Source organism: Limnohabitans sp., from assembly GCF_046052825.1.
In the GTDB taxonomy this organism is placed as follows: Bacteria; Pseudomonadota; Gammaproteobacteria; order Burkholderiales; family Burkholderiaceae_C; genus Limnohabitans.
Genome location: NZ_JAVLFP010000054.1, coordinates 1 through 56,783 on the forward strand (window position 1 = coordinate 1; position 56,783 = coordinate 56,783).

The window sequence follows — 56,783 nt, forward strand, 5'->3', positions numbered from 1 at the left end:
CCCGTGGCATCGAGCCAATAAGTGCCATTGGCCAGCACTTCCAAACCGAAGCTGGCGTTGGTGACGCTGGCCGTGACGCCGCCGCCCGACAAGGCCGCGCTGACGCCGCTGCCCGCGATTTCCAGCACGCCAGCGGCGTTGGTGAAACCCAAGGTGCCACTGACTTGCACCGCTGTGCCAAACGCCACCGACACCGTGCCGCTGGCTTGCAGCAAGGTGCCACGGCTGCCGGCCATGGTCAAGGCTTGTGTGGTGCTGACGCCCGTGGCCACAGAGAGGCTGGTGGTGCTGTAGTCGACCACCGCGTCGCCCACGGCTTCGGCCCGGTTGAGGTTGAAGGCCAGGTCGCTGCTGCTCAGGGTGACGTCGGTGACGCCCGACAGCGAGGCGGCACCTGCGGTGGCTTGCAGCGAGGTCCAGCGGCGCGAGGGCGTGGTGGTCGAGCCCATCAAGGCCAGACCGAAGCCCACGTTGGTCAAACTCAAGGCCACGCCCGATGGGTTGGCCACCAAATCTGCGCCGACGGTGGCCGAAAGGCCCGTGCCCCCCAGGGTCATGACGTTGACTTGCACGCCGGTGGTGGTTTCGTTGTCGGCGGTGCCGGCGGTGTCGGCCGCCAATTTGACGGTGACCGGGCTGCTGCTGTGGTGGAAGGCCAAGCTGCCGCTGAGGCGCAAAAAGTCGCCCGCGACCACGCTGGCGCCCGTCAAGGCCACTTCTTGCAGGCCCACGCCCATGGCGCCAAATTGGTAGCTGTTGCCCGCCACGCTCAGGGCTTGGTTGGCGGCCACGGCTTGGTTGGTGGAGTTCCAACGCACCTTGGTGCTGGCGGCATTGACTTGCAACACGCTGCCCAGGCTCATGTTGGCGCTGCCCGAGGCTTCCAAAATAACGCCGTTGCCCGACTTGACCACCAGGGCCACCGCCGCGCTGCTGACACCGGCTTTGAAGTCGCCCGCCGTCATCCAAGCGCTGGCCGAGGCGGCGTAGATCTTCAAGTCGCCTGAAGCGGCGTCGCGCTCGAAGGCAAAGTCACCGCTGATGGAGAAGGTGTCGGCCAGCTTGACTTGCAGCCCCGAGACACTGACCAGCGGTGTGGTCGAGGCCGCCAGCGTGGGCATGGCGTGTGTGTAGGCACCAAAGGTGAGTGTTTTGCCCGTCTGTTGTGCCCCGGTGGTGTTGACTCTCACCAAGGCCGAGCTGGCGCTGGCCGAGGCAAAACCACCGCCCGTCAGAGCGAAGCCGCCGCTGGCGTCTAACCAATAGGTGCCATCGGCCAAGACTTCTAAACCAAAGCTGGCCCCGGTGACACTGGCGCTGACGCCCCCAGCCCCTAAGCTGGCACTGACCGAGCTGCCGGCCACGTCCAAGACGTTGGCGCCGCGCGAAAAGCCCACCGTGCCGGAGACGGTCAAGGCGGAGGCCACGGAGAGGCTGATGGACCCCGAGACCACGGCTTGCTCGCCAATGGCAGCGTTGTCGTTGAAGACAAAGCTCTTGCCGTCGGCGGTGATGGTGCGGGGCGCTGCCGACAGGTCCAGGGCCGCACTGGCAGAGCCCAAGAGATCGACCAACTTGAAGTCGAGGCTGCTGGCGGTCAAAGAAATACCCGTCACGCCGGTCAGAGACACGCCGCCGATGGCGCCCTCGGCCCACAACCAACCGGTGTCGGCGCTGCGCCCGTCCATCCACAACAGGCCCACATCGGCATCGGTGAAGGCGATGGCAGGTTGACCCGAATCAGCCGCACCGAATTGCCCGGAGCCATTGGCCAAGGCCAAGGTGTACACATCCACCGCTTGGCCGCCAACCAACAGGTTGGTGTTGCGCGCCAAGGTCATGCTGCCCGCAAACGACATGCCGTCGCCGAGCTTGAGGGAGCCGGTGAAGCTCACGCTGGCGTTGTTGGCAAAGTAGCTGGCGTTGAGGGCCTGACCGATGAAGTCGACCGGTAAATTCAAGTCATTGACCGGGCCCGACACCGCGTTGAGCACCCAGGTGAGGGAGGGGTCGAGCACGTGGGCCTTGAGGCTCAAGGATCCGGCATGGGTGGGGTCACCGGTTTTGATGACCTCAAAGAACACCCCTTTCGCAACCTGAATCAGGCCGGTGGCGGAGCTGAAACTGCCTTCCACGCTGCCATAGGTCATGACAGTGAAAATTTGGTTGTCGGTGGGTTGGTAACCGTTCCAGAGCGACACATTGAGCTGGCCGTTCAAGGTGGCCAAGCCGGCCACGTTGATATTGTCAAAGTAACCGTTGCCCTTGTGTGTGTCGTCAGCGGCGGCGGTGGCGCCTCCGATTTCGATATTGGTGGCGCTGCTCGCAGTGTCAACCACCGAGGCCACGTTGCTGTAACCGGGCGAATAACCTGGGCTCCAGAGGCCGTCGTTGTAGACCGCGCCTTGGATGGTGCCGCTGCCCTTCAAAGTGGCGCCCGGACTGACGAACAAGCCTTGGGTGGTGGGCGTCAGGTTTTGGGGCAGCTTGGCCAAGTCAAACACGCCACCGGTTTGCAAGACCTGAAAACTGGGTGTGGGGGCCACGGGGTCGACCAGCGAATCCCAGGCCGACAGGTTGAAGCTGGCGCCGGGCTGAGCCGCATCGGCGGGCACTGGCGCAGGGTTGAGGTCAAAGGAAAAATTGGAAGCGCCCGCAACACTCAGACCGCTGGCGGTGTTGGCAGCGCTGCCTGGCAGCGCAGCAAAGTCGAGGGCTTTGCCACCGTCAAAGCCCAACACATCGGCGCCAAAAGCTGCGGTGTTGGCGTCACTGCTGGCCGAGGGCAAGCTGACAAACAGCGAGGCATCCGCCAGCGAAACCGCAGCGCCAGGCGCTTGCAAAGACAAATCAACGCTGGACGACTTGAGGCTGAGTTCGGTGGTGGGTGCGCCCCCCAACAGACTTTGCAGCAGCTGCGGCGAAGTCAACACCGAGTCGGTGGTTTGTTGCGCGTCCTGCTTCAGGGCATCGGCTTGGGACTGTTGCTCGTCGTAGGTGGTGGGCAACACCTGCGCCAGCAACAAAATCGGATCGGCAGACAGCAAGACCCGGGGTTCCAGGGACTCGACACGGAATGCGTCGCGCACCCGTGCTGAGATCGGACGCTTGCGCATCCGCCCATATTTTTTGAACCAATCCGGGGAGTATTTCAAAGAAAACCTCTGAATTATTTAACTATAAATAATTCAAATAATCTAAAGGTAATTAATTCATGGGAGTGTTTGTTGTTTGCCATAAATTGAGTCATTTAGTTATTTTTTCGAATTTGATCTTTTAATCCGTACGAGTTTACAAGATATTGTGAAATATCTACGATTTTGCGCCTGAGAACTACGATTTTTCCTTCGTAGAAAGTACGAATTCAGCAACAAATTTAAAATAAATAAATAAACTCATTTTTCTTATAAAAAACAGAAAAACATATTGAGCTATTTAGAAGTAAATATTTGTTTTTAGAGTATTTAAATATTCATATTTAAAATTACCAAATCAAGACGCTATTGAAAACGAAAAACAATACTTTAATATCCAATTGAAATAATTTTGGAAATTGTCTTTTTGCCCTGAAAACGAAAAAGCCCCTAGAAACGAATTTCTAGGGGCTTTTGAATTGGAGCGGGAAACGAGGCTCGAACTCGCGACCTCAACCTTGGCAAGGTTGCGCTCTACCAACTGAGCTATTCCCGCGTGCAGTGTGAATTGCAAGACGGCATTGTACGGGGTAAAACCCTCGGTCTTTCCCGTGTGACTGAAATATTTCAAGTCAGGGAAAGACCCAGCAACAGGGGTTAAGCTGACCCGATGACACACGATGCTCACGCGCCACACACCCCACCCAACGCGGCGCGGTGGTGGTCCGAGCCACAGGTGGAAAGTGAAGCCGATGCCCATGACCCGGGCCTGAGCAGCACGCGAGCCGCAGACCAGATGAGCAGGCTTGGTCCCAATGTATTTCGTGCCGACCCCTCGCACACGCTGTTGCGACAGTTTGCGGCCCGCTTCAAAAACCCCTTGGTGGTGGTGTTGCTGGTGGCCAGTTCGGTCTCGGCGATGACGGGGGAAGTCACCAACTTTGCGATCATCAGCTGCATTGTGTTGCTGAGTGTGTCGCTTGACTTTGTGCAAGAGTTTCGCGCCAACGCTGCGGCAGACAAACTGCGCCAATCGGTGGCGGTTCGCGCCACTGTGCTGCGCGATGGGCAAGCGCAAGAAATTGCGTTGCGCGACGTGGTGCCTGGCGATGTGGCGCTGCTGCACGCGGGCGATTTGATTCCAGCCGATGCACGGGTGCTTCAAGCACGTGACTTTTTTGTCAACCAATCGCTGCTCACCGGAGAAGCGTTTCCGGTTGAAAAGCATGCCGCACCACCCAAAACAACAGCCACCGACATGCAAGAGGCCACACACGCCGTGTTCATGGGCTCGTCGGTGGTGGGGGGCAGCGCCCGCGTGCGGGTGATGGCCACCGGGGCAGGCACGGCCATGGGGGAAATCGCCCACAGCATCCAACAACCTGCACATGCCTCGTCGTTTGAACTGGGCACGCGCCGCTTTGGCATGCTCATCATGTGGCTGACGGTGGTGATGGTCTTGTTTGTGCTGCTGGTCAACGCATGGTTTCACCGGCCATGGCTGGAATCCTTTTTGTTTGCGGTCGCCTTGGCCGTGGGGCTGACCCCCGAGTTGTTGCCGATGGTGGTGTCGGTCACGCTGGCGCGAGGCGCCATTCGGTTGGCCAAGCTCGACATGATTGTGAAACGACAAACGGCCATTCAAGATTTGGGCTCAATGGATGTGTTGTGCACCGACAAAACTGGCACGCTGACCGAAGCGAAGATTCGACTTGAGTCCAGCATCGATGTGCAGGGCCAACACAGCGCGCACGTGTTGACCCTGGCCTACCTCAACAGTTTTTTTGAGACGGGGCTCAAAAGTCCGTTGGATGAAGCGATTTTGGATCGGCCCCCTTTGGACATGTCTGGCTGGACCAAGGTGGATGAAATCCCGTTTGACTTTGAGCGCCGATGTGTCTCGGTGTTGCTAGACGATGGCCAGCGACGTTGGCTGGTGGTCAAGGGTGCCGCCGAAGACATGCTGCGTTTGTGCAGCGAATTTGAAGCACAGGACTCGCGTCACACCATCGACGAGACGGCCATTGAGGCCATTCAATCGCGTTACCACGCGCTGGAAGCCGATGGCTTGCGGGTGCTGGGCATTGCTTGGCGCGAAGTCTCGCGGGACCACACCCGAGCGACGGTGAACGACGAGTCGCAATTGGTGCTGGCGGGGTTTGCGGCATTCCTGGACCCACCCAAGGCCAGCGCGGCCCAGGCACTGGCCGAACTACAGCGTGCGGGGGTGGCGATCAAGGTGGTCACAGGCGACAGCGACTTGGTGACGCGCCACGTGTGCGCGCAACTGGGCATTGCCGTGACGGGCGTGTTGACGGGCAAGGAGATGGAACACCTGGACCCGCCGACCTTGCAGCGGCGGGTGTTGTCGGCCAATTTGTTTTGTCGCGTGAACCCCGGACAAAAGCAGCGCGTGATTGAAGCCCTCAAAGCCACGGGGCATGTGGTGGGCTACATGGGAGATGGCATCAACGACGCGCCATCCTTGCATGCGGCCGATGTGGGCTTGTCGGTGGACTCCGCTGTCGATGTGGCCAAAGCAGCGGCTGACATCATTTTGCTCAGGCAAGACTTGGGCGTGTTGCATGCGGGTGTGATGGAGGGACGCCGCACGTTTGGCAACATCATGAAGTACATCATGATGGGCACGAGTTCGAACTTTGGCAACATGTTCAGCATGGCGGGTGCGGCCTTGTTTTTGCCGTTCTTGCCCATGCTGCCAACGCAAATTTTGCTCAACAACATGCTGTACGACGTGTCCGAGGTGCCGATCCCCCTGGACGAAGTGGACGCCGAAGAGACCGCCCTGCCCCGGGTGCTGAATTTGGACTTCATTCGCAGCTTCATGCTGGTGATTGGCCCGATCAGTTCGGTGTTTGACTTTTTGACTTTCTATGTGCTGCTGGAAGTCTTGCACGCCCAAGAAGCCTTGTTTCAGACCGGCTGGTTTGTCGAGTCGCTGTGCACCCAGGTGCTGGTGATTTTTGTCATCCGCACCCGTGGCAACCCCTTCAAAAGCCGACCCCATCCGGCACTGACCTTGACGTCGTTGCTGGTGGTGGCCGTGGCCATCGGACTGCCCCTCACGCCGTGGGGCACCCTCTTGGGCTTTGTGGCACCGCCGCCCTTTTTCTATGGCGTGTTGGCCGCCATGGTGCTGGCGTATCTGTGCGTGGTGGAGCTGACCAAACGCGCGTTTTATGGCTGGTGGCGCCAGCGCGCAGCGTCAAGAACTTGAAGGCAGGTAGCGACGCCACACATGCGCCAGCAGCAAAGCGGGCCAAGCCAGTCCCAACCCGCTGTGCACCGCAGACGCCGCGTCGTGCACGGTGGCAGGGCCATACAGCAGCAGCAGTCCAGCGGCTGCCAGCAGGCTCAAGGCCAACAGGTTCACCACGCCCCACCACCACGCGGCCAGCGCGTCACGGCGTTGCCAAATCACCCGCAGGTGCGGCCACACACCGCGCCCGCACAACACGCACACACACCAGACCAGCACACCATGCAACACCCAGGCGGCATGACGCAGGCTGCGCTGCCATTCGGTCATGTCCATCAAGGCCTCTGCAGGCCAAAGGAACAAGACCACCCCACTGCCCCACAGCACCAGGACGGCCACCCCCATCCATCGCCAGGCGGCACGGCTCCAACCCGAGAGGTGTTTGGAACGCTTCATCGGCTTCTCCACATGCGCGCGCCATGAAGGCGCAATTGACGGCTCAACGAAGGGCACAGCACGGAGGACTGCAAGGCCCACTTGGTCAGCACATCGGCGGTCATGCAATCGGGGGCCCGCACGGTGGCACTTTGCCAATGGGGCATGCGCCGCAGTGTCGGCACAAATTCAGGGTTGCGCAGACCCGCCACCGAGGTGGCCACGGCACCCTGCACCAAGTACCGCACACCGCGCAGCGTGGCATCGCGCACCGAGCTGTGGGCATGGCGCGCCTGCAGCGGCCAAGCACGTGGGCCGATGGCACGCAGGTCGCCGCCTGCATTGACCAAGGCCGAGCAGACGCCCTGGGCGCGCAGCACAGCGATGGCCTGGTCAACGGCATAGCCCTTGGCGATGCCGCCCAAGTCCAAAGCCACCGCGTGGGTCACATGGAGCTGGGTGTCAGAAACCATGCGAAACGGCCACCCGTCCGCATCTGGCTCAGGCAGCACCGTCAGCCCTGGCCGCCAACCTGCGCGCGACAGGTGCGCGGCTGCCAGACACGGGTTGAAGGCGCCGCCGGAGACGCCATGCCAGTGCTGGGCGCTGCGCAACACCACCACGGTGTGAGGGTCGAGGCTCAGGACCGAGTCGGGGCGGGCTTGGCTGATGCGGCCCAAGTCAGACTGCGGGTCGTGGGCACTCATGACACGGCCGATGTGGGACATACACGCAAAAGCCGCTTCGATGGCCTGAGGCACCACCTCCTCTCCCAGCAGCACAGCGTCGTCAGGCAGGTGCACCTGGAGGGTCACCAAGGTGCCCAGCACCACACGCGCGCGCTGCCACAACACCTCAGGCCTCCAGCTTGAGGTTGGGCAAGGTCAACAGCAAAGCGCTCAAGCGTTGCACGCCTTCGGTGACATGCTGGCACGACAGGGTGGCGCCCGAGATGTTGCGGATGTCGTCGCCAAAGCGCAGTTGCCCGGGCCCCTTGCGGCCTGTGAACTGGTGCCGCCAGGCTGCGTTGCGGATCTCGGCGCCATGCGACTCGCGGTAGGCGGTGACTTCCAGGCCGCTGACAGCGCCTGCCAGGGTGAAGCCGACGACGTAGTCGATGATGTCGTATTTGCCGATCACGCGATCGGCCATGGCCCAGCCGCACACGCGATCCGACGCTGTGGCTTGCCAGCACTGGGGGTTGAAGCCCCGGGGGATGCGGGTTTGGCTGGCTTGCGCCACCGCACTGAGCGTGGCCTCGTTGAGCCCCAGCCCCAAGGGCGAGAAGGCCTGCGCTTGGGGCAAGACCGACTGACGGGCTTGGTCCAAGCGCATGAACTCGGCAGCGAAAGCGGCCGTGCCGCACAGGCCCCAGCCGCCCAAGCTGGCCCCGGCGGCGTGTTGCAACATTTGGCGGCGGGAGAGATGGGGGTGTCGCATGGTCAGAAGTGAAAGCCCACGCCGAGGTTGAGTTTGTCCAAGGCGCTTTGGCTGAGGTAGCGCTGGCTGTCGATTTTGAGCACCACCTGCGGATGCAGGTAATAGCTCGCACCCACCGTCCACACCCGGGTGTCGGGCGCGATGCTGGGCGCCAAACCCACGGGCACACCGGCATACCCCAAGGCGGTGTTGAGTTGTTCGTAACGCACAAAGGGCACCAGGCTGTAGTCGCCCTGCTGCCACAGCCGATAAGCGGCTTGGCCATACCAACCGCGAAACAAGTTCGGCACCGGGTTGGCAATGCCTGGCGCGGTGGCATTGAACGCACTGACGTCATGAAAGCGCCCCTGGGCGGTGAGCGCGCTGAGGTCCCACTGGCCCGATTGCCACCGGACATGGAGCTCTGCCAAGGTCACGCTGGCGCTGGGGGACGCGATGTCGGGCTGCTTTTGTCCAGCCCCGCCGTTGTACAGACTGCCGCCGACGTTGAGGCCGGGCATGCCGTCGTAGTTGAGCGCGCCATAGGTGGCCAGCGTGGCGGCTTTGGCTTGCTGGCCTTCTTGGTGAATGGCGGCCAAGGGCGACGCTTGGGTCTCGCTGCTGCCAGCGCTGGACCACTTGGTGAGGTCAAAGCCGGTGACCACACCGGCATCCCAGCGCAGCCCCGATTCGCGGGTGCCGCGCAAGCCCACACCCAACTCACGCCAGGTGCTGGGGATGATGGCGGTTTCCACCAGATTGCGATGCACGCCAAAGTAGCGCGTGGGCTCGTGGGTTTCGTTCATGTAGCCCACAGGCAACAGAAACAAACCGACTTTGGCGCTCAGCCGGTCGTGGATGTCGTGCTCGATGTAGAGCTGTTCAAACGCCACTTCGCCTTGGTCAGAGGCCGACACCACCGCGTTTTCAATTTCCAATTCGGCGGCCATGCGGGTGCGTTCGTTGAAGCGATAGGCAAAGCCCAACACACCGCGTCTGGCGGTGGCGACTGCCCCTGCGGTGTTGCCACGGGGTCGGCTCATGGTGAGCTCGCCATACCCAAACAAACTCACGCTGCTGGGTGCTTCGGCAGCGGCCAGGGCTGGCGCTGCAGCCCAGGGCGTGACAGCACTCGGCGCGGCTTGTTCTGTGGAAGCGCCAGGTGTTTGATGGGCCTTTTGAGTCGCCACCGTGCTGCCTGCTGCTGAGGTGGCGGCCAACGTTTGCTGGCGCTTGAGTGCGTCGAGCTCAGCCCGCACCGCACGCAACTCGCTTTGCATCAAGCGCAGCTCTTGCAACAACTCGTGGGTGGTTTGCGCCTGAGCGGGGCTGCACACAGCCAAAACGGCAGTGGCCGCTGCACAGAGTGACGCACGTGGGAGGGTCAATGGAAGCATGGATGAGCCTTTGAAAAAGCGCCTCAGGGGGCAAAGAAACCATCGGTCAAGGTGCCCAAGAAGGCCACCATGTCATCGATTTCGGAGTCGTTCAACGCAGCGCTTTGACCACGTGGACGGTTGTAAGGGGCTTCGGTCACGTTGACGTTGCCACGCAGCAAGCTGGGCAGATCGTTGTAGACATCCACGTTGCCCAAGGGATCTTGGGGGTACCACAGCTGGGCTTGGGTGTCGCGCGTGACATAAAACTGAATGGCCTGGCGCAAGTTGTCGAACCGGCCGTTGTGAAAGAAGCGCTTGCGCAAGGCCACATTGCGCAGGCTGGGGACTTTGAAGGCGCCGCACAGTTCAGTGCGTGCGCTCAAGTCGGTGCGCACAGGGCCGCACAGACCGAGGTCAAAAAATGTGGCGTCGCTGTTGCGGGCGACGGCGCTGTTGCGTGGCACCCCCAAGCTGTCGTAACTGAAGTCGGTGAACAAGGCTGCAGGCGCGTTGTCGGGGCGGGTGCTGGGGTGACAGGCGGCGCAATTGCCTTTGTCGGCTCGGCTGAACCAGGCCAGGCCACGCAACTCTTGTGCGGTGAAAGCCGCGCGCCCGGCATTGACGGCATCGAATTTGCTGGAGAAAGAGGCAAAGTCACCATCCTCTTGCTGGTAGCGCGCCAGGGCGTGCCGGACGCGGTCAAAGGCCACCTGTGGATCGTTGAAGATGTCTGCGCCAAAGACCTGCTTGAACTTGGCGGCATAGGGTGCGCTGGCAATTTTTTGCACCACATCTTCCACGCTGGCATTGGCCATTTCGTGGTCATTGAGCAGCGGGCCACCGGCTTGCTCTGCCAAGCTGTTGGCCCGCCCGTCCCAAAAAAAGCCCCCACTGGCCGAGCCATCGGCCGCCAGGCTGAAGGCGCCGTTGTAACGCAAGTAACGAATCGCGGGCGGCAAACGCAAGCCCGGCAAATCCAAGTTGACACCGCCCAATGCCACCGGCGTGTCAAAGGGCGAGGCATGGCCCAGGTCGGGATCGTGGCAGGTGGCGCATGACATGCGCCCCGAGCCTGACAAGCGGGTGTCTTTGAAGATGTCTTGACCCAGCAAGGCCGCCGCACTCATCGGCGAGCCTGTGCTGGTTGAACCGCCACCGCAGGCGGTCAAGACAAGGCAAACCATCCATGACAAGAAAACAAGGGCGAGTTTCATCCTGAACCGTGATGCACGGCGTTCCAAAAAGTCAAAAGGGAAAGACAGGCGCTGTGAAAACGCCGTGGCTCACACCATGGCGCGGTGTTTGAGCGTGCGCTGATCGGACAGATGCGCACCGATGAGCCAGGCGGTGGGGATGACCACCAGGGCGATGGACAGGACTTGGGCGATCCAACCTTCGGCAATGTCTTCGGTCCATTCATGCCACAGGGCGTTGTCCAGACCCGGCACCACGCCCGCTTCGGTGAACTCGTGCAAGGCATAGACCACCAACTGGATGGCAAAGACCATCATGAACCAGGAGGTGACACGGAAGAAGCGACCGAGGTTGACCTTGTGGCCGAACTTGACCCACATCCAACTCACGGCACCGGCCAGGGCCACGCCCGCCACGGCGCCCCAGGTCATGTCGGTGGCGTCGGCATTGGCCGCCAAAGAGGCGATCATGGTGGCGGTCTCAATGCCCTCTCGGCTGACCATGAAGACAGTGAAGGCAAAAATTGACCACCATGCCTTGGCGCCGTGCAAGGCAGAGACCTCGTCCAAGCGGTTCGCAATCTGCTGGCCCATGCCTTTGCCCGCCTGGCGCATGTGCACCACACACCAGGTCACGGCAGCGGCGGCCACCAAGGCCATCACGCCCGCCCACACCGACGACATGGCGCCAATCTGCGACAGCACCACACCCAACACCGCGCAGCCCAGCACCGACACGCCCAAGCCCCAGCGCACAGCAGACAACAAACCGAAGTTGTTGGCTTTGCGCAAATACAAGGTGGCGATGGCGATGACCAAGAAGGCTTCTAAGCCTTCACGAAAACAAATCAGCAGAGCTTGTGACATGGTGAATCGGTCCAGGGTTGCGCGTTCATGTGTTCGCGAGTTTCCAAATGATAACCACTTTCATTTAGATTGACAAGCACCCGGGAGAAATTTTGTGCGCCGACTTGCCGACCGCTTGATCCAGATCAAAGCACCATGCCGCCGTCAATGTGGATCGACTGCCCGGTCATGCCGCTGGATTCCTCAGAGCCCAGATACACCGCCATGCCTGCAATTTCTTGCGTGCTCATCATGCGGCCCAAGGGCACGCGGGCCAGGGCCGCTTTGACAAACTCCTCGGCCGACGCGCCAGAACTCAGCGCGACTTGGGCTTTGAGCTCCTCCAGCATGTCGGTCTGTACAAAGCCGGGACAAATGGCATTGGCGGTCACCCCAAATGGGCTGGCCTCGAGTGCGACGCAGCGGGTCAAGCCCACCACGGCATGTTTGCTGATGTTGTAAGCACTCTGATTGCGTGAGCCCCACTTGCCTGCGGTCGAGGCGATGTTGACGATGCGCCCGTGTTTGCGCTGTTGCATCTGCGGCAAGCAGGCTTGGGTGAAGTGGATGACGCCAAACAAATTGACGTCCAGCAAATCTTGAAAATCTTGCGGCGTGTAATCCAAAAAAGATTTGGCCCGGTACACCCCGGCGTTGTTGACCAAGATGTCGACATGGCCGAATCGGGCGTGCACCTGGCCAACGGCCGCAAAGCAGGCGTCGCGGTCGGTCACATCCAAGGCGACGGTCATCACCCGCTCGGCGGGCAAGCCCAGCTCGGCCACCGTCTCGTCCAGCGAGGCGGAGTTGCGCGCCACCAGGCACACCCTGGCGCCTTCTTGGGCATAGGCTTGTGCGATCGCGCGCCCAATGCCTCGGCTGGCGCCAGTGATGATGGCCACGGCTTGTTTCAAACGATCGGTCATGGAGGGTTCCTTTTCGGTGGGTGTGAGGGAGAGCAATTGTGCGGGACGGCCACTTCAATCGCGGTGCACATCGTTCGCCGTGGCCCATTGGGCCAGCCAGGCTTGGCAGGACGCAGACAAAGGGGCGCGGGTGATGAAGGTCAACCCCGCGGGAGGTGCGTCGCTGCGGCTTGGCAGCAGTGAAGGAGGTGAGAGCTCTGGCTGGCTGTCGCCCAAAGACCACTGCAGCGTGCTGTAGCCCCAGTCCACCACATGCACATGGCCTTTGATGCGCAAGATGTCGTTGCCAAATTGCGCCAAGCCCAGCGCCAGCCAAGCCAACAGGCGCGGTGCCGCCAAGGCCTGCTGCATCGGGATGAAAACGCTGTGCGCATGGGGCAGCCCCTGCACCGGGCTGGCGCAGACAAACGGGGGATGGACGCTGACCGCTGAAGGCAACAGGGCCAGCAACTGCTGGGCCGAAAAATTCGCATGGTGCGAGGTGGCAATGGCCGCCTGCGGGTTGAGCTGGCCAAGGTGCTGGCGCAAAGCGCTCTGTGCGTGATCCGCCACCCAGTCCATCTTGGTCAACACCACCACATGGGCCGCTTGCACTTGGGCTTGGGCTTCGCGGGAGCTTGTCAACAAGTCCAGCCCCAGGCTGGCGTTGAGTGTGGTGATGACGCCGCCCAAGCGGTAGCGCTGGGACAACAAGGGGTCGGTGCGCAAGGCCTCGAGCACGGGGTGTGGATCGGCCACGCCGGTGGTTTCAATGATGAGCTGTTCGAACCGTGGGACTTGGCGATGCAAGCGCGCCCAGAACACATCGGCCAGCAGCTCAGACAAAGCTGGCAAGCCCTCACAGCACACACAAGCACCGCCCAACAGCTCTGCGGATTGCACCGCGCCAGAGATGACCTGATGGTCAAAGCCGACTTGTCCAAATTCGTTGATCACCACCGCCGCTTGGGCCCAGACGGGCTCTTGCAACCAGCGGTTGAGCAAGCTGGTTTTGCCGCTGCCCAAGTAGCCCGTGAGCAGGTAAACCGGGATGGGACGGGTCACCATGGCGTGACTCAAAAGCCCAGTCGCACCGAAATGGCTTGGGCCGCCTGCATCACCATCGGGGTGAAGGCTTTCAGGTTTTTCTTGCCCAGGCGCTGCACGGGACCGCCGATGCCCACAGCAGCCACCACCTCACCTTGGGCATTGAAGATGGGCGCGGCGAGACCGACCATGCCGGGTTCGCTCTCCTCCATGTCCAAGGCATAGCGGTTTTTTTGCACCTCCTTCAAACACGACAACCAATGGCTGCTGGCCGTCAAGGTGTGCGGCGAGCGTGCCAAGCGTTGGGCTTTGAGGGCCAACTGCACCACCGCAGGCGGGCTGAAGGCCAAGATGGCACGGCCTTCGCTGGTGGACAAAGCAGGTTTGCGTGTGCCCAAATAAGAGCGCATGCGGATGGCTTGGGGGCTTTCCAAGTTGTAGAGGTACAAAACGTCCGACTTGTCGAGCACCGACAGGTGGACGGTTTCTGAGGTTTGATCGCGCAGCAAGGCCAGGTGGGGCAAGGCTTGGCTGGAGACGTCCATGCGCCGACGCACCAAGGCGCCCAAGGAGAACACGGTCAGACCCAGACGGTAGCGCGCATCTTGCGGGTTTTGCTCTAAAAAACCTTCGGCTTGCAAGGTGCTCACCAGGCGATGCGCCGTGCTTTTGGCAACGCCCAAGTGTTTGGACAACTCGGTCACCCCCAGGCTGGTGGTTTCGTCGTCAAACGCTTTGAGGATGCGCAAGGCGGCCTCCACCGAGCTGAGTCTTTGGCGGGCGGTGACCTGGATGGGCGTCATGGCCACTGCGCGTGCTGCGGATGGACCGTCATGTGGATGGCGCCCTCCACGCCCTGCCCGACCAATGAGCGCAAGGCCAAATCGGTTTGATCCAGCCCAAACGAATGGGTGCTCATGGCTTGCACGTGGTGGCGGTTGTGGGCGATCAGGCCAATCGCCAACTCCACCGATTCGTAGCTGTGCCCGCGCATGCCTTTGACGTTCAAAAAGCGGGCAATGATCATGTCGCTGTCAAAGTGTGGGATTTTTTGCCGCTTCTGGCCGCCCAAAATCACCCGACCCCGCTTGCGTGCCAACTGCATGGCGGTGGTGACCGAGTCGGTCCCGCCTGACGCACAGTCGATCACCAAATCGGCCATCAGGCCGCCGGTGAGTTCGGCCACGGTTTCCAGCAAGTCTTGCTGCCCAATGTCGATCACGTGGTGGGCACCGAGTTGTTGGGCCATGCGCAGACGAACTTGGTCGGTTGGGGTGGACAAACCAGTGACGATGATTTTGTCGGCCCCGGCCTCGCGGGCGGCCACCACACAGGCCAAGCCTTGCTGGCCCGGTCCTTGGATGACCACGCACTGACCCGGGCCCGCACCGCCTTGCAAATACGTCCACTCGATGCCGTTGGAGATGGGCAAGGCCAGCGCCGCGTGCACGGGCTTGACCGTGGCTGGGACGCGGTGGAACACCGTGTTGAGGTGCAAAAACTGGTGCTGGCTGTAACCGCCCCACAAACCGGGCGCGACGTTCAATCCGGTGGCGCCGTAACGCAGTCCGCCCAAGCGCCAATCGGTGGCGTCGCACAAACGAAAGTCGCCGTCGCGGCAATACATGCAATGCCCGCAGGGCAAGTACTCTTCGAGCACCACATAGTCGCCTTCTTGCACGCCCCACTTGAGCGCGGCCAAACGCCCCAACTGCTGCACGTGGCCCACCGTCTCGTGGCCCAGGACCAAGGGGCCTCGGCTGGTGGGCAGGTTTTGGTAATACGCCCAGTCGCTGCCGCACACCCCGGTGACGCTGACCGCCAACAAGCCGGCGTCGTCTGAGGCCGCAGGCAGCGGCAGCTCTTGGATCTGCGTGACGCCCGGGGCAATGGCCACCGCAGCCCGTGTGGTGGAGCTCATACCGATGCGTGGGGTTTGCCAGGCTCGGCCAGCAGCGCGTCTTTGGCGGCCTCTTTGTAGGGCTGGTTGCGCGGCAACAGCATGGCCACAGAGCGCACTCGTTGTTCGGTGGCAGCGATGCCCGGTGGGGGCGTGCCCTTGTCGGCCAAGGCTTTGGCCGCCTTGATCAAGCGATGACGCGCCATGATGATGCCGTTGTCGGTGGACACCAAGTTTTCTTTGGTGCGGTCTTGGATGGGGCCCATGCTTTCTTGCAAGGAAGCGTCTTGCATGGCAATGCCTTCGATGCCGCTGTAGGTGATGCCTTGCTTTTGTTTGGCACGGTCCATCAGGTAATCGTTGGATTTGTTTTGGATCGGCAGGAAGGTACCGGGCAGGTTGCGGGTGTGGATGCCTTTGCCGTCGCGCATGGCTTGCACTTCGCTGTCTTTCAAGGCGCGGGTGGGGTGGTAGTCCAAGCTCCAGGTCCAGCAGTTGTGGTCATCGATCGGGATCCAAAAATGGCCATGGGTCGGGTGGTCACCCCGAGGTGGCACCAAGGTAAAGCAAGGCATGACCCAGGGTGTGATGCGCCAGTAGTACTGGTCATCCTCGGCATTGCGTCGCACGCCCACGTACAACCCCCCGCTGGACTCGACCACTTCAAACACGGGCTTTTTGTCGGAGGCGTTGTACTGGTTGCCTTTGGCACCCACAAACAAGGGGTCGGTGTTCAAGCTGCCGCTGTGCAACCACGACACGTGGCTCGAATCGATGCCGCCTTCCAAGGCCTGCAACCAGTTGCTCTCTTGCAAGCGCTTGGACACATAGTTTTGCTCGGCAGGAACGGTCGAAAACTCATACGCTGGCAAAGGCGGCTCGTGCTCAGGCGGGCCCATGTAAATCCAGATCACGCCACCTTGCTCGACCATCTTGTAAGACTTGAGCTTGACCTTGTCGCAATAGCCACTTTCTGCGGGCTCGGAGGGCACATCCACACACTGCCCGTTCACATCGTATTTCCAACCGTGGTAAGGGCAGCGGATGCCGGACTCCTCGTTGCGACCAAACCACAAGGACACACCCCGGTGTGCACAAAACTCATCGATCGCACCCAGACGCCCTTGGGAGTCTTTGAAGGCCACCATTTTTTCGGACAGCAAATGCAAGCGCACGGGCGGACAGTCGGGGCCGGGCAACTCCTCACTCAACAGGGCCGGCAGCCAATAGCGGCGAAACAGGTTCCCCATGGGGGTGCCCGGTCCGGTTTGGGTCAGGATGTCATTTTGTTCACGGCTCAGCATCAGGGTCTCCAACCAGGCTGTTCCACATGAAGGAACAGCGTTCTGCAAAAAAGAACAACGATATCATCCGCTCGGTTTGTGTGTCAAATGGAGAGAACATGAGTGGGTCGCAAGAATTGATAGCCGTGTGCAACACCGATGAGGTGGCAGAAGGCCAAGCGGTCAAAGTGGAAACGCAGGGCTTGGTGTTGGCGGTGTTCCAGGTCGAAGGAGACTTCTATGTCACCGACGACACCTGCACCCATGGACCCGGCTCCCTGTCCGAGGGCTGTATCTTGGGCGACATGGTGGAGTGCAATTTCCACAACGGAGCGTTCAACATACGCACCGGTGAAGTCATGGAGCCCCCCTGTATGACGCCGCTCAAAACCTACCCCGTGTCGGTCAGAGGCCAACAGATTTTCATCAAAGCCGTTTGACGTCATCTCTGAGCCCTTAGGAGACAAGCGCTTGTTCTATTTTTTTCGCCGCTGGGCCTTGGCCTTGGGTGCATTGGTGTGGCTCACGCCCACCTCGTGGGCCCAAAACGAGTGGCCCACCAAATCCGTGCGCTTGGTGGTGCCCTACGTGCCAGGAGGCGGCGCAGACACCTTGGGCCGAATGGCCAGCAACCACTTGAGCAAGGTCTACAAGCAGCCCTTTGTGATTGACAACCGTGCCGGTGCGGGTGGCGTGATTGGCTCACAAGCGGTTCTCAAGTTGCCGCCCGATGGCTACAACTTGGTGGTGTCGGGCATTGGCTCACATGTGATCGCGCCGGCCACGCTGAGCAACGTGTACGACCCGCTGCGAGACTTCACCCACATTGCGTTGCTGGGCGGTCCGCCGCTGGTGTTGGTGGTCAACGCCGAGTTGCCCATCAAAGATGTCAAAGGCTTTGTGCAATACGCCAATGCACAAGCCAATGGGTTGAGCTGGGGTTCGCCGGGCTTGGGGACCCATGGGCATTTGATCGGTGAGTTGCTGGCCCAGACGGCCAAGATCAACTTGGTCCATGTGAACTACCGAGGGGGTGCCGGCGCCATGGGCGACTTGATGGGCAACCAAATTCCGGCCGCGATTGTGACGTTCTCGTCTGCCAGTTCGCATATCAAATCGGGGCGCATTCGGGCGCTCGCGGTCACCTCCGCCAAACGCTTGAGCGCTTACCCAGAGATCCCGACCTTCGCCGAATCGGGCTACCCCAACCTCAACGCCACCACGTGGTTTTCACTGTCAGGGCCTGCGGGCATGCCCAAGGACTTGGTGGACAAGATCAATGCCGAGGTTCGCCGGGGTCTGCAAGCGCCTTCGGTTCAAGCCCAGTTGGCTTTTGAAGGCATTGAAACCGGCACATTGGACGCCAACACCTTCAACGCTTTTTTCAAAACAGAAATTGACCGCTGGACGCCACTGGTGCGCAGCGTGGAAAAAAACAAACCCTGAGGCTTGGCGTGCTGTTGAGCGCACGCTCACTCGGCTTCAATTTTTGAGCTTTGAACCACCGACTGCCAAGTTTTGAATTCTGCGTTCACACGCTCGCTCAGCTGTGAGGGGTTGAGGTAGTCGGCCGTGGCGCCCTGCTCTTGGGCTTTTTGAACGAAGGCCGCGCTGCGCACCACCTGCTGAATGTCCGCGGTGAGTTTGTCCACCACGGCCTTGGGCATGGCAGCTGGCGCAAACACGGCAAACCACGACGTGGCATTGACCTTGGGATAGCCCGCCTCGGCGGTGGTGGGCACTTGGGGCAAGCTCGACAGACGGTCTTTGCTGGTGACGGCCAGGACACGCAATTTGCCAACGGCGATGTGGGGCATGAACGGCGGCGCCGTGCCAAAGGTCAAGTCAACTTGGCCGGCCAACAAATCTTGCAAGGCCGGGCCCGTGCCTTTGTAGGGCACGTGAACCATCTTGATGCCCGCTTGCTGCTCCAGCATGGCGCCGGTGACGTGCTGCAAGGACCCGTTGCCTGAGGAGGCGTAATTCAACTTGCCAGGATTGGCCTTGGCGTACGCGATCAATTCATCCAAATTTTTGACCGGCAAATCGACCCGCACCACGATGATTTGGGGCGCTGAAATGACATTGGCCACGGCCTGAAAGTCGCTCAAGTCCCATTGCTTCTGGCGGGTCACATGCGGCGAGATCACGTGGTAGCCCGAGTACTGCATCAGCAAGGTGTAGCCATCGGCAGGCGCGCGCTTGACTTGGTTGGCTGCAATGTTGCCGTTGCCACCGCCTTTGTTGTCCACCACGATGGACTGCCCAAGCACGGGGGACAGGGCCTGCGCCAGCATGCGTGCCGACAAGTCGGTGGTTCCCCCTGCGGCGGTCGGAACCACCAGGGTGACGGGCTTGCTGGGAAATGCAGGTTGGGCATGACTCCACAGCGCCATGGTCAAGCCGACCACGCACAGAAGTCCCCAACGGCGTTCAGATGAAAATGTAGGCATTGAAAACTGATCTCCCAAGTCAAGCATGCGTCAACGATGCAGCCCATGATAAAACCAGACCATGAACTCTCATCCCCTGTTTGAAAAACCCATTCGTATCCGGTTCAGCCATTGCGACCCAGCGGGCATCGTGTTTTACCCACAGTACTTGATCATGCTCAACGGCGTGTTGGAGGACTGGTTCACCGAAGGACTGGGCATTGCCTACGACGACCTGTTGGGCGTGCGTCGCGTTGGAACCCCCACCTTGCGTCTTGAATGCGACTTCAAAGCCGTGAGCCGAATGGGTGACATCGTGAGCTTGGGTCTGTCGGTCGAGCGTATGGGCCAGAGTTCACTCACGCTCAACTATGTGTGCCAATGCCACAACAAGGTGCGTTTCTTGGCGCATCAAGTGCTCGTGTTCACCGACTTGAACACCCACCGTTCCATGCCGATTCCAAACGACGTGCGTGCCGCTATCGCGGCCCTCCTGCCCACGGGTTAACCCCCATTTCGCGGGGGCGACACCCACCGCCTTGCATTCACTGGGGCGCACGTAAACTGCGGCAGGTTTAACTCGATGCAAGAACATCACACATGGAACACACCATCAGCTTTCTGTCTAGCGGTCTGACCATTTCTGGCGTGCTGCATGTGCCTGCTTCGGCTTCAGCGCAGACCCCACAAGCCGCCATCGTGGTCTTGCACGGCTTTGGCAGCAACAAGAGCGGCGGCATGTCCAAAGCGGCAGCCGAACTCTTTGCGCAACTCGGGTACATCACCCTGCGCTTTGACATGCGCGGCTGCGGCGAGAGCGAGGGCCAGCGCGGCAAAGTGATTTGCTTAGAACAGGTGCAAGACACCCAAGCGGCCATCGACTTTTTGCAAACCCGCCCCGAGGTGGATGCCAGCCGGATTGGCGTGATGGGCCACAGCTTTGGCGCTGCCGTGGCCGTGTATGCCGCAGGGGTGGACACACGCATCGCGGCTTGCATCTCCACCGGCGGCTGGGGCGATGGTGAGAAGAAATTCCGCAAACAACACGCCTCCCCCGAGGCGTGGAAAAAATTCACCGACATGATGGCCGAAGGTCGCAAGCGCTTGGCGCAAGGTGAGTCGATGATGGTGCCGCGCTATGACATCGTGCCCATTCAACCGGGCTTGCGCACCCAACTTGCCCAGGGTTCAATTTTGGAATTCCCCTATGAAGTGGTGGAGAGCATGTACAACTTCCGCGCCAACGAGGTGGTGGGCCAGATTGCGCCACGCCCACTGCTGCTGATTCATCCCTCCAACGACACGGTCACGCCCACCGAACAGTCGGTCGACTTGTTTGCGCATGCGGGTCAACCGACCGACTTGCATTTGTTTGCCAACACCGACCACTTCATTTTGGGCGAAGGCAATCCCATGGTGATTGACTTGGTGTCGGGCTGGTTGCACAAGAACCTGCCTTTGTCGGTGAGTTAATTCAAGGGTCCTAAAAACACTTCGCCCATGAAGCTGTCGCTTTGTGGGTCGATGACTTCGGGCCAAGTGCTTGGGTTGTTGTGCCACACACGACGCTGCGCTGCAGGACGCGGTTTGCCGTCCCAACCAATTTGTTCCATCTCCCAATACAACTGCAACAGGTTGCCGTCCGGGTCTTGCACCCACACGTGATGGCCCACACCGGGTGAGAGCGCCTGCGGCAAATCGACCGGATGGATCCCTGCTTGGCCTAAAAAATCAACCGCGTGCCGCAGCTGAGCGTAGCTGCCCAACTGCACTCCAAAACCCATCAGGCTGTGGGTGCTGTGGAGCCCCAGCGCACCCCGCAAAGCTTCCGGATAAATCGCCAGGGCATGGTGCTCGGTGTTGGTTCTGAAAAACCAACACCGATGACCCAACACATCGACCTGCTCGGTCACGGCCAATCCCATGACCCGCTGGTAAAAGTCGGCGACCGCCGCGACATCGTCAACGAACAAACGCACTGGGCCAACCTTGCTGATCTTGAAGGGGCGCGCCAACAAAACGCCCTCCACATCAAACACCTCTTCAGGTTGTGAATGGCGGCGGTACCCGTCGGTCAACGACACACCTTGGGAGACACCTTGGTTGACTTCGGCGAACTCAGACCGGTGGGGAATTTGCGGCGGCTGGGTGTAGCGAATGCCATGCATCGACATGGGCTTGGAATAGCCTGACCAACCGATTTGTTCGATGCCGTAATACAACTCGTTGATGTGACCCGCCGGGTCCACAGGGTACAAATGCCAGTTCGATCCGGGGGTGTCGCGTCCAGAACGCAGGACTGGCAAACCTTGGGCTTGGAACCAATCAAAGCAATCGACTACTTCACGCAAGGACGACACCTGCCAGGTGATTTGGTTGATGTTGAGCCGAGGGAACTTGCTGTAGTGCGGGTTGCTGGCAGCCATCGCCGCTTGCGGAAACAACACAAAGGAATGGTGGTCCGTGCCATGGCGGGTGAAGAGTCCGCGCGTCGGACCCACCTGTGCTTTCAGCGCATCGGGCACGCGGGGACCAAAGTCCAGTTCGTCTGAAATTTCAAACCCTAGCAAGCGCCCATAGAACTCGTAGGCCCGATCGACCGAGGCCACATTGATGCCAAAGTGACCCAAGCGTCTGACTTGAAAAGGTCGGGCGAGATGGACACCTGCGACCACATGCTGAGTTGCCATTGACTTGCTCATAAACCGTGTCCCCGAAAGTTTAAGTTTGAAGGATTGTGCCGTTGAAATGGTTTATCCTGAGCCCGCCTCAACAACTCCCATGATGCACCATGACCACTCGCCATAGCTTCTATCCCCACGGCGTCATTCCCGCTGTGCTGCTGCCTTTTTTCGATGACCTCTCGATTGATGAAGCAAGTTACCGCTCGCACTTGCGTGATGTCACCAACGTGCCAGGCGTCACAGCCATCACCATCAATGCGCACTCGACCGAGGCAGGCTCCTGCACCTTTGAAGAACAGCAGCGTGTGCTGGAGATCACCCAAGACGAAGTGGGCGCAACCATGCCCATCGTCAATGGCATTTACACGGACAGCAGCATGGAGGCCCAGCGCTTGGCCAAGATGGCCGATGCCGGCGGTGCCTCTGCGCTTTTGGTTTTCCCTTCGGGCATTTACACCTTTGGCCAACGGCCTGAAATGGCCATTGAGCACGTCAAGCGCATTGCCGATGTGACGGACCTGCCTCTGATCGTGTTTCAGTACAACCCAGCAGGCGGGCAAGGCTACCCCCTCTCTACGCTGATTCGCATGGTCGAAGAAGTTCCCAGCATTGCCGCGATCAAGGACTGGTGTGGCAATGCCCAGTTGGCTTACCGTCAAATCAAAGCCCTGCAAACACGCACGCCGCCGGTGAATGTGTTGAGCACCCACAGCGCTTGGTTGTTCAGCTCCCTGGTGCTGGGCTGCAATGGGCTGCTGTCAGGCAGTGGTTCGGTGATTCCAGACTTGCATGCGCAGCTTTTTCATGCCGTGCAAAACAAAGACCTGGCCTTGGCGCAGCAGCTCCACGACCGCATCCACAGCACAGCCGAAGTGTTTTACACCGACCCGTTTGTCGACATGCACAACCGCATGAAAGAAGCCTTGGTCTTGATGGGCAAGTTGCCACGCGCCGTGGTTCGCCCTCCCCTGGTCAAAATTTCTGACGATGAAATTGAACGCATTCGACACGCACTGATCGACGCGCAATTGCTCAAAGCCTGACCCCCCATGAACCACACCCCCTTGGTGTCAGCGGCACAGCTGCAATCGTTTGTCAGGGCCCTCTTTGTCCAAGCTGGCATGCAGGCTTCAGCAGCCGATACGGTGGCCCAAGCCTTGGTGTGGGCCGAATTGCGTGGCATCGACACGCATGGCCTCAGCCGCGTGGGTCTTTACCTGAACTTCATGCACAAAGGCATCATCAAGACTCAGCCCAACCTCAAGGTGTTGCAAGACACCGTGGCCGTGCAGGTGCTGGAGGCCGATGCCAGTGCAGGCGCTGTGGCCATGCAACAGGCCTGCACACAGGCGATGGACAAAGCACGTGCCGTGGGCCTGGGTTTGGTGATGGTGCGCGACACCACCCACACCGGTGCACTGGGTTACTTCACGCAACAGATGGCACGCCAAGGCATGGTGGGCGTGGCATTTGCCGCTTCGCTGCCTTTGATGGCCTACCACGGCGCCAGCGCAGCCGGTGTGTCCACCGCCCCGCTGTCCATCGCGGTGCCCGCCCCTCACGGTGAGCCCATGATTTTGGACATGGCCTCAGGCGCGGTGTCGATGGGGCAACTCAAGCAGGCCAAAATTTTCAACACCTCGCTGGCACCTGGACTTGCACTCGACGCGCAAGGCCAGCCCACCACCGACCCACAACAGGCCACCATCCCCATGCCCATGTCGGGCCCCAAAGGCTCAGGACTGGCTTTGATGTTTGAAATGATGGCGAGCTTGGTGATGATGAACCCCATCATTGCCGACTACCTGTCCGACCAACCCGGTGGACGCAGGCACCGACAAAACGCTTGGGTGCTGGCATTGGATGTGGCGCGCTTTTGCCCCTTGGATCAATTCATCCACGAGCTTGAACGCACGGTGGACAGCATCAAGCAGTTGCCCACCGCCGATCCCGAGGGCGCGCTGCTGATGCCCGGGGAGCGCGGACAAGCCTGCTACGCACAACGTTTGCAAGATGGCATTCCAATGCCCATGAACTTGATCACCGAGCTCGGTGAGCTGGCCCACGCGCGAGGCGTGGCCGTCCCTTGGTGACGGGCAAGGTCTGTCGCAGCTTGCGCCTGGATCGCGCCCATCTCCATGCGACCATGAATCTTCGGTTGACCTGCGGGCTTTGCACGCTGGCAATGCGCCAGCGCAGTTCAAAGACACACACCTGCTGCCGTGCAGGCCTGCCTGGTGTTGCCGCACTGGCAAAGTGGCATGTCGCACCAAGCCCGTGCCGACTGCACCAAAAACAACTGTTGGGTAGAAGCTGCCCTCTGATTTTTACCTCTATCCATCAATAACTTAGGAAGATTCAAGGGTGGCATTGATTGTGCATCTGCGCACTCAGCCAGAGTTTCCTGGCGCCCTTTTAGGAGTCACCATGAACCCACGTCGTCTATTCATGTCTTCGGGATTGGCTGCTGCTGCGAGCACCCTGTTACCCCAACAGGCCTTTGCGGCTGACAAACTCAAAATCGGCTTCATTTATCCAGGCCCCATCGCCGACTCGGGTTGGACCTACCAACACGATCTGGGTCGCAAAATGGTCGAGAAGGAATTTGGCAGCAAGGTGGAGACGGTTTTCGTGGAGAAAGTGCCCGAATCAGCCGATGCCGAACGGGTCATTCGTGACCTGATTGCCACTGGGTGCAAGATGATTTTCACCACCTCTTTTGGCTTCATGGATCCCACCATCAAAGTCGCGGCTGATTTTCCCAATGTGGTGTTCGAGCACTGTTCCGGTTACAAAACCGCCGCTAACGTGGGGATCTACCAAACGCGCTTTTATGAAGGTGCTTACTTGCTGGGTATCTTGGCAGGGCACAAAACAAAAACCAATGTCTTGGGTTATGTAGCGCCCTTTCCAATTCCTGAGGTCATCCGCAATTTAGATGCCTTCGTTTTAGGTGCCAAAAGTGTGAATCCCAAGGTCACGGCCAAAGTGGTCTGGGTCAACACCTGGTACGACCCCGTGAAAGAGCAAGAGGCAGCGCTGAGCCTGATCAACAACGGCGCTGACATGCTTTATCAAAACACCGACTCCACAGCCGTTGTGCAACTCGCAGAATCCAAAGGCGTCTACGCATTTGGCCAAGACTCTGACATGTCACGTTTTGGTCCACGTGCGCACCTGTCGGGCAACACACTGAATTGGGGCGTTTACTACGTTCACAAAGTACGCCAATTGCTCGAAGGCAAATGGAAGTCTGAAGACACCAAGTGGGGCATGAAAGAAGGGATCGTGCAGGTGGTCAAACCCAACAAAGAAGTGCCCGCTGCGGCACTCGGCGTGTTTGATAAAACCAAAACCAACATCTTGGCTGGCAAGTTCCATCCCTTCACCGGTCCAATCAAAGACACAGAAGGCAAAATGCGAGTTGCTGCTGGCAAGACCATCAGCGAAGACGAAATTTGGCAGATGAAGTGGTATGTGGACGGCATCGTTGGCAAACAACCCACCTGAAAGTAGGGATGACTGAAGTTGACTTTGAGCAAATCAGCGCTTACCAGCGCTACAAGCTGATGGCAAGCCTGATCGTGCCAAGGCCTATTGCCTTGGTCACGACGCTTGGTGTCAATGGGGTGGCCAACGCAGCCCCTTTCTCCATGTTCAACATGGTGGGCGAAGACCCGCCGATTCTGATGCTCAGCATCAACCGACTGACCGATGGGCGGCTCAAGGACACCGCCGCCAACATCTTGAGTCATGGTGAGTTTGTGGTCCACATGACCGACGAAGCCATGGCTCAAAAGATGCACGCTTGTGGCGAAGCACTGCCACCCGAGGTGAGTGAATTGACCCACGTGGGGTTGACCTCTGTGCCGTCACACACGGTCAAACCACCCCGCATCGCCCAGGCTCCGGTGGCCTTTGAATGCGTGCTGCATGAAACGCTGGAAACCGACAGCCGGTATGTGTTCATTGGCCGCGTGAAGTGGCTGACTGCGCGCGACGGATTGATCGACACACAGGCTTGGCGAGTGAACTTAAGGGATTACCACCCCGTCGCGCGCTTCGGGGCCAGCTTTTACACCACGACACGAGACAGGTTTTCCATAGACGACGGGGTCGGTGTGGCAGCCCCCCAATCCACCAGCATTGATGAACTCTGAAAGCCACACCATGTTCACACCTCAAGATGAATTGTTCATGCAAACCGCCATCGACGCCTCTTTGACCGCACACCTTGCTGGCGACATGCCGTTTGGCGCTGTGTTGGCCTCAGCCCAGGGACAGGGCTTGTTGGTGGCCAGAAACAACCAAATCACCAGTGGAGACTGCACGGGGCATGCTGAAATGGTGCTGGTGCGCGAGGCCACAAACATGCTGGGCGCCAAAAGCTTAGAAGGCGCAACCGTGTATGCCAGCGGAGAACCCTGCGCCATGTGCAGCGGCGCCATGTTCTGGGCCAAAGTCAAGCGGGTGGTCTATGCGGCTTCGACCCAAGACATCGTGGACACATTAGGTGCCCCCATGCTGCCCATCACCAGCAGCACCGTGTTGGCCCATGCGTCGCCAGCCATGCACGTTGAGGGCCCGCTGTTGGCCGACAAAGCTGTGGCCATCCTGAGATTGAAAGCTTAATCCAGCGTGATTTTTTGACTCTCGATGAGTCGTCTCCACTGCGCCCGGTCTTTCAACACCAGTTCTTGAAAAGCCTCGGGCGTGCCGCCTCCTGGCTCGGCACCCAAGGTTGCCAATTTGTCGATCACGTCTTTGGATTTCAGCACCTTGTTCAGGGCCTGGTTCAATTTCGACTGGATGTCTTTGGGTAAGTTCTTCGGGCCATAAAACCCCCACCAGTTGACGGATTCGAAATCTTTCAGGCCATACGGCGCACCGATCTCTTTCAGCGTAGGCGTATTGGGCAACAAAGGCGAGCGGTTCTTGCCCAGCACGGCCAAGGCCACCAGTTTGCCGTCTTGCACATGCGACACACCCGAGACGATGCTGTCAAAGAGCACATGGATCTTTCCGGAGATCAAATCTGGAATCGACAAGCCTGAACCTTTGTAGGGCACGTGCACCATCTGCACACCGGCTTCCACCTTGAAGGCCTCTCCCGTCAAATGCATGATGGTGCCGTTGCCCGCAGAAGAAAAATTCAAGACGGTGGGATTGGCTTTGGCAAAGCCAATGAAGTCTTTCAAATTGGCGGCCGGGATGGTCTTGGTCACCAGAAAGATATTGGGGGCCAAAGCGCCGTAGATGATGGGGGTGAAGTCGCTGTCGTAATTGAAAGGCACGTTTTTGTTCAACACCGCCCCAATCGAGTGGGTGCTGGAAGACGTGATCAAGATCGTGTATCCATCGGGCACGGCCTTGGCCACGATGTTGGAGCCAATGTTGCCGCCTGCACCGGCATGGTTTTCAACCACCACAGGCTTGCCCAACACCTCACCCAATTTTTGGGCAATGGTTCTGGCAATCAAATCGGTGGAGCCTGCGGCGGGAAACGGCGTGATCAAGGTGATCGGGCGGTTGGGATAGTCGTTGGTTTGGGCTGACACGGCGGCTGAGGCGCACAACAGCGCGGCCAGGACGCATCGCACGAAGGGGCGCACATTGCATCGAAAAGTTTGCATCAGGTCTACATTCATCACAGGTCTTTCTGTCGTTGGATCACACCCGCTACAACCGCACATTCCATGCCACTCGGACAGTGCGTGACCACGCCATTTTGCGGGCGAATCGCGCCGAACTGGTGCATGGCCCATCCATCCCGGGGCGTTGCGCGCCAAGTACGGGACATCTTGCAGCAACTCAAAGGTCAGGCAAAGGGTTATCCCTCAACCTCTTTTTCGTATAGTCACAAACATCGGGTTGTGGATGACACCAACCCACCCTCTCACGCTGGAACAAAACGTTCGTGGACTGCATCCTAGAAACCAAACAACTGACGAAAGAGTTCAAAGGCTTTGTGGCCGTGGACAAGGTGGACCTGCGCGTCAAACGGGGCACCATCCATGCGCTCATCGGCCCCAACGGTGCGGGCAAGACCACGTGTTTTAACCTACTCACCAAGTTCCTCGCCCCCACCTCTGGGCAAATTTTGTTGGACGGGCAAGACATCACCCCTCTTGCGCCTGCACAAATTGCCCGCTTGGGCGTGATCCGTTCATTTCAAATTTCAGCCGTGTTTCCGCACTTGAGCGTGCTCGAAAATGTGCGCGTCGCACTGCAGCGACAACTGCACACCTCGTTCCAGTTTTGGACCTCTGAACGTTCGCTGAACCAGTTGAACGACCAAGCCATGGCGCTGTTGGAGCAAGTGGACTTGGAAAAGTTTGCGCATCTCAGCGCCGTCGAATTGAGCTATGGCCGCAAGCGTGCGCTGGAGATTGCAACCACCCTGGCCATGTCGCCCAAGTTGATGCTGCTCGACGAGCCCACCCAAGGCATGGGACTGGAAGATGTCGACCGCATTCGCCAACTGATCAAAAAAGTGGCGGCGAGCCGCACCGTGCTGATGGTGGAGCACAACATGGGTGTGGTGTCCAGCATTGCAGACACCATCACCGTGTTGCAACGCGGCGCTACGCTTGCCGAAGGGCCTTATGCCGAGGTGTCCAAAAACCCTGCGGTGATCGAGGCCTACATGGGCAGCACCCAGGTCGAACTCGCTGGAGCACACTGACCATGGCCGCCTGGATTGAAATTGAAAACCTGCACGGTTGGTACGGTGAATCCCATGTGTTGCACGGCGTGAATTTTGAAGTTCACGAAGGCGAAGTGGTCACGCTGTTGGGCCGCAATGGGGCAGGACGCACCAGTACCTTGCGCGCCATCATGGGCTTGATAGGTTCACGCCAAGGATCGATCCGCGTGCGCGGCACCGAAACCATCGACCTGCCGCCCCATCGCATTGCTGGCTTTGGCTTGGGGTATTGCCCTGAGGAGCGCGGGATTTTTTCAAGTTTGTCCGCACAAGAAAACTTGCTGCTGCCCCCGGTGTTGGCGCCCGGCGGCATGAGCTTGGATGACATCTATGCGATGTTCCCTAACCTCAAAGAACGCGCCAACAGCCAAGGCACCCGTTTGTCTGGCGGTGAGCAACAGATGTTGGCCGTGGCGCGCATTTTGCGAACCGGCGCCAAATTGCTGCTGCTGGACGAAATCTCAGAAGGCCTGGCACCGGTGATTGTGCAAAAACTCGCCGCCATGGTGCAGACCCTTCGCAAGCAGGGCTACACCATCATCATGGTGGAACAAAACTTCACCTTTGCAGCACCTTTGGCCGATCGGTTCTTGGTGATGGAACACGGTCAGGTGATTCAAGAATTCACGCAGTCTGAACTTCCCTCTCGGATGGAGCGGCTGCACGAATACCTCGGCGTCTAAGGGCCCGGCTGGTTTTTCAAAAATTTTCAACAGGAGATCCGTCATGAAACTTAAACAACTCGTTGCCGCCCTCAGCTTCGCTGGGCTGGGCATGGTGGGCATCCACGCGCAGGCCCAAGTGTCTGGTGATGTGATTCGCATTGGCTTCATCACCGACTTGTCTGGCCTGTACGCCGACATCGATGGCCCTGCAGGGGGTGACGCCATTCGCATGGCCATCGCTGACCTGGGTGGTGCTGTGGCCGGCAAGAAAATTGAGTTGTTGGTGGCAGACCACCAAAACAAACCCGATGTGGCCGCCGCCAAAGCACGCGAGTGGTTTGACACCCAAGGGGTGGACATGCTGGTGGGCGGCACCAACTCGGGTACCGCCTTGGCCATGTCCAAAGTGGCACAAGAAAAGAAAAAACTCTTCATCGCCATTGGTGCAGGCACTTCTGCCTTGACCAACGAACAATGCAGCCCCTACACCGTGCACTACGCCTATGACACCGTGGCACTGGCCAAGGGCACCGGCGGCGCGGTGGTGAAAGCCGGCGGCAAAAGCTGGTATTTCTTGACAGCCGATTACGCCTTTGGCGCCTCCTTGCAAAACGACACCGCCACGGTGGTCAAAGGCGCTGGCGGCACGGTTGTCGGCGCGGTCAAGCACCCCTTGTCAGCCAGCGACTTCTCGTCGTTCATGCTGCAGGCACAAGGCAGCAAAGCCCAGATCTTGGGGCTGGCCAATGCAGGCGGCGATACCATCAACGCCATCAAAGCCGCCAATGAATTTGGTGTCACCAAAACCATGCAACTCGCGGGTCTGTTGGTGTTCATCAACGACATCCACGCGCTGGGCTTGAAGTCCACCCAAGGCATGTACTTGACCGACAGCTGGTACTGGAACAAAGACGCCGAAACCCGCGCTTGGAGCCGCAAGTTCTTTGAGAAGATCAAGCGCATGCCTTCCTCGGTTCAAGCGGCCAACTACTCTGCTGCGCTGCAGTACCTGCAAGCGGTCAAAGCCTCTGGCACCGACGACTCTGACAAGGTGTTGTCGCAAATGAAGAAAACCAAAATCAACGACATCTTCGCCAAGGGCGGCTACATCCGTGATGACGGTCGCATGATCCACGACATGTACCTGATGCAAGTCAAGACCCCCGATAAATCGGTCGAGCCTTGGGACTACTACAACGTGGTGGAAACCATCAAAGGCGACGTGGCCTTCACCACCAAAGCCGAAACCAAGTGCGCCGCTTGGAAATAACCTGAACCGATTCGCCACCCATGGACATTTTTGGCATTCCCATTCAAGCCTTTCTGGGCCAGTTGTTACTGGGCTTGGTCAACGGCTCTTTTTACGCCATGTTGAGCCTTGGGTTGGCGGTTATTTTCGGTCTCTTGGGTATCGTGAATTTTGCGCACGGCGTGTTCTACATGATGGGCGCTTATGTGGCGTTTGTGTCCTTGGATGTTTTCGGACTGAACTATTGGTTGGCCCTGTTGCTGGGGCCCTTGCTGGTGGGCGCTTTGGGGGTGCTGCTGGAGCGCACCCTGCTCAAGCATCTCTACAAAATTGACCCCATCTACGGCTTGTTGTTGACCTTTGGATTGGCGCTGATTTGCGAGGGCATTTTCAGAGAGTTCTTTGGCGTGTCGGGTCAGTCGTATGCGGTGCCCGAATTGCTACAAGGCGCGACCAACCTGGGGTTCATGATCTTGCCCAACTACCGCGCTTGGGTGGTCTTGGCGTCCCTCAGTGTGTGTTTTGGCACCTGGTTTGTGATTGAGCGCACACGTCTGGGCTCGTACTTGCGCGCGGGCACAGAAAACCCGCAGCTGGTTCAGGCATTTGGCATCAATGTGCCCTTGATGGTCATGCTGACCTATGGCGCGGGCTGTGGCCTGGCCGCGCTTGCCGGGGTATTGGCCGCTCCCGTGATTCAAATCAACCCGCTGATGGGCAGCAACTTGATCATTGTCGTTTTTGCGGTGGTGGTCATCGGCGGCATGGGCTCCATCATGGGCTCCATCATCACCGGCGTAGCGCTGGGCCTGATTGAAGGCTTGACCAAAGTGTTTTATCCCGAGGCCTCCAACATCGTGGTGTTTGTCATCATGGCGATTGTGTTGATGATCCGTCCTGCCGGACTGTTTGGGAAGGAAGCCTGATGCACGCCCCAACCTCCTCCCGTTTGGCACACGTGTGTCTTTGGATCTGCCTGGGCTTGTTGATCGCCGTCCCGTTCATTGGCGTGTATCCCATCTTCATGATGAAGGCCCTGTGCTATGCCATGTTTGCCATGGCCTTCAACCTCTTGATGGGCTTCACAGGACTGCTGTCCTTTGGACATGCCGCATTTTTTGGCGTGGCGGGTTACACCACCGGTTGGTTGATCCGCTCTGCGGGCCTCTCGCCTGAGTTGGGCGTGCTGGCTGGCACGGTCGTCGCAGGCCTGTGCGGCTTGGGCGTTGGGCTGCTGGCCATTCGCCGTCAGGGCATTTACTTTGCGATGGTGACACTGGCCATGGCGCAAATGTTTTACTTTGTGTTTTTGCAAGCGCCTTTCACCGGAGGTGAAGATGGCTTGCAGGGTGTCCCACGCGGGCAACTGCTGGGCCTGGTATCGCTCGAGAGCGACCTGTCGCTTTACTTTGTGGTGCTGGCCGTCTTTGTGGCCTTGTTTTTGTTTGTGGTGCGCATTGTTCACTCGCCATTTGGTCAAGTGCTCAAAGCCATTCGCGAAAACGAAACCCGCGCCATCTCTTTGGGCTATGACGTCAACACCTACAAACTCATGGCCTTTGTGCTCTCGACCGCCATTGCGGGCTTGGCGGGCTCCATGAAAACTTTGGTGCTCGGCTTTGTGACGCTCAACGATGCCCATTGGTCCTTGTCGGGCGAGGTGATTTTGATGACCTTGCTCGGTGGCTTGGGAACTTTTGCAGGGCCAGCGCTGGGGGCTTTCACCATCATCGGTTTGCAAAACTTTTTGGCGGACCAAGTGGGCTCTTGGATCAACGTCATCATTGGCGTTATTTTTGTGCTGTGTGTGGTGGCGTTCCGTCGAGGCTTCATCGGTGAGCTCAAAGCTTGGCATGCCTCACGCCAACAGAACCACTGAAGCGTGGTGAGGGCGGCTCACGCCCTGCTCGGTGCCTTGCAGCAGTTGCGGCAATAGCCACTCACCCGCCAAAGACTTTTTCTTTCCACACCTCAACCGGCATGAAGCTTGGATCGGCGCGCACGATTTTCTCGGTGGCCGCCCAAATGTCGGCGTCTGTTTGTTCTAAGTCGAGCGGGTCGCCATGTGGCTGCGCCACGTACCAAGGCGTGTCAAAGTAGACCTCGACCGTGTTGTCTTCAGGGTCCATGAAGTAAATCGACATGGCATTGCCATGGTTCAAGCCCCGCATCTGGGTGGCCCCTTTGGCCAAGGCACGTTGGCGCGCTTCACGCAAATCGTTCAAATCATTCACCATGAAGGAGAGCTGCATGATGGTGCTGGGCGCACCCGCTGGTCTGTTTTGCGCCAAGGCCAACTGGTGGTGCTGCTTGGGGTTGGAACTCAGAAAGGCCAGCATGAAGGGGAAGGTGAAGCCTGGGCCTTTGTCGGTGAGCTTCAAGTCAAACACCGAGGTGTAAAAGTCGATCATCTTGTCGATGTCAAAACACGACACGCCTACATGCGACAGGTGGGGTTTGAAACTGGCGCTCATTGTTTGGGTACCTTTGCATCTGCGACCACTTGCGTCCACTTTTGCAGTTCAAACACCACCATGGCCTTCATTTCTTCTGGCGTGCTGCCCTTGGCTTCTCCACCCATTTCTTCGAGCCGCGCTTTGACCACGGGCGCCTGCAAGGCTTTGAGCACCTCTTGATTGAGGCGATCCACCACGCCGCGTGGCGTCCCCGCGGTGGCCAGCAACCCAGCCCATGAGCGCACGTCGTAACCCACCACGCCTTGTTCTGCCACCGTTGGCACATCGGGCAGCCCGGGCCAACGCAGGGGGCCTGTCGTTGCCAAAGCACGCAGCTTGCCTGCTTTGATGTTGGCCATCACCGCAGTGGGGGGGGCAATGACGAAGTCCACATCGTTGGACAACAAGGCGGTGATGGCGCCCGCATCGCCTCGGTAGGGAACATGCAGCAAATTGATCTTGCCCATCTTGGCCAACAACTCACCGGCCAAGTGATGGGTCGAGCCCACACCTGCCGAGCCGTAACTCAGGCCCTCCGCCGACTTCTTTGAGATGGCCAACAGATCGGCAAATGAGCGCAGCTTGGATTCGGCCGACGTCACCATCAAAAAAGGGAAATAGGTGATGGTCGAGACCATCTCGAAATCAGCCACCGTCTTGTAGGGCAGGTTGTTGTACAAAGCGCCGGCCACTGCGTGGCCACCGGTGGCCAGCAACAGGCTGTAGCCGTCAGGCTTGGCACGGGCCACCGTGGTTGCGGCAATCGTCCCACCCGCGCCAGATTGCGCCTCGATCACAAAGGGCTGGTTCAGACCTTTGCTCATTTCTGCGCTGATGGCGCGCGCGATGTTGTCTGCATTGCCCCCGGGGGCGAATCCTTGAAAAATTTTGATGGGGTGATCTGGGTACGTCTGCGACCACCCAAGCAACGGTGCGCCCCCCCACATGGCCGCACCTGCCAGCACAATGCCTCGTCTTTTCATGGCTTGTCTCCTCCGCCGTTTTGCGCATGCCCCGAAGTTCGTGCTTCGGGGTTCTGTGCGCAGTACCAGAATCAGGTTTGATCAACGATCGGGTTGCGCAAAGTACCCACGGCCTCGATCTCAACTTCGCACACATCGCCATGCTTCATGAAGCGCGGTGGCTTGCGGCTCCAACCCACCCCAGCCGGGGTGCCCGTGGCAATCACATCGCCTGGGGTCAAGGTGAAGATGGTGGAGGCATAACTGATCATCTTGGCAATGCCAAAAATCATGTGGCCGGTGTGGCTTGACTGCACCACTTCACCATTCAAACGCACTTCTAATTTGAGCTGCCGATCGGGTGCAATCTCATCGGCGGTCACCATCCAGGGGCCAAACCCACCGGTGGATTCAAAGTTCTTGCCCGACGCAATTTGCTTGGCGTGGAATTGCCACTCACGCACACTGCCGTCGTTGTAGCAAGAGTACCCGGCCACATGCGCGAAGGCTTCGCTTTCTGGAATGTCACGGCCACCTTTGCCGATGATGACGGCCAACTCGCCCTCCCAATCGAGGGACTCGGACACACGGGGTCGCACAATCGGTTGGTTGTGCGCACATTGCGAACGCCACACGCGCAAAAAGATCGGGGGCTCTTCAGACAATTCCCGGTGCATGCCCGCTGCCAAAACTTCTTGGTGATGGTCCATGTAGTTTCGAACGGCGCAAATGATTTTTTCAGGCCGTGGGATCACTGGCAAATACACCACCTCGCTGAGCTTGATGTCAGCCGCGTGTCCCACAACATCTTTGGCTGCGTTCAGGTAGGCGCCAGATCCGATGTAGTCAGCCAATGTGGCGTACTGGGGAAACACCTTTCCCAAATCCACGACCCCCTCCCCAACAACTGCACCCCAAGTTTCTCGACCTTGATTTAAAAAAGACAAAAGCTTCATTTTTTTCTCGCTGAATAAACCCAATCATTATTTGCATAAATGAAATGTTGGGCACTAGCGTTTACGCCAACTTAAAAATGCAACATGCGCGACTCATGGGTTCACCCAGACCATGTGCAAACAAGCTCCAACAAGTGTTGTTTGTTCAGCGAAAGCTGAGGCACGTTCGCATGGTCGGCGTGCTTCATCGTGTGCCCTAAAAACTGCATGTAGACATGGTGGGTGTCGAATTTCACAGTGGCGGGCTTGTCATCCTCTCACTCACTGGAAATTTCCAACAGCTGTTGCAACGCCTCGGGGCTGATGCGTTGGTGGCCAAGAGCCCAGAACTCCAATCACTCGGCTTTGACGTTGGCCGCCTTGATCACCTTGCCCCAGCGCTCATGCTCTGACTTGATGTAAGCAGAAAACTCAGCCGGCGATTTGTTGGGATGAACCGACGCACCGATGGCTGCAAAACGGTCTTGCACGTCATGGGTGTTGAGCCCCTTGTAAATGGCCGCTTGCACTTTGTGAACAATCTCAGCGGGTGTGCCAGCCGGCGCGCCCAGGCCAAACCATGGCGCGACGACCAACTCTGGGTAACCCGACTCTTTGGCGGTGGGCACGTTGGGCAGTTGAGCCGCGCGCGTGTCCGACAACACGGCCAAGGCCTTGATCCGCTCGGCTTTGAACTGCGGCATCGCCACAACCAATGAGCTTTGAAAGTCAAGCAGTGTCGACCCACCGATCAGGTCTTGTATTTGCTGCGTGGCACCTTTGTATGGCACATGGTTGAGCTTGGTGCCCGACTGCAACTGAAACAACTCAGCCGCGAGATGGGGCACCGTGCCCACGCCCGGCGTGCCATAGGCCAACTTGTCTGGATTGGCTTTGGCGTAGCGGGTCAACTCGGCCAAGGTGCTGAATGGGGCCTGGTTGTTGGCGATGACGATGGGTGTCATGGACACCATGTTGCTGATAGGCGCAAAGTCTTTGAAGGTGTCAAAAGGGGCATTGCCCAAATGCGGGGCGATGGCTACCGTGATGACCAACAGACCCAGGGTGTAGCCATCGGCGGGCGACTTGGCCAACACAGCATGGCCCAAGGTCCCATTGCCACCGGGCCTGTTTTCCACAATCACTGTTTGCTTGAATTCTTCACGCAAGATGTTGGCGGCTTCTCGCCCAACCATGTCGGTGGGGCCGCCGGCAGGAAAAGGCACGATCAGTCGAATGGGTTTGCTGGGCCAGTCTTGCGCTGGAACGACCACAGGTGCCAAGCACAAGCACGCAAGCAGAGGAAGAAAGAGTTTTTTCATGCGAGTTGGCGTCACTCAATTTTGATGTTGGCGAACTGAATCAAACCCGCTGTTTTTGCGGCTTCTTTGCGGATGAATTCTGCAAACTCTGTTGGCGTTGAAATCGCCAAATCAAAACCGTTGCTTGCCAAGAATGCATTCATCTCTGGTGTGGCAAAAATCTGTTTGATATCCGCACTTATTTTTTCAGTGATTTTGGCGGGCGTGCCAGCGGGTGCCCATAGTCCAAACCATGAATAGGTTTCAAAGCCAGGTATGGTCTCGCTCACGGTAGGCACTTGTGGCAGCAACTTTGAACGCTTGGCAGAGGTGATGGCGATCGGACGCAAATTGCCATTTTTAACCATGGGCAATGCCGCTGAGATAGCAAAAAAACCAAACGGCACGTGGCCCGCCACCACATCGGTCATGGCGGGGACTGTACTTTTGTAGGGCACCACCAACATCTGCAAACCCAAGGACTGCTTGAACTGCTCTCCAGCCAGGTGGTCGGCGCTTCCCAAGGCAGAGGTGGCAAAACCAAAAGACTCTTTTTTCTCGGCTTTAGACCGCATCAAAGACACCAACTCCTGAATGTTCTTGGCGGGCACATTGGGATTGACACTGACCACATGGGGCAAGCTGGCCAATTGAGAAATTGGTGCCAGTTGTTTGATGGGATCAAAGTCTGGCCGCTTGAACAACAAGGACGTGGCGGTGATCACCCCGTCATGGCTCATGAGCAAGGTGTACCCGTCGGGTGGCATTTTCATGACGGCTTGTGCACCAATGATGCCGGCTGCACCTGCCTTGTTGTCAACCACCACAGGCTGCCCCCACAGTTGCGACAGCATTTTGGCGACTTGCCGCGCCATCGAGTCGGTTCCGCCCCCGGTCGGGACGGGAACAATCATTTGCACAGGCCGATCTGGAAACTCTGCATGTGCCGATGTGATGAAACCACCGACGGCCCACAACCCGACCACCGAAGCTTGGACCCATAACTTGCGAATCAACATGTGTCTCCCCTTTGCAGAAAACTGAGTGCTTCAACCAATTCCGCGAGCCAACGCACGGGTGTCGTCAACCCAAGTCTTGGATTGAACCATCATGGCTCTGGCGTCTGAGGACAAGGTGATGAATCGAAAGCCTTGTTCCATCAAAGCCCCCGCGACTTGTGGACTGGTGGCATTCATGCCCGCCACCAAATGGTTTTCACGGCAAGCCTGCGCAATGGCCATGGTTCCTTGATGGATCAGGGCTTGGACTTCGGGGTTGCCGCCCCCCATCGGTGGGAACTCCCCCCGCACAGACATGGCGTAATCCACAGACCCAAAATAAATGCCGTTCAGACCCGGTACCGCAGCAATTGCATTCAAGTTGTCCATACCCATCTTGGTTTCAACCATGGCGTAAATGTTGATATTTTCATTGGCGCTCAGGTTGTAGCTGTGGCCATAAACCAGGGCTGCACGTGAGAGACGGCTCAAGCTACGCTGACCATGAGGCGGGTATTGACAGGCAGACACCAGGTCGCTGGCGTCTTTGGCCGTGTTGATCATGGCGCAGGTGATGCCCATCGCACCGGCATCCAGCAACATGCCAATCAACGCAGGGTCTACCGCTGGAATTCGAACCATGGGCACCACGCCACTGGCCTTCACCGCCTGCAAAATAGCAACGGCGGAATCGAAACCGATGGAGCCGTGCTCCATGTCAATCGTGACGGCGTCCCACCCTTGCAGCGCGTACAACTCCGCTGAATAGGGACTGGCCATCGACACATAACCATTGAGGACATAGCCCTGGCGCTCGAGTCTTTTCTTCAGCGGTTCAATGTTCATCGCGTCAACCCTGTTTGACAGATCAAGAAATTGGGCCCTTGCCAGCCATGGATTCTGGCAACAGCCCGCGTCTAGGGTTCACAACAGGCCGCTCTCTTTGAGCGCCTTGGGTGTGCGAACCATGTAAGTGTTGTCGCTGGTGTTGTAGTAGTGCCGCTTGGGTGCGTACTCGCCTCCCACCACCGTGATGACGTAGGTCTGATCGGACAACGCCTTGAAACTGTGGATGTCGCCGGGCGGCACAACCATGGTGATTTCTCCTGGGACCATCACCACATCTTCCACCACCTCCAACCGCGCAACGCCAGAAATCTGTGCATCGTCGACGCGCTGGTATACCGTGTGTTGCAAGCTTCCTGCACAGACGACCAGAGCCTCCCAGATGCCGTGGTCGTGTGCAGGTATCTGTTTGTCCTTAGGGAATTCGTCGAGCGTTAAACAAATTTGGCCGTCGTAAAAAAGATACCGGGAGTTGTCGATGTGATTGGCCTGCCGCTTGACACCAAGAGACAACAGGTCCGCTCTTTCGACCAGCGGCCTAGTGGCGGTCAATAAACCTTCACGCAATTTCTGTGCATCGAGGTCCAGCTCATAGCGGTCTATGACTTTGACCAAGGCCTGTGCACACGATCGAACCGAATCAACAGCCACGCTTTGCGTCATCTTGAAGTCCTTCAGAGGGAAAACGAAATTCATCATAGCGGCCTCCATGCATCACGTAAATGACAAGACCATCCAGCACCTGCGCAACAAGGTGCAGCGAGACATGACGCAACAAGCCAATGATTTTGACGCGGGTATCACCTGATGACTGATTCGCAGGCCCCCACAAATAATGCTTTGCGTGTTGAGGCATCTGCAATGAGTACGTCTGTATTCAAACAACTTCAAGGATCAAAGTTTTGAATTGGCAAACCAAATTGGGCATCATTGTTCCGTCGTGGAACACGGTGATGGAATACGAATTTCAACGCATGGCAGGCCCCAGCACTTCGATACATTCGCAACGCATCAAACACACGGACGATTCTGAAAAAAGCCTGTTGTGGCTCAGCACCCAGGCCCCCGATGCGGCCACTTTGTTGTCGCACGCCAAAGTGCAGGCCATCTGTCACGGTTGCACGGCCAGCGGTTTTTTAAAAACCCCCGAAGAAGATTTGGCACAAGCCCAAGAGCTTCAAGCCCTGACCGGCATTGCGTGCGTCACCTCGGCATCGTCCATCGCTGGCGCACTCAAGGCACTCTCGGCTCGCAAAATCAGCGTGGCCTCACCGTATGAGCCTTGGCTGAACGAACGGGTCAAGTTGTACCTGGAGCAAGCGGGCTTTGAGGTGCTTGCGATCAAAGGCCTGGGGACGCAAGCCCATGGGAGTATTTCGGCACCGACCATCAAAGCTCTGGCCCATGAGGTCATGCGTGATGAAACTGAGGCCTTGTTCATCAGCTGCTCCAACTTTCGCACCTTGGCATTGATTGAAGAATTGGAACAAGAAACCTCCGTCCCCGTGGTCACCAGCAACCAGGCTTCGATGTGGGGCACCTTGCGAAGCATTGGCGATCGCCGCGTCATTCCTCAAGCAGGTCGACTTTTTCATCAGGCTTAAGCCAACACTCTGGAGTTTGAAATGAAGCTACGTCACGTCTTAGCAGCCCTGGCCACCGTGTTGTGCCTGCCCTCCTTGCAGGCGCAGGATTACCCGAGCAAACCCATACGCATCGTGGTTCCTTTTCCGGCGGGCGGCACCACCGACATCATCACCCGTGCAGTGGCACAAAAACTCTCTGAAGAGTGGAAACAACCTGTGGTGGTCGACAACCGTCCAGGTGGTGGCGCCAATATCGGCGCAGACTTTGCCGTACGTTCGGCGCCTGACGGCTACACCTTGTTGATGGCTTCTACGGCCCACAGCATCAATGCCTCGCTCTACCCGAAGATGACCTACGACCCAGTGAAAGATTTCACCCCCATCACCATGGTGGCAGAAACCGCACAGGTTTTGGTGGTGCATCCATCGGTACCGGCCAACAATGTGCGAGAGCTGATCAGCTACCTCAAGACCACCTCCAACCCCGTGAGCTACAGCTCTGCGGGCAACGGCAGCCAACCCCACCTGTCTACCGAATTGTTCAAAATGATGAGCAGCACCTCCATGCTGCATGTGCCATACAAGGGGGGGCCACAGGCAATGACCGACTTGATCGCTGGACACGTTCAGGTCTCGTTGGCCACGGCACCGTCGGCCGTCCAAAACGTCAAAACAGGCAAAGTCAAAGCCTTGGGCGTGAGCACCAAGCAACGCATTCCTGCCCTGCCCGATGTCCCGACCATCAGCGAGGCGGGTTTGTCAGGCTATGAAGCCTCTGGTTATTTTGGGTTGGTTGGGCCCCCCCAAATGTCGCCAGCGCTTGTGAACAAGCTCAACGCAGCGCTGGTGAAAATTGTCCGTGAACCCGCCATGAGCAAATACCTCAGCGAACAAGGCGCAGACCCCATCACCAGCACCCCATCGGAGTACGCAGCCTTAATCAGAGACGAGGTCGAGAAATGGGGAAAGGTTGTCAAAGCAACAGGCGCACAAATTGACTGAGCATGGGTAGACATGACTTCAAACCTATATTTCATCAGTCGTTACCGGGGAATTTTTTGAATCACGCATGGATCAGCCTCAGGGCATGTCGTTGGTTGGGGGCACTGCTCTCTGTTGTATTGGCTCAGGGCGTTGCTGCGCAAGCGTTTCCCAACAAGCCCATTCGCATGGTGGTCCCATTCGCACCCGGAGGGGTTGTGGATGTGACGGCGCGTCAAATCGGCCCCAAACTCTCTGAGTTACTGGGTCAACCGGTGTTGATTGAAAATCGCAGCGGTGCAGGTGGCACCATTGCCGCTGACTTTGTGGCCAAGTCAGCACCTGATGGGCACACGCTGCTGGTGGCGTTTGATTCGCATGCCGTCAACCCGCACATTTACAAATCAGAATTGCGTTACGACACCTTCAAAGACTTGGTGCCGATTTCATTCATTGGCAGCATTCCTTTGCTGTTGGCCACCCACCTGTCATTTCCTGCCAACGACATCCATGGTTTGATCCAAGTGGCCAAGAGCAAGCCAGGAACCATCTCCTACGCCACGGTGGGGGCTGGCAGCTCGGGCCACCTGGCCGCCGAGCAGTTGAAGCTGCTGGCCAACATGGACATGCTGCATATCCCATTCAAAGGCGGCGCCCCAGCCCTGTCGGCCCTGATGGGCGAACAAGTGCAATTGATCGTCTTTGCGGCAGGCGCTGGTGTTCCACTGGTGCAAAGTGGAAAAATCAAACCCCTGGCTGTGAGCGGCAAGCGTCGCTCTTTGGCGCTACCCAACGTACCCACCCTGGCCGAAGCAAGCTACCCACAACTTGACGCTGGCGCTTGGATGGGCTTGCTCGCGCCAACCGGAACACCGCCTGCCGTGGTGGCGCGCCTGAATGCGGAGCTCGCTAAAGTTTTGAAGGACCCCGAACTGGTCAAGCGACTCGCGGATCAAGCGGTCGATTTATCCAGCAGCACGCCCGACGAATTTGGCGCATTGATCCGCTCGGAGCATGACAAGTGGGGCAAGGTGATCAAGGACGCCAAGCTCAACGTCTCGCAATGACTAGCGCCCGATGAAGTTTGGTTTTCTGTTGGCTTTGTGCGCTGCCATACCCTCGTCGACATCTTGACTCCACTCCAAGGCATGGCGCAATGCATCCGACAGTTCGCGTGCGGCGCGGGTACCGGGCTCTTGGCGCATTGCCATGATGCGCTTGGCGCCACGTGTGGCCAAAGGACCATGGTTGGCAATGGTGTGTGCCGTCTTTGCCACTTCGTCACGGAAGGTGGCTTGAGGGTATAGGCCCTGTATGAGTCCGAGTTGACTCATCTCGGCACTGTCAACTTCCCTGGCTGTGCAGATCAGTTCCAGCGCACGCGCCTTGCCAACGAGTTGGGGCAAACGAACCGGTGCACCCGCGCCCGGAAAACCGCCCCATGAGGCTTCGGGCATTTGCAGGGTGGCGTGCGAGACCGCATAGCGCAGGTCACACGCCAGGCTCAGCTCAACGGCACCGGCCATGATTTTTCCGTTGATGGCGGCGATCGTGATTTGCGGCAAAGCCTCCAATGCGTCGAACACCGCATTGGCTTTGCGGACCAGGCGCATCACATCGTCTTTGGACAAGCTTGCGCGAATGGCTGGGTTGAGCAATCCCATGGAAAAAAAGTCGTCGCCGCTACCTGTGATGACCAGCACATGGATCTCTTGATCGTCGCGCAAGGCTGCCAATCGATGTCCCACATGCTCGACCAAGTCGGGGCTGAGACGGTTCATGTCCGCAGGCCGATCTATCGTCAGATAGAGCACGTTGGACACACGGGTTGTGACAATTCCATCGATCGGTTGAAGCATGTTGGAAACCCTTCTTGGTTGGTCGCGCAAGTGCGCACAATGTCTCGCTCACATGCGGCGGTCTGCTGCGAGCTTGTCTTGCATTCGAACAAGGCTTGTATTTCAACAGACCTTGTGAAATGGCCTGTCACCTAGAGGCTAATCCAAGGTAAGAGGTGCGGGGGTGTCCGAATATCATGCGGGCAAGCATGGATTCAACTCTCAACGAGATCCTCTCCAAAAGTGAACAAGGGCAGTGACATGGATTTGACGATCAACGGTGTGCCGCGCAGCTGCGATTACCCACCCAACGCGTTCGCGGTGTTTGCACTTCGCAATGACCTTGACCTCAAGGGCGTTCGGATGGGTTGTGGAGATGGCCATTGCGGTGCTTGCACCGTCTTGGTGGATGGCGTACCCACCACCAGTTGCGACTTGCCTTTTGGCGCACTTGAGGGCAAACAGGTGACCACGCCCGAAGGTGTGGGCACTGTGGCGCAGCCCCACCCCGTACAAGCCGCCATACTTGCCGAGCAACCGGGTCAATGTGGTTTTTGTCTCAGCGGTATTTTGATGCGATCTGTGGCTTTGGTGGACAGCGGAAAACATTGGACCGAAGACGATGTCCGCGCCGCGCTTGACCATCACTTGTGCCGCTGCGGCAGTCAACCCCGCATCATCAAAGCCGTGATGACCGCGCTTGCAAAGGCGCACGCTGTATGAAACCCGTCATCCTCGCGCGTGGCTTCGCCAAAAACAGCCTGGACAAAAACCCCACCATTGGCCATTGGCTCGATTTCAGCCAACCCAACCAGGTGACTTTGAGTGTGGGCAAAGTCGACTTTGGGCAAGGTATCTCCACAGCCTTGGCTCAAATAGCGGCCGAAGAGCTCCAAGTAGATCTTCACCAAATGATTCAACGGCCAATCAACACGCAAGACAGCCCCGACGAGGGGGTGACCTCTGGCAGCTTTTCGATTGAACACTCGGGCGAAGCGGTCCGCATGGCTTGCGCGACCCTCAAGGCCATCGCCATTGAGCGCTTTTGTGCCGCTACTCAAGCAACACCCTCGTCCGTCACGGTTCAACAGGGTGTCTTGCGCTCCAGTGCCACGCCTCAGGTCATGAGCTATTGGGACTTGCAGCTTGACGATCAATCCGCGACGCCCGTGGTGCAGCATCCGCGTCAACCCACCCCTGGCGGTATGCGCTACGTGGGCACGCCCGTGCCGCGACTGGATTTGGAGAAAAAACTGTTTGGCGGCGCCAGCTTCATTCAAGACCTGGTGGTGGAAGGCATGCTGCATTGCCGTATCTTGCGAGCGCCCAACCGCGCCGGTCGCATTGACACGGTGGATGAGGCGGGGTTTCGCCTGCGGTTTCCTGAGGTTGAGCTCATCCGCGACGGCTCCTTCATCGGTGTGCTGGCCAAGCGTGAGGAACAGGCCGTGGCATCCATCGCCCATCTCGACACTCGGGTCACATGGCACATGCCAGCATCGTTGCCCGATTGTGATGACCTCCAGACGTTCTTGACTTCAGCCCCGAGCGAACAGCGCATCGTGGGTGAAGTGCAAGCCAAAGACGCGCCCCCCAGCCATTTGAAACATGTCGAATCTTGGTACCAGCGCCCCTACATTGCGCATGCCTCGATCGGGCCGTCCTGTGCGCTGGCGCAATGGCGCGACAACACGTTAGAAATTTGGTCGCACAGCCAGGGGATTTACAACCTCAAATCTGACATCGAGGTGTACCTGCGCCGTGAATTTTCTGAAGACGCGATCCCCGAAGTGGTGATCCACCATGTGGAAGGGGCTGGCTGCTACGGCCATAACCCAGCCGATGACGTGGCGTTTGACGCAGCCCTGCTGGCAAGACATGCGCAAGGTCGCCCGGTGCGTTTGCTGTGGTCGCGCGCCGCTGAATTGAGCTGTGGGCCGTCGGGCTCGGCGCACCTCGTGAAGTTGGAGGCCAACTTGGCGCCGGACGGTGCCATCCACAATTGGACTCAGACCATTTGGTCGAATGGCTACACCTCGCGCCCCGGGCGCTCTGAGCCCGGTAATTTGGCTTTTGTTGCTGCGGCTGAATTGGCCCGGCCTTTCACCACCCCCGTGTCGCTGGATCCGCCGATGTCGGCAGGCGGCGGCGGGGACCGTAACGCGCTGCCCTTGTACGACTTGCCGGACTACAAGGTCGTTTACAACCGCTTGCTAGAAATGCCCATCCGCACATCGGCCATTCGTGCCCTGGGCGGATTCACCAACGTGTGGGCCATCGAGTGTTTCATGGACGAGTTGGCCCACTCGCTGAAACAAGACCCGGTCGACTTTAGGATCAGGCACTTGAGCGATCCGAGGGCTTTGGCCGTGATTCGACTCGCGATCGATCAAGCACCTTGGTGGCACGACCGGTCAGAAGATGTGGAAGGTGTAGGCCGAGGCTTTGCCTATGCCCGTTACAAAAACACAGGCGCATGGTGCGCTGTTGCGGTGCGTATCTTGGCGGGCACGTCGGTGCGCGTGACCGACATTTCGGTGGCTGCCGACGTTGGCCTGATCATCAACCCCGATGGCGTGAAAAGTCAGCTTGAAGGTGGTGCTGTTCAAAGCTGCAGTTGGACCTTGAAAGAGGAACTGAAGTTCAACCGCCAAGCCATCACCACGCGCAGTTGGGAAGACTATCCCATTTTGATGTTCTCCGAAGCGCCGGTGGTGACGGTTGGGCTGATCGATCAGCCCAACGAACCGTCTGTTGGCGCGGGTGAAGCCACCCAAGGCCCCACCGCAGCTGCCATAGGGAACGCGGTTCACGATGCATTGGGCATTCGGGTGAGGCAACTGCCCCTCAACATGAAGAATATGTTGGCGAACCTCTGAGATACCCCATTGTTACCAGTGCAATCTGACTTGCGTGGGTACGCGGCGCCACCGCGCGGCTTGGCAGGCTTGGGGTCTTGAGATCTTTAGGTCAGCGGTCAATGTGATTCAAGTTCATCGCAGGATATCGTTCACCTTGGGTGGCGCCGATGGGCGCGATGCTGTCTAAAGCGGCGATGTCCGATGAAGTCAACACAAGGTCTGCAGCTGCGATGTTTTCTTTGACGCGTTGGATGCTTTTCGTGCCCGGGATGGGGACGATGTCTTGGCCTTTGCTCAAGACCCACGCAATTGCCAACTGTGCAGCTGTCACGCCTTTTTGAGCCGCCATCGCTTGTACAGACTGCGCGATGTGGGCGTTTTTCTTGATGTTTTCCGCATTGAACCTGGGATGATTTTTGCGGGTGTCTTTGTCATCCAAGTTCTCGGTGGTGGTGACCGTTCCGGTTAAAAAGCCACGCCCCAAAGGGCTGTAGGCCAAGTAACCAATGCCCAGTTCATGGCATGCAGGCAAGATATCGCGTTCGTCTTGCCGACTCCAAATCGACAACTCAGACTGAACTGCCGTGATGGGGTGCACACGATGTGCTTTTCTCAAGTTGGCGACAGAGACCTCTGACAAGCCCAAGTAGCGGACCTTGCCTGCTTTGACCAAATCGGCCATCGCGCCAACGGTCTCCTCTATTGGAACGGTTTTGTCCACGCGGTGTTGGAAATACAAGTCAATGCAATCGACGTTGAGCCTTTTGAGTGAAGCTTCGCAGGCCTGCTTGACGTATTCAGGCGTGCCGCAAATGGTGGTGCCCTCGGGCTTTCGGATTTGGCCGAACTTGGTGACCAGGGTCACGCGGTCTCGGATGCCAGACAGCGCGCGACCCACCACGGTTTCGTTGTGACCATTGCCATAGGCATCGGACGAATCCAGCAAGGTAACGCCCAGGTCGACAACTTCGTGGATCAGTCGAATCGAGGCTTCGTCATCGACCGGGCCGTAAATACCACTTAAACCCATGCAGCCGTAACCCACTTCAGGCACAAGCAATTGGGCGCCGAGCGTTCTTGTTTTCATGTTCATTTCCCTTTGGATTTGCTTTTCATTTTTTGGCGCAATGCCAAGGTTGTGGATGCATTGACACGCAAGGTCTTGGCATTCACATCCACACCGTAATTCTTTTTGGCGGAATCTACCGAAATAAAACCCAGTTGAACGTCCTCGGCCACTTTGTCAGCAGGCCTTTGCAATGGATCCCCAAAGCCGCCACCGCCCCCTGTTCTGAAGAAGAGCAGATCGTCCTTGTTCAGTTTCAAGCCCGTGACTTTGCTGTAGGTTTCGATCTTGTTTGTCTTGGCACGTTTGATGGATATCTCGCCGCTGTAGGCACTCTTGCCCCCCTTCAAACCCCACGGTGGACATTTTGAACGTTCACTCAGACCATTGAACACACCGTTGTCGAGCACGCGGTAGACCCGCTCCATGCCCAGCCCACCTCTGAACTTGCCGGGTCCACCCGAGTCCCGCCTGAGGCCATATTGAACAATCATCAATGGATAGCGGGTTTCCAAAACTTCGACTGGAATGTTGAAGGTGTCGCCATGGCCAATCGTGAATGTGGCACTGGGGCCATCGCCGTTGGGCCTGGCACCCCAGCCACCGGCGACTGGCTCAATGTTGGTGAATGGACGTTTGGTTCTCGGATCCCAGCCCGTCATCAACATGGCGGAGATGTCGCTGTAGTGGCCCGCAGGGATCCTTTCAGGAATCGCTTTGGACATCGCCAACAAAATCGTATCGATCAAAGTCAACAAAGGGGTTTGCCACCAAGACATGGGCGCTGGCTCTTGCGCGCTGACCAAGGTGCCAGGCGGCAAGATGACATCCAGCGGTTTAAAGCAGCCATCGTTGGCCATGACGTCAGAAGCCACCAAGTATTTCAAAGCCAATCGGGCGGCACTTCGTCCAGCGGCAGCACCGGAGTTGATAGGGCCCCTGACCTGGGGGCTCATGCGACTCAGGTCAATGGTCATCTTTTCGCCTTTGATGATGACCTTGACCCGAATGGGCACAGGCACACCCAAGTCCACACCATCGTCATCCAGAAAAGACTCGGCACTGTAGGTACCGTCTGGGATGTGTTTGATCCGAGCGCGTACGATGCGTTCAGCCTGGGCCCAGCCCTCCTCAATGGCTTGGCGAACCGCTTGAGGCCCATAGTTTTGATACAAATCATGCATTCTTCGCTCAGCCATGCGGCAAGCACCGATTTGCGCGTGCAAATCACCGAAGGAGGATTCGGGCTGGCGAATGTTGTGCGTCAATATTCTGAAAAGGTCTTGATCGGCCACGCCTTTTTTGTACATCTTCACAGAGCGAATTTGGAGACCTTCTTCAAAAGAAGAGACCGAGTTGGTCAAGAATCCGCCCGCCAAGCGCCCACCGATGTCCGTCCAGTGGGCCCGTGTGGCCGCGAAACCAACCAACCCTTTGTCAAAGAACACGGGGGTGTAGACCACCACGTTGTTCAAGTGCTGGCCACAGGTGCCTGTGTGGTTGGTGACGATCACATCGCCTTCGTCAAAACCATTGGGGCCATAGATATCAATACCGTCTTGAATGGCGGCGTCGAGGTCACCCACAAAGAGCGGCAGCCCACCAGGGGCTTGGGCCACCAACTTACCTTGGGCATCCAATAGGCCCGTGCAAAAGTCTTGCACTTCATACACGATGGTGTTGTGCGCGGTTCGGGCTAGATTGATGGTGATTTCCTCTGCAATGGCCGCCAGTGCGTTGTTGACCACTTCAATCGTGATGGGGTCGACTTTGTCGATTTTATTTTGTCGCATGGGTTAAGCCTCTCCGTCGCCATTGAGGATGACCAAGCATCCGTATTGATTGAGCATTCCTTTGTCGCCGGGAAATAGCACCGTGGTCGAGGCGTATTCTTCGACCACAGCGGGCCCCATGAATTCAAAGTTCTCTTTCAACTCGGCGCGTTGGTAAACTGGACATGACAGCATGCCGACTTTGGGAAAATAAATCTCGCGGCTCTTTTGCGTGCTCAGTGCTGGGATGCGTTTGTCTCTTAAGCTTTCGAAGTCCGGCTTGGAGACTGGACCAATGGCCGTGACCCGAAGGTTGACCATCTGCGCGGATTGGTCGGGTGCTGCATGCCCGTAACGCACCTCGTACATTTCATCAAATTTCTCTCGGATGGCGTCAATGTCTTTGACGGCGCTCAGTTTGTGGGGCACGTTCACCCGAACGGTGTACTCCTGACCCAAATAGCGCACGTCCAAAGTTCGGATCAGTTGAATCGAATGGGTCTCATAACCTTCTTTGACCAGGCTTTGTCGGCCCTCATTTTCAAGTTTGACAAAGTTGTCTTCGAGACTTTTCACCGTGACCGTAGAAAAGTCTTGGATATGAGTTTGCACAAAGTCTTGACGCAAGTCGGTCAGCAACATGCCCAGTGCCGAGAAATGTCCGGGTTGAGGCGGAATGATCACGCGTGGCACATGGAGCTCGCGGGCAATGGCCATCGCATGCAATGGACCTGCCCCACCAAAGGCAACCATGGCAAATTTCCTGGGGTCGTAGCCGCGCTGCATGGTGATCGCCCGTACAGCGAAGGACATCTTGACGTCTGCGAGCTTGAGAATGCCCAGTGCTGCATCCAACACGGTCATGCCCAGGGGCTTGGCCACTTTTTTTTCGATCGCCTTGTAGGCTTTGTCGTAATCGAGGTCAAACTCACCGCCTAAAAACCGTTTGGCATTCAAACGACCTGTCACCAAATTGGCGTCGGTGACGGTGGGCTCTTGCCCGCCGAGGTTGTAGCAAGCGGGGCCCGGCAAAGAGCCAGCGCTTTTGGGTCCGACCTTGAGGGCGCCCCCTTCATCGATCCAAGCAATGCTGCCGCCACCCGCACCAACTTCGATGATGTCCACCACGGGCAGTCGCATCACATACCCCTGCTGGTAACCGCCAATGTAGTATTGGTCGGTCATTTTGGGCAGGCCCTGCTCGACCAAACAGGTCTTTGCGGTGGTCCCCCCCATGTCGAACGCGATGACATCCGGGTCGCCAATCAACTTGCCCAACTCGGCAGCACCAATGATGCCCCCTGCAGGCCCTGACTCCATCATGGCCACAGGCACCTTGGCTGCACGCTCGGAGGTCATCACGCCCCCGTTGGACTGCATGATCATGAAGCGGCCAGAAAACTTTTTCTGTTTGAGCTGCCCTTCCAAGGCCTTCAAATAGGTGGTGACTTGGAGGCCGACATACGCATTCAAGACCGTCGTGGACGTTCTTTCAAACTCGCGGTACTCGCGCAGGATCTCATGCGAGAGCGTGATGAACAATTCTGGAAAGGCCTTACGCAGCGCCTTGCCTATCAATTTTTCGTGCGCCGCATTTGCATAGGAATGCATGAAGCACACCGCAATGGCCTCTACATGGGCGGCCTTGATGATCTTGACAATGCGCTGGATCTCAGCTTCTAGCAAGGGCGTGTAGACCTTGCCCTGCGCTGTCATACGCTCTTGGACTGCAAAGCATAAATTGGCCGGCACCAGTGGGGCGGGCTTTTCAAAAAACAAGTTGTAGGTGTCGGGTCGATTGGCACGGCCCACCTGATACAAGTCTTTGAAGCCCTGGGTCGTGATCAATGCTGTTTTTGATCCATTTTTTTGGATGACAGCGTTGATGGCCACTGTCGAGCCATGCACAAAATGATCAAGCCGCGAGAGATCAACCTCTCCCTTCGTGAAGCAAGACAGCACCGCGTCTTGCAGCGCCAAGGGCGTGGTCAGTGATTTTTCAAAGCGTACGCTTTTGGTCTCGGAATCGTAAGAGGCTAAGTCGGTGAATGTTCCGCCAATGTCAATGGCAGAACGGATATTTTTTTTTGCCATTCTTATTTTCCACTCACAACTTTGTTGGAAATCGTGCCCACGCCTTCGATCTCACATGTGACCACCTCGCCCACCTGCAAAAAGCGCTGAGGATTCATGAAGAAGGCCACACCCGCTGGCGACCCCGTTTGGATGATGTCACCTGGGTATAGCGTCATGTGATGGCTGATGTAAGACACCAGGGCTTCAATGCCGTAAATCAAGTCATCGGTGTCGCTCGACTGCCGAACCTCTCCATTGACTTTGGTGACCAAACCGAAGGGCTTGCCCCATTCATACTCATCCACTGTGACCATGGCTGGGCCCATGGGAGCAAAGGTGTTGAAACTCTTGCCTAAATAATGGACTCGAAAAAATGTGTTGGACTCGTACTCGGCCAACTGCACATCGCGTGCTGACACATCGTTGGTGGTGGTGAAGCCTGCAATGTGATGCTTGACCTCAGACTCACTGATGTGATCGGTCACCTTGCCGATGATCACCCCCAACTCAACTTCGTAATCTAATTTTGTGGTCTGCTTGGGCAAGATCAAATCGTCGTAGGGGCCGCAAATCGCGTTCGTGCCTTTGGCCAACACCATGGGTTGCTTCGGTGGATCGATTTTTCCAAGCAAAGGCTTGGCCTCTGCCAAGTGGCTGTAAGTGTTTGCGCCCGCAATCATCAGCTTGCGAGGGCAAGGAACAGGCGAGCCAAGCCTGACCGAATGCAAGGCAATCGGGGGCGTTGAAGAAGTCAATGGGGCCAATTTGTCCAACATGCTTCTCCACGTCGGAATTTCTAGAAACAGGCGCATGTCGTGTACTGCAGGCCCTGCGCCTGACTTGGCCATCAATTGCTCAAGATCGAATATGTTTTCACCTTGGAGCACGCCGGCTCTTTCTTGGCCCAAGGGGCCATAACTGACAAGCTTCATGGGAAAAACTCCTAAATTTGAAATTTACAAGCCAAAGTGATGTGGCAAGAACAAGATGATGGGGGGGAAAAGAATCATGGCCAATAAGCAAAGCATCAAAATGCCCAAATACGGCATCATGGCTTTGGAGACATCACCCAAGGGAGTTTTGGTGATGGAGCACACCACCAACACCAAGATGCCAATGGGGGGAACCACCAACCCAACGCCCAATGAAGCAACGCTCATCAGGGCAAAGTGCAAGGTGTCAATGCCTAAGGTTTTGGCCACAGGCAACAAGATGGGCACAAACAGCAGCAATGCAGGGATGCCATCAAGAATGGCCCCAAAGAACAGAAACACCAAATTGGCCGCAATCAAAAATACCAAGGGATTGCTGGAAAACCCCGTGATGAACTCAGCCACTTGATCGGGCACGCCACCAAAAGACAAAATGGCACTGAAGGCTGATGCAGCCCCCAAGATCAGGCCAATTGCTCCGGTGGTGATGGCGGTGTCAATCAACAAGGTATAGAGCAACTTGAAACTCATCTCGCGATAGATGAAGGTTGCCACAAACAAGGCATACACCACGGCCACCGCCGCTGCTTCTGTGGGAGAGAAGACGCCACCCAAAATGCCACCAAAAATGATGATGGGCAAGAGCAAGGGAAACATGGCACCCTTGAATGAACTCAAGATCTCTTGCCGGGTGGCTTTTTTCTCACCTGGCGGCAAAGAGCCATTCTTGGACTGAAAGTACACCGAGACCATCAAGGCGATGGCCATCAGGAAACCTGGAATAAAGCCGGCCACAAACAAAGCCGAGACGGATACCCCCGCCAAGGCGCCCAAAACGACCATGGTCAAACACGGTGGAATCAAAATACCCATGGCGCATGCCGCTGAAATCAAGGCCACGGCTTTGGCGGGGTCGTAGCCTGCTTTCTTTAGGGTCGGGAACATGATGGAACCAATGGCGGATGCGTCTGACAGTGATGCACCCGATATTCCCGAAAAGAAAATCTCAGAAACAATGACCACCTGACCCATGCCACCTTTCAAATGGCCCACCAGTGATTTAGCAAATCCCACCAAGCGGACCGAGATTGCCGAACGCTCCATGATGGAGCCCGCCAAGATAAACAGTGGGATGGCCAAATAGGTAAAGTTGTCAATGCCTGAACCCAAGCGCTGGGCAATGAGGGGCAACGGGAGTGAGTCGCCGGCAAGCACAGCAATGACCGAAGCAATGATCATTGAAAAAGCAATGGGCACGCCCACCAAGATGCAGACGAGAAAACCAACACATAAAGAAATAATCATGCGGATCTCTGGGAGGGTGTTGAAAATCGTTCCAACAATTCTTCGATCGAAAACAACACCATGATCACAGCGCTGATCATCGTCACCACATAAATGGTGGCCTGACTGAATGGCAAGGTGGTGTAAGTTGAATGCCAGGCCTGCTTGGCCATGATGATGGCCAAATAGACGATCAGGCCAGAGGTGATGGCCACCACCACAATCGCAATGGGTTGCAAGGTTTTGGACAATTTTGGCCAGATATCTTGGACCATCAAACCCAAACCAAAATGCAAGCCTTTGCGCAGTGCAATCGTGGCACCGGTAAAGCTGGTCAGTTGAAATAAGAAAATACTTAGTTCATTGAGCCAGGTGATGGGGAAGTGAAAAACAAAGCGGCAGGCCACATCCAGAATAATCAGAAATGTGAATGATCCAACCGCTAAGGCACAAACAAAGCCCAAGAAATGCTCAAGGGCGTCACACAGAGATTTCATCAGTAATCTACCGCTTTCAGGACCTTTTCAACATATTCCTTTCCGATTCGCGATTTGAACTGCTCGATCACGGGTGCGCTGGCTTTCTTGAAAGCTGGCAAGTCAGGTTTGACAATGGTCACAGACTTATCGGCCAAGACCTTAGCGGTGACAGTTTGCTGCTGTTGCGATTGACGGGGGTCAACTGCGGCATAAAACTCATCGTTTGCTTTTCTGTAATTGGTTTGCACCACTTGCTCGATCAAATCTTGCACAATCTTGGGCTGTTTATTCCACCAAGCCAAGTTGGTCAACACCATACCGGGCGTCCCGTTGTGGGCGGTTTCGGTATAAAACTTGGCAACTTCATTGAATTTAAACGCGGTGGCCAATTCGATGGACAACTCGGAACCATCAAGCACGCCTTGCTGCAAGCTTGTATAGACCTCTTGAATATTCATCACCACAGGCTGACCTGAAAATGATTTGATGATTTCAACCACGACGGGGTCTGGAATAGATCGGATTTTTAAACCACTGAAATCTGCTGGCGTAGCCAATGGCTTTTTAGAAATAAACCCACGACCACCTGCAGAACACCAAGAAACAAACTTGACACCAAAGGGTTCAATCTTGTCACCCAGCTCTTTGCCCATCGGACCATAGGCAAATTTCTGCCAAGTGTCGCGGTCCTTGAACAAATAAGGCATGGCCCAAATCATGTGCTCTTTGACGCTGCCTTGGGTATATGCAGGCGTGTTGACCGCCATTTGCACAGCACCGAGTTGCAGAGATTCAAGGGCGTCTTTGGGTGTGCCCATTTTGTTGTCGGTAATGATGTCGACCTTGATTTTTCCAGCAGTACGCTTTTCTATTTCTTCTTTGAAAGCAGCGATACCTTGGTAGTAACCAAAATTCCTATTTAATAGATCGCCGAATTTAATGGTCATCGCAGGATATTCTTGCGCATGCCCAATGGAGTTGAGAAATAAAGCGCAACCTAAAGCTAGGGTTAGCTTTATTGACTTAGTAATCATTTTTGTCTCCCTTTTGATAATTTCTATAAAATTTATTTGATGCTGTAGCAAAGACAGGGTCAACAGTGAAAACCCTAAATTACAAATTACAAATGAAGAATGAAGCCATGTGTGAGCAAGCTAGTTGCCCGATTGAGCTGCTTGTATTTTTTTATTTCAAGCTTATGCAGCTTCTGGCACGCAGCGTGCATACGTCAAAGACATGACGTGTGGCGGCAGTTTGTATGACGCCGTTGCGCTCTAAATGTGTGCATATGGATGCACGCTTGAAGTGCATTGGGTTCCATGCGGTGCGAACTGGGTCGACCGCTGAATTGCAGTGTTTGGGTTAGTTGAAAACCACCACCAAGAGAGATATGAAATGAAACGATCGTTGGGTATTTTTTTCGGACTTGGCGCGTTAGCACTTTCATTTGCAATGACTGTGTCTGCGCAAGAGCAAACCAAAATCAAGTTCACACTTGATTGGAAAATTCAAGGTGTTCACGCATGGTTTTATTGGGCTCACGACAAAGGTTACTTTAAGAACCAAAATTTGGATGTCACCATTGACCAAGGCGATGGTTCTGCGGCCGCTGTATCGCGCGTGATGTCTGGCACTTATCAGGCTGGGGTCGGCGATATGAATGCCATCATTCAGAGTTCTGCGACGCGTCCAACGGAAGCACCTGTCATGGTTTACATGATTTATAACCATGCGCCTTTTGCGCTGATCACCAAAGCAGACAGTTCGATCAAATCCATCAAAGACCTTGAAGGCAAGACCCTTGGTTCCCCCGCGGGTGGGGCGGCTTTTAAATTATTCACAGCACTGGCCAAGAAGAACGGCATCGATGACAAAAAAGTCACGTGGATGAATATGGCGCCCAATTTACAAGAACAGTTCTTGATACGAGGCCAGGTCGATGCGTCTGCCGTTTTTTCAGCCACCTCGTACATGAACTTAGTGTCACAGGGCATCGATCCAGACAAAGATATTCGTTGGATTTTTTACAACGACAACGGCCTAGACCTCTACAGCAATGGCGTGCTGGTATCTGCCAAGCTGCTGAAAGAGAAACCAGCAGCGGTCAAAGGACTGGTCTCGGCCATCAATCGCGCAATGAAGGAGTGCATTGCACAGCCAGATCCCTGCATTGAAAACCTTGCTAAAAACGAGCCATTGATCAACAAAGAGATTGAAAAACGCCGATTGATTTATGTGCTCAAGAGCAGCGTGATTTCTCCAGAATCGTCAGAGATCGGTTTGGGCGATGTCAAAGACGCTCGCATGGCGCGGGCGATTTCACAAATTGTTGACAGTTATGAGTTGAGTCGCACCCCCACACCGGCCGAGGTGTTTGACCGAAGCTTTTTGCCGCCTAAAGCTGAGCGCTTAGTCAAGCCGTCCTTTTAAACACACGCAACCGCCAGCATGGCCATGAACTCAAACTGGGCGATCAGAAATGCAAGCATTCCTGGGCAAGACGGACGATGGTGCATTTCCATCTCGGCGGGCCTGATTGACAACGTGTCGCCGGATGTCCCCGGTTGGCGCGATGACCGTGGGAGCATGGTCTTTGATGCCCAGGGGCGGCTTGTGTCAACAGGTTTTGTGGACCCCCATGTTCACCTAGACAAAGTGTTGACTCAGGATCGTTCGGCCAATGCCGGACTGTCCTTTGATCTGGAAACCTCCATCCGTGCTGTGCGTGAGCTCAAAAAAGCCTTTTCGCTGGAAGATGTGGCACACAGGGCGCAGAGAGCGCTCACGATGGGATTGGCGCATGGCACCACCACGGCCCGAACGCACTGTGAGGTCGACCGGTATGTCGAGCAACGGGCTGTTCAAGGGGTTCAAGCCGCAGCGGGTTTGATGAGTGGCCAGGTTGATTTGCAAGTGATTGCATTTCCGCAGGAAGGTTGGTTTGAGACGCCGGGTAGTTTGGAGGATGGTGCGGGCATCTTTGTAGAAACAGCCATCAAAGATGGACTCAAAATCGTAGGCGGGAACATCAATGCTTGCTTGTGGCCGTCTGACCCCCAGAGGCAAGTGGACGAAACGTTTGCGCTTGCCATGCGGCACAACTGCGACATTGACTACCACCTAGACAATTGGGATGGGGCACAGGCGTTTACCTTGCCGTATGTGGCACAAAAAACCATCCGTCACGGTTGGCAAGGGCGTGTGGCGGTGTCCCATATTGCGTCTTTATCGCATGTCAGTCCGGCCAGGGCTGCCGACACCATCGATCTGATGTTGCAAGCGGATATTCAGGTGTGTGTTTTGCCCACTCGCATCCGTTTAACCAGGGTGCTTGAGTTGATGGAGGCTGGCGTGAATGTGTCGTGTGGCACAGACAACATGCAGGACCCATTTGTGCGGTTTGGCGATGCAGACCCCCTCAAGGCCATGCTGTTGTTGGCGCAGCTCACCAAGCAGCTCAATGACAAAGCTCTTGAAAAAATTTGGCAGATGATGACGATCAATTCAGCGCGCATGCTGCGATTAGCCAACTACGGTCTGCGTTCCGGTGGCGCAGCTGACCTTGTGGTGTTTGACACCGACTCGGTACCGAAAGCCATTCTTTTGCAAGCGCCCAAACTTGCCGTGATTAAAAATGGTGTTCAGGTTCATGGACCGCTACAGGTCGGTCCAACCGTCAACTGATGACCGGCGTTGAGCAGTCGCTGCGGGTCTTTGGTTGGGTAGATCTGCTAACCTGTTCATCACTACGAAGGGTCCCCCATGCGAAAAGTAAGCACACGTCGGCTTCAGTTGCTGATCACACTCACCCTGACCTTGGCGTCTGGCTTCAGCTCTGTGGCTTGGGCACAGGCCTATCCCAACAAGTCAATCCGACTTGTTGTGCCTCAGGCGCCTGGTGGGGGCTCGGACA

53 protein-coding genes and 1 tRNA gene (1 of these 54 running past the window's edge) are annotated in these 56,783 nt (G+C 57.2%); 23 read left to right on the forward strand and 31 right to left on the reverse strand.

Translation table 11 applies throughout. The features are described from left to right. The coding region (locus tag ACKWJN_RS08885) for an LEPR-XLL domain-containing protein (RefSeq protein ID WP_408596115.1) at positions 1-3,155 on the reverse strand (3,155 nt) is incomplete at its 3' end. 459 nt (positions 3,156-3,614) lie between these two features. Beyond that, a tRNA-Gly gene (locus tag ACKWJN_RS08890) sits at positions 3,615-3,690 on the reverse strand. A gap of 114 nt (positions 3,691-3,804) precedes the next feature. Between ACKWJN_RS08890 and mgtA the strand changes: the two genes are divergently transcribed. After that, complete coding sequence (gene mgtA / locus ACKWJN_RS08895) at positions 3,805-6,372, forward strand: magnesium-translocating P-type ATPase (RefSeq protein WP_408596117.1); 2,568 nt, start codon at positions 3,805-3,807, stop codon at positions 6,370-6,372. Here the strand turns inward: mgtA and ACKWJN_RS08900 are convergent. The 11 genes from ACKWJN_RS08900 to ACKWJN_RS08950 all read right to left on the reverse strand — a co-directional run bounded on the left by ACKWJN_RS08900 (position 6,361) and on the right by ACKWJN_RS08950 (position 16,782). Then, the gene (locus ACKWJN_RS08900; RefSeq protein ID WP_408596119.1) at positions 6,361-6,810 is read right to left on the reverse strand and encodes a hypothetical protein; all 450 of its coding nucleotides are present in this window, start codon (positions 6,808-6,810) and stop codon (positions 6,361-6,363) included. The genes mgtA and ACKWJN_RS08900 overlap by 12 nt on opposite strands. After that, a complete protein-coding gene (locus ACKWJN_RS08905) occupies positions 6,807-7,643 on the reverse strand; it encodes an FAD:protein FMN transferase (protein ID WP_408596121.1) in 837 nt (278 codons plus the stop codon). Before ACKWJN_RS08905 ends, ACKWJN_RS08900 begins: the two co-directional genes overlap by 4 nt. 1 nt (position 7,644) lies before the next feature. Next, the gene (locus tag ACKWJN_RS08910; RefSeq protein ID WP_408596123.1) at positions 7,645-8,229 is read right to left on the reverse strand and encodes an FMN-binding protein; all 585 of its coding nucleotides are present in this window, start codon (positions 8,227-8,229) and stop codon (positions 7,645-7,647) included. A 2-nt stretch (positions 8,230-8,231) separates the two neighbouring features. Continuing rightward, positions 8,232-9,605 (reverse strand): hypothetical protein, encoded by a 1,374-nt coding sequence (locus tag ACKWJN_RS08915; RefSeq protein WP_408596125.1) that lies wholly within the window; start codon positions 9,603-9,605, stop codon positions 8,232-8,234. A 23-nt stretch (positions 9,606-9,628) separates the two neighbouring features. Continuing rightward, a complete protein-coding gene (locus ACKWJN_RS08920) occupies positions 9,629-10,801 on the reverse strand; it encodes a cytochrome-c peroxidase (RefSeq protein ID WP_408596127.1) in 1,173 nt (390 codons plus the stop codon). Positions 10,802-10,870: 69 nt separating this feature from the next. Next, positions 10,871-11,647, reverse strand: a complete 777-nt coding sequence (locus ACKWJN_RS08925) for an FTR1 family protein (protein ID WP_408596129.1) — start codon at positions 11,645-11,647, stop codon at positions 10,871-10,873. Positions 11,648-11,772: 125 nt separating this feature from the next. Further along, positions 11,773-12,552: an SDR family NAD(P)-dependent oxidoreductase gene (locus ACKWJN_RS08930; protein ID WP_408596131.1), complete on the reverse strand. Its 780-nt coding sequence runs from the start codon at positions 12,550-12,552 to the stop codon at positions 11,773-11,775. A gap of 54 nt (positions 12,553-12,606) precedes the next feature. Continuing rightward, a complete protein-coding gene (locus tag ACKWJN_RS08935) occupies positions 12,607-13,599 on the reverse strand; it encodes a CobW family GTP-binding protein (protein ID WP_408596133.1) in 993 nt (330 codons plus the stop codon). A gap of 8 nt (positions 13,600-13,607) precedes the next feature. Further along, positions 13,608-14,381: an IclR family transcriptional regulator gene (locus ACKWJN_RS08940; protein ID WP_408596135.1), complete on the reverse strand. Its 774-nt coding sequence runs from the start codon at positions 14,379-14,381 to the stop codon at positions 13,608-13,610. Further along, positions 14,378-15,499 carry a zinc-binding dehydrogenase gene (locus tag ACKWJN_RS08945; RefSeq protein ID WP_408596137.1) on the reverse strand — a complete coding sequence of 374 codons (1,122 nt, stop codon included), beginning with the start codon at positions 15,497-15,499 and terminating at the stop codon, positions 14,378-14,380. The genes ACKWJN_RS08940 and ACKWJN_RS08945 overlap by 4 nt, the downstream gene beginning before the upstream one ends. Beyond that, entirely contained in the window at positions 15,496-16,782 is a 1,287-nt protein-coding gene (locus tag ACKWJN_RS08950; RefSeq protein ID WP_408596139.1) for a Rieske 2Fe-2S domain-containing protein, read from the reverse strand. Before ACKWJN_RS08950 ends, ACKWJN_RS08945 begins: the two co-directional genes overlap by 4 nt. A gap of 98 nt (positions 16,783-16,880) precedes the next feature. Between ACKWJN_RS08950 and ACKWJN_RS08955 the strand changes: the two genes are divergently transcribed. Further along, complete coding sequence (locus ACKWJN_RS08955; RefSeq protein ID WP_408596140.1) at positions 16,881-17,201, forward strand: non-heme iron oxygenase ferredoxin subunit; 321 nt, start codon at positions 16,881-16,883, stop codon at positions 17,199-17,201. 31 nt (positions 17,202-17,232) lie between these two features. Then, entirely contained in the window at positions 17,233-18,207 is a 975-nt protein-coding gene (locus tag ACKWJN_RS08960; protein ID WP_408596142.1) for a Bug family tripartite tricarboxylate transporter substrate binding protein, read from the forward strand. Positions 18,208-18,233: 26 nt separating this feature from the next. On the opposite strand, the gene ACKWJN_RS08965 is transcribed toward ACKWJN_RS08960, so the two are convergent. Next, positions 18,234-19,157, reverse strand: a complete 924-nt coding sequence (locus tag ACKWJN_RS08965) for a Bug family tripartite tricarboxylate transporter substrate binding protein (protein ID WP_408596270.1) — start codon at positions 19,155-19,157, stop codon at positions 18,234-18,236. A 118-nt stretch (positions 19,158-19,275) separates the two neighbouring features. On the opposite strand from ACKWJN_RS08965, the gene ACKWJN_RS08970 reads away from it, so the two are divergent. Together ACKWJN_RS08970 and ACKWJN_RS08975 are read left to right on the forward strand one after the other, a co-directional pair. After that, positions 19,276-19,701 (forward strand): acyl-CoA thioesterase, encoded by a 426-nt coding sequence (locus ACKWJN_RS08970; RefSeq protein WP_408596144.1) that lies wholly within the window; start codon positions 19,276-19,278, stop codon positions 19,699-19,701. Positions 19,702-19,793: 92 nt separating this feature from the next. Further along, on the forward strand, positions 19,794-20,666 hold the full coding sequence (locus ACKWJN_RS08975) for an alpha/beta hydrolase (RefSeq protein WP_408596146.1): 873 nt from the start codon (positions 19,794-19,796) through the stop codon (positions 20,664-20,666). On the opposite strand, the gene ACKWJN_RS08980 is transcribed toward ACKWJN_RS08975, so the two are convergent. After that, positions 20,663-21,883 carry a VOC family protein gene (locus tag ACKWJN_RS08980; protein ID WP_408596148.1) on the reverse strand — a complete coding sequence of 407 codons (1,221 nt, stop codon included), beginning with the start codon at positions 21,881-21,883 and terminating at the stop codon, positions 20,663-20,665. The two genes, ACKWJN_RS08975 and ACKWJN_RS08980, sit on opposite strands and share 4 nt — an antisense overlap. A 101-nt stretch (positions 21,884-21,984) precedes the next feature. Between ACKWJN_RS08980 and ACKWJN_RS08985 the strand changes: the two genes are divergently transcribed. From ACKWJN_RS08985 to ACKWJN_RS09005, 5 genes are all read left to right on the forward strand, one after another. Next, on the forward strand, positions 21,985-22,920 hold the full coding sequence (locus ACKWJN_RS08985; protein WP_408596150.1) for a dihydrodipicolinate synthase family protein: 936 nt from the start codon (positions 21,985-21,987) through the stop codon (positions 22,918-22,920). A 6-nt stretch (positions 22,921-22,926) separates the two neighbouring features. Then, positions 22,927-23,970: an Ldh family oxidoreductase gene (locus ACKWJN_RS08990; RefSeq protein ID WP_408596152.1), complete on the forward strand. Its 1,044-nt coding sequence runs from the start codon at positions 22,927-22,929 to the stop codon at positions 23,968-23,970. Positions 23,971-24,304: 334 nt separating this feature from the next. Next, positions 24,305-25,387 (forward strand): BMP family ABC transporter substrate-binding protein, encoded by a 1,083-nt coding sequence (locus ACKWJN_RS08995; RefSeq protein ID WP_408596154.1) that lies wholly within the window; start codon positions 24,305-24,307, stop codon positions 25,385-25,387. Positions 25,388-25,395: 8 nt separating this feature from the next. Beyond that, the gene (locus ACKWJN_RS09000) at positions 25,396-26,037 is read left to right on the forward strand and encodes a flavin reductase family protein (RefSeq protein ID WP_408596156.1); all 642 of its coding nucleotides are present in this window, start codon (positions 25,396-25,398) and stop codon (positions 26,035-26,037) included. Positions 26,038-26,047: 10 nt separating this feature from the next. Then, positions 26,048-26,509 (forward strand): nucleoside deaminase, encoded by a 462-nt coding sequence (locus tag ACKWJN_RS09005; protein WP_408596158.1) that lies wholly within the window; start codon positions 26,048-26,050, stop codon positions 26,507-26,509. Here the strand turns inward: ACKWJN_RS09005 and ACKWJN_RS09010 are convergent. After that, positions 26,506-27,510, reverse strand: coding sequence for a Bug family tripartite tricarboxylate transporter substrate binding protein (locus ACKWJN_RS09010; protein ID WP_408596159.1), 1,005 nt, complete (start codon positions 27,508-27,510; stop codon positions 26,506-26,508). The genes ACKWJN_RS09005 and ACKWJN_RS09010 overlap by 4 nt on opposite strands. A 284-nt stretch (positions 27,511-27,794) precedes the next feature. On the opposite strand from ACKWJN_RS09010, the gene ACKWJN_RS09015 reads away from it, so the two are divergent. The 5 genes from ACKWJN_RS09015 to ACKWJN_RS09035 are packed head-to-tail and all read left to right on the forward strand — an operon-like array spanning position 27,795 to position 32,376. Next, entirely contained in the window at positions 27,795-28,562 is a 768-nt protein-coding gene (locus ACKWJN_RS09015) for an ABC transporter ATP-binding protein (RefSeq protein ID WP_408596161.1), read from the forward strand. Positions 28,563-28,564: 2 nt separating this feature from the next. Then, positions 28,565-29,266 (forward strand): ABC transporter ATP-binding protein, encoded by a 702-nt coding sequence (locus ACKWJN_RS09020; protein ID WP_408596163.1) that lies wholly within the window; start codon positions 28,565-28,567, stop codon positions 29,264-29,266. A 43-nt stretch (positions 29,267-29,309) separates the two neighbouring features. After that, entirely contained in the window at positions 29,310-30,518 is a 1,209-nt protein-coding gene (locus ACKWJN_RS09025) for an ABC transporter substrate-binding protein (protein WP_408596165.1), read from the forward strand. Positions 30,519-30,538: 20 nt separating this feature from the next. Next, positions 30,539-31,423 carry a branched-chain amino acid ABC transporter permease gene (locus tag ACKWJN_RS09030; protein WP_408596167.1) on the forward strand — a complete coding sequence of 295 codons (885 nt, stop codon included), beginning with the start codon at positions 30,539-30,541 and terminating at the stop codon, positions 31,421-31,423. After that, complete coding sequence (locus tag ACKWJN_RS09035; RefSeq protein ID WP_408596168.1) at positions 31,423-32,376, forward strand: branched-chain amino acid ABC transporter permease; 954 nt, start codon at positions 31,423-31,425, stop codon at positions 32,374-32,376. Before ACKWJN_RS09030 ends, ACKWJN_RS09035 begins: the two co-directional genes overlap by 1 nt. A 61-nt stretch (positions 32,377-32,437) precedes the next feature. On the opposite strand, the gene ACKWJN_RS09040 is transcribed toward ACKWJN_RS09035, so the two are convergent. The 7 genes from ACKWJN_RS09040 to ACKWJN_RS09070 form a co-directional block, all read right to left on the reverse strand. Next, on the reverse strand, positions 32,438-32,971 hold the full coding sequence (locus tag ACKWJN_RS09040; RefSeq protein ID WP_408596170.1) for a VOC family protein: 534 nt from the start codon (positions 32,969-32,971) through the stop codon (positions 32,438-32,440). After that, positions 32,968-33,936, reverse strand: a complete 969-nt coding sequence (locus tag ACKWJN_RS09045; protein ID WP_408596172.1) for a tripartite tricarboxylate transporter substrate binding protein — start codon at positions 33,934-33,936, stop codon at positions 32,968-32,970. Before ACKWJN_RS09045 ends, ACKWJN_RS09040 begins: the two co-directional genes overlap by 4 nt. 71 nt (positions 33,937-34,007) lie before the next feature. Further along, positions 34,008-34,871, reverse strand: a complete 864-nt coding sequence (locus tag ACKWJN_RS09050) for a fumarylacetoacetate hydrolase family protein (protein ID WP_408596174.1) — start codon at positions 34,869-34,871, stop codon at positions 34,008-34,010. 335 nt (positions 34,872-35,206) lie between these two features. Next, positions 35,207-36,172, reverse strand: a complete 966-nt coding sequence (locus tag ACKWJN_RS09055; RefSeq protein WP_408596175.1) for a Bug family tripartite tricarboxylate transporter substrate binding protein — start codon at positions 36,170-36,172, stop codon at positions 35,207-35,209. Between the two features lie 11 nt (positions 36,173-36,183). Beyond that, positions 36,184-37,170, reverse strand: a complete 987-nt coding sequence (locus ACKWJN_RS09060) for a Bug family tripartite tricarboxylate transporter substrate binding protein (protein WP_408596177.1) — start codon at positions 37,168-37,170, stop codon at positions 36,184-36,186. Between the two features lie 30 nt (positions 37,171-37,200). Continuing rightward, the gene (locus ACKWJN_RS09065; RefSeq protein WP_408596179.1) at positions 37,201-37,995 is read right to left on the reverse strand and encodes an HpcH/HpaI aldolase family protein; all 795 of its coding nucleotides are present in this window, start codon (positions 37,993-37,995) and stop codon (positions 37,201-37,203) included. A 78-nt stretch (positions 37,996-38,073) separates the two neighbouring features. After that, positions 38,074-38,691 (reverse strand): hypothetical protein, encoded by a 618-nt coding sequence (locus tag ACKWJN_RS09070; RefSeq protein ID WP_408596181.1) that lies wholly within the window; start codon positions 38,689-38,691, stop codon positions 38,074-38,076. A gap of 206 nt (positions 38,692-38,897) precedes the next feature. Here ACKWJN_RS09070 and ACKWJN_RS09075 point away from each other — a divergent pair, with 206 nt between their 5' ends. Genes ACKWJN_RS09075 through ACKWJN_RS09085 form a run of 3 tightly spaced genes read left to right on the forward strand, consistent with a single transcriptional unit; the run spans position 38,898 to position 41,629 of the window. Next, on the forward strand, positions 38,898-39,599 hold the full coding sequence (locus ACKWJN_RS09075) for a maleate cis-trans isomerase (protein ID WP_408596183.1): 702 nt from the start codon (positions 38,898-38,900) through the stop codon (positions 39,597-39,599). Positions 39,600-39,620: 21 nt separating this feature from the next. Next, positions 39,621-40,583, forward strand: a complete 963-nt coding sequence (locus tag ACKWJN_RS09080) for a Bug family tripartite tricarboxylate transporter substrate binding protein (RefSeq protein ID WP_408596185.1) — start codon at positions 39,621-39,623, stop codon at positions 40,581-40,583. 56 nt (positions 40,584-40,639) lie between these two features. After that, a complete protein-coding gene (locus ACKWJN_RS09085; RefSeq protein WP_408596187.1) occupies positions 40,640-41,629 on the forward strand; it encodes a tripartite tricarboxylate transporter substrate binding protein in 990 nt (329 codons plus the stop codon). Here ACKWJN_RS09085 and ACKWJN_RS09090 read toward each other — a convergent pair whose 3' ends face one another. Beyond that, positions 41,630-42,421 (reverse strand): enoyl-CoA hydratase/isomerase family protein, encoded by a 792-nt coding sequence (locus tag ACKWJN_RS09090; RefSeq protein WP_408596189.1) that lies wholly within the window; start codon positions 42,419-42,421, stop codon positions 41,630-41,632. A 240-nt stretch (positions 42,422-42,661) separates the two neighbouring features. Here ACKWJN_RS09090 and ACKWJN_RS09095 point away from each other — a divergent pair, with 240 nt between their 5' ends. Both ACKWJN_RS09095 and ACKWJN_RS09100 read left to right on the forward strand, forming a co-directional pair. Continuing rightward, positions 42,662-43,123, forward strand: a complete 462-nt coding sequence (locus tag ACKWJN_RS09095) for a (2Fe-2S)-binding protein (RefSeq protein WP_408596191.1) — start codon at positions 42,662-42,664, stop codon at positions 43,121-43,123. Further along, positions 43,120-45,279 carry a molybdopterin cofactor-binding domain-containing protein gene (locus ACKWJN_RS09100; RefSeq protein ID WP_408596192.1) on the forward strand — a complete coding sequence of 720 codons (2,160 nt, stop codon included), beginning with the start codon at positions 43,120-43,122 and terminating at the stop codon, positions 45,277-45,279. The genes ACKWJN_RS09095 and ACKWJN_RS09100 overlap by 4 nt, the downstream gene beginning before the upstream one ends. Before the next feature lie 91 nt (positions 45,280-45,370). Here ACKWJN_RS09100 and ACKWJN_RS09105 read toward each other — a convergent pair whose 3' ends face one another. The 7 genes from ACKWJN_RS09105 to ACKWJN_RS09135 are packed head-to-tail and all read right to left on the reverse strand — an operon-like array spanning position 45,371 to position 53,904. Further along, positions 45,371-46,348 (reverse strand): aldo/keto reductase, encoded by a 978-nt coding sequence (locus ACKWJN_RS09105; RefSeq protein ID WP_408596194.1) that lies wholly within the window; start codon positions 46,346-46,348, stop codon positions 45,371-45,373. 2 nt (positions 46,349-46,350) lie between these two features. Then, a complete protein-coding gene (locus ACKWJN_RS09110; RefSeq protein WP_408596196.1) occupies positions 46,351-48,120 on the reverse strand; it encodes a hydantoinase B/oxoprolinase family protein in 1,770 nt (589 codons plus the stop codon). 3 nt (positions 48,121-48,123) lie between these two features. Beyond that, complete coding sequence (locus ACKWJN_RS09115; RefSeq protein WP_408596198.1) at positions 48,124-50,193, reverse strand: hydantoinase/oxoprolinase family protein; 2,070 nt, start codon at positions 50,191-50,193, stop codon at positions 48,124-48,126. Positions 50,194-50,195: 2 nt separating this feature from the next. Further along, positions 50,196-51,107 carry a fumarylacetoacetate hydrolase family protein gene (locus ACKWJN_RS09120; RefSeq protein WP_408596200.1) on the reverse strand — a complete coding sequence of 304 codons (912 nt, stop codon included), beginning with the start codon at positions 51,105-51,107 and terminating at the stop codon, positions 50,196-50,198. 24 nt (positions 51,108-51,131) lie between these two features. Continuing rightward, positions 51,132-52,412, reverse strand: a complete 1,281-nt coding sequence (locus ACKWJN_RS09125) for a TRAP transporter large permease (protein ID WP_408596202.1) — start codon at positions 52,410-52,412, stop codon at positions 51,132-51,134. After that, on the reverse strand, positions 52,409-52,888 hold the full coding sequence (locus ACKWJN_RS09130; RefSeq protein WP_408596203.1) for a TRAP transporter small permease: 480 nt from the start codon (positions 52,886-52,888) through the stop codon (positions 52,409-52,411). The genes ACKWJN_RS09125 and ACKWJN_RS09130 overlap by 4 nt, the downstream gene beginning before the upstream one ends. Beyond that, positions 52,888-53,904, reverse strand: a complete 1,017-nt coding sequence (locus ACKWJN_RS09135) for a TRAP transporter substrate-binding protein (RefSeq protein ID WP_408596205.1) — start codon at positions 53,902-53,904, stop codon at positions 52,888-52,890. The genes ACKWJN_RS09130 and ACKWJN_RS09135 overlap by 1 nt, the downstream gene beginning before the upstream one ends. 361 nt (positions 53,905-54,265) lie before the next feature. On the opposite strand from ACKWJN_RS09135, the gene ACKWJN_RS09140 reads away from it, so the two are divergent. From ACKWJN_RS09140 to ACKWJN_RS09150, 3 genes are all read left to right on the forward strand, one after another. Continuing rightward, the gene (locus ACKWJN_RS09140) at positions 54,266-55,300 is read left to right on the forward strand and encodes an ABC transporter substrate-binding protein (protein ID WP_408596207.1); all 1,035 of its coding nucleotides are present in this window, start codon (positions 54,266-54,268) and stop codon (positions 55,298-55,300) included. 24 nt (positions 55,301-55,324) lie between these two features. Continuing rightward, positions 55,325-56,554: an amidohydrolase family protein gene (locus ACKWJN_RS09145; RefSeq protein WP_408596209.1), complete on the forward strand. Its 1,230-nt coding sequence runs from the start codon at positions 55,325-55,327 to the stop codon at positions 56,552-56,554. A gap of 78 nt (positions 56,555-56,632) precedes the next feature. Then, positions 56,633-56,783, forward strand: partial view of a Bug family tripartite tricarboxylate transporter substrate binding protein gene (locus ACKWJN_RS09150; protein WP_408596210.1) — the start only. Its footprint extends 839 nt past the window's final position; the window shows 151 of its 990 coding nt (coding positions 1-151); it begins with the start codon at positions 56,633-56,635; its stop codon lies beyond the right edge, outside the window.

Excerpts from the sequence above, each read along its gene's own strand:
- mgtA (WP_408596117.1), top strand. The coding sequence starts at position 3,805 with ATGACACACGATGCTCACGCGCCACACACCCCACCCAACGCGGCGCGG.
- ACKWJN_RS08900 (WP_408596119.1), bottom strand. The coding sequence starts at position 6,810 with ATGAAGCGTTCCAAACACCTCTCGGGTTGGAGCCGTGCCGCCTGGCGA.
- ACKWJN_RS08910 (WP_408596123.1), bottom strand. The coding sequence starts at position 8,229 with ATGCGACACCCCCATCTCTCCCGCCGCCAAATGTTGCAACACGCCGCC.
- ACKWJN_RS08915 (WP_408596125.1), bottom strand. The coding sequence starts at position 9,605 with ATGCTTCCATTGACCCTCCCACGTGCGTCACTCTGTGCAGCGGCCACT.
- ACKWJN_RS08920 (WP_408596127.1), bottom strand. The coding sequence starts at position 10,801 with ATGAAACTCGCCCTTGTTTTCTTGTCATGGATGGTTTGCCTTGTCTTG.
- ACKWJN_RS08925 (WP_408596129.1), bottom strand. The coding sequence starts at position 11,647 with ATGTCACAAGCTCTGCTGATTTGTTTTCGTGAAGGCTTAGAAGCCTTC.
- ACKWJN_RS08930 (WP_408596131.1), bottom strand. The coding sequence starts at position 12,552 with ATGACCGATCGTTTGAAACAAGCCGTGGCCATCATCACTGGCGCCAGC.
- ACKWJN_RS08935 (WP_408596133.1), bottom strand. The coding sequence starts at position 13,599 with ATGGTGACCCGTCCCATCCCGGTTTACCTGCTCACGGGCTACTTGGGC.
- ACKWJN_RS08940 (WP_408596135.1), bottom strand. The coding sequence starts at position 14,381 with ATGACGCCCATCCAGGTCACCGCCCGCCAAAGACTCAGCTCGGTGGAG.
- ACKWJN_RS08945 (WP_408596137.1), bottom strand. The coding sequence starts at position 15,499 with ATGAGCTCCACCACACGGGCTGCGGTGGCCATTGCCCCGGGCGTCACG.
- ACKWJN_RS08950 (WP_408596139.1), bottom strand. The coding sequence starts at position 16,782 with ATGCTGAGCCGTGAACAAAATGACATCCTGACCCAAACCGGACCGGGC.
- ACKWJN_RS08955 (WP_408596140.1), top strand. The coding sequence starts at position 16,881 with ATGAGTGGGTCGCAAGAATTGATAGCCGTGTGCAACACCGATGAGGTG.
- ACKWJN_RS08965 (WP_408596270.1), bottom strand. The coding sequence starts at position 19,157 with ATGGCGCTGTGGAGTCATGCCCAACCTGCATTTCCCAGCAAGCCCGTC.
- ACKWJN_RS08970 (WP_408596144.1), top strand. The coding sequence starts at position 19,276 with ATGAACTCTCATCCCCTGTTTGAAAAACCCATTCGTATCCGGTTCAGC.
- ACKWJN_RS08975 (WP_408596146.1), top strand. The coding sequence starts at position 19,794 with ATGGAACACACCATCAGCTTTCTGTCTAGCGGTCTGACCATTTCTGGC.
- ACKWJN_RS08980 (WP_408596148.1), bottom strand. The coding sequence starts at position 21,883 with ATGGCAACTCAGCATGTGGTCGCAGGTGTCCATCTCGCCCGACCTTTT.
- ACKWJN_RS08985 (WP_408596150.1), top strand. The coding sequence starts at position 21,985 with ATGACCACTCGCCATAGCTTCTATCCCCACGGCGTCATTCCCGCTGTG.
- ACKWJN_RS08990 (WP_408596152.1), top strand. The coding sequence starts at position 22,927 with ATGAACCACACCCCCTTGGTGTCAGCGGCACAGCTGCAATCGTTTGTC.
- ACKWJN_RS08995 (WP_408596154.1), top strand. The coding sequence starts at position 24,305 with ATGAACCCACGTCGTCTATTCATGTCTTCGGGATTGGCTGCTGCTGCG.
- ACKWJN_RS09000 (WP_408596156.1), top strand. The coding sequence starts at position 25,396 with ATGACTGAAGTTGACTTTGAGCAAATCAGCGCTTACCAGCGCTACAAG.
- ACKWJN_RS09005 (WP_408596158.1), top strand. The coding sequence starts at position 26,048 with ATGTTCACACCTCAAGATGAATTGTTCATGCAAACCGCCATCGACGCC.
- ACKWJN_RS09010 (WP_408596159.1), bottom strand. The coding sequence starts at position 27,510 with ATGCAAACTTTTCGATGCAATGTGCGCCCCTTCGTGCGATGCGTCCTG.
- ACKWJN_RS09020 (WP_408596163.1), top strand. The coding sequence starts at position 28,565 with ATGGCCGCCTGGATTGAAATTGAAAACCTGCACGGTTGGTACGGTGAA.
- ACKWJN_RS09025 (WP_408596165.1), top strand. The coding sequence starts at position 29,310 with ATGAAACTTAAACAACTCGTTGCCGCCCTCAGCTTCGCTGGGCTGGGC.
- ACKWJN_RS09030 (WP_408596167.1), top strand. The coding sequence starts at position 30,539 with ATGGACATTTTTGGCATTCCCATTCAAGCCTTTCTGGGCCAGTTGTTA.
- ACKWJN_RS09035 (WP_408596168.1), top strand. The coding sequence starts at position 31,423 with ATGCACGCCCCAACCTCCTCCCGTTTGGCACACGTGTGTCTTTGGATC.
- ACKWJN_RS09040 (WP_408596170.1), bottom strand. The coding sequence starts at position 32,971 with ATGAGCGCCAGTTTCAAACCCCACCTGTCGCATGTAGGCGTGTCGTGT.
- ACKWJN_RS09045 (WP_408596172.1), bottom strand. The coding sequence starts at position 33,936 with ATGAAAAGACGAGGCATTGTGCTGGCAGGTGCGGCCATGTGGGGGGGC.
- ACKWJN_RS09050 (WP_408596174.1), bottom strand. The coding sequence starts at position 34,871 with ATGAAGCTTTTGTCTTTTTTAAATCAAGGTCGAGAAACTTGGGGTGCA.
- ACKWJN_RS09055 (WP_408596175.1), bottom strand. The coding sequence starts at position 36,172 with ATGAAAAAACTCTTTCTTCCTCTGCTTGCGTGCTTGTGCTTGGCACCT.
- ACKWJN_RS09060 (WP_408596177.1), bottom strand. The coding sequence starts at position 37,170 with ATGTTGATTCGCAAGTTATGGGTCCAAGCTTCGGTGGTCGGGTTGTGG.
- ACKWJN_RS09065 (WP_408596179.1), bottom strand. The coding sequence starts at position 37,995 with ATGAACATTGAACCGCTGAAGAAAAGACTCGAGCGCCAGGGCTATGTC.
- ACKWJN_RS09070 (WP_408596181.1), bottom strand. The coding sequence starts at position 38,691 with ATGAATTTCGTTTTCCCTCTGAAGGACTTCAAGATGACGCAAAGCGTG.
- ACKWJN_RS09080 (WP_408596185.1), top strand. The coding sequence starts at position 39,621 with ATGAAGCTACGTCACGTCTTAGCAGCCCTGGCCACCGTGTTGTGCCTG.
- ACKWJN_RS09090 (WP_408596189.1), bottom strand. The coding sequence starts at position 42,421 with ATGCTTCAACCGATCGATGGAATTGTCACAACCCGTGTGTCCAACGTG.
- ACKWJN_RS09095 (WP_408596191.1), top strand. The coding sequence starts at position 42,662 with ATGGATTTGACGATCAACGGTGTGCCGCGCAGCTGCGATTACCCACCC.
- ACKWJN_RS09100 (WP_408596192.1), top strand. The coding sequence starts at position 43,120 with ATGAAACCCGTCATCCTCGCGCGTGGCTTCGCCAAAAACAGCCTGGAC.
- ACKWJN_RS09105 (WP_408596194.1), bottom strand. The coding sequence starts at position 46,348 with ATGAAAACAAGAACGCTCGGCGCCCAATTGCTTGTGCCTGAAGTGGGT.
- ACKWJN_RS09110 (WP_408596196.1), bottom strand. The coding sequence starts at position 48,120 with ATGCGACAAAATAAAATCGACAAAGTCGACCCCATCACGATTGAAGTG.
- ACKWJN_RS09115 (WP_408596198.1), bottom strand. The coding sequence starts at position 50,193 with ATGGCAAAAAAAAATATCCGTTCTGCCATTGACATTGGCGGAACATTC.
- ACKWJN_RS09120 (WP_408596200.1), bottom strand. The coding sequence starts at position 51,107 with ATGAAGCTTGTCAGTTATGGCCCCTTGGGCCAAGAAAGAGCCGGCGTG.
- ACKWJN_RS09125 (WP_408596202.1), bottom strand. The coding sequence starts at position 52,412 with ATGATTATTTCTTTATGTGTTGGTTTTCTCGTCTGCATCTTGGTGGGC.
- ACKWJN_RS09130 (WP_408596203.1), bottom strand. The coding sequence starts at position 52,888 with ATGAAATCTCTGTGTGACGCCCTTGAGCATTTCTTGGGCTTTGTTTGT.
- ACKWJN_RS09135 (WP_408596205.1), bottom strand. The coding sequence starts at position 53,904 with ATGATTACTAAGTCAATAAAGCTAACCCTAGCTTTAGGTTGCGCTTTA.
- ACKWJN_RS09140 (WP_408596207.1), top strand. The coding sequence starts at position 54,266 with ATGAAACGATCGTTGGGTATTTTTTTCGGACTTGGCGCGTTAGCACTT.
- ACKWJN_RS09145 (WP_408596209.1), top strand. The coding sequence starts at position 55,325 with ATGAACTCAAACTGGGCGATCAGAAATGCAAGCATTCCTGGGCAAGAC.